The organism is Paractinoplanes lichenicola (assembly GCF_016785085.1).
GTDB classification, from domain to species: domain Bacteria; phylum Actinomycetota; class Actinomycetes; order Mycobacteriales; family Micromonosporaceae; genus Actinoplanes; species Actinoplanes lichenicola.
Genome location: NZ_JAENHO010000029.1, coordinates 1 through 50,406 on the forward strand (window position 1 = coordinate 1; position 50,406 = coordinate 50,406).

Annotated in this window: 41 protein-coding genes and 1 rRNA gene; 34 read left to right on the forward strand and 8 right to left on the reverse strand. The window is 70.0% G+C overall.

The annotated features are described in order from the left end of the window. Positions 1–349: 349 nt before the first annotated feature. On the reverse strand, positions 350–1,399 hold the full coding sequence (locus tag JKJ07_RS49000) for a LacI family DNA-binding transcriptional regulator (RefSeq protein ID WP_203078782.1): 1,050 nt from the start codon (positions 1,397–1,399) through the stop codon (positions 350–352). A 215-nt stretch (positions 1,400–1,614) separates the two neighbouring features. Between JKJ07_RS49000 and JKJ07_RS49005 the strand changes: the two genes are divergently transcribed. From JKJ07_RS49005 to pulA, 5 genes are read left to right on the forward strand one after another with little or no spacing between them, the layout of a single operon-like run. Further along, positions 1,615–2,874: a sugar ABC transporter substrate-binding protein gene (locus JKJ07_RS49005; protein WP_203078783.1), complete on the forward strand. Its 1,260-nt coding sequence runs from the start codon at positions 1,615–1,617 to the stop codon at positions 2,872–2,874. Beyond that, complete coding sequence (locus JKJ07_RS49010; RefSeq protein WP_203078784.1) at positions 2,875–4,458, forward strand: ABC transporter permease subunit; 1,584 nt, start codon at positions 2,875–2,877, stop codon at positions 4,456–4,458. It begins immediately after the preceding gene. Then, complete coding sequence (locus JKJ07_RS49015) at positions 4,455–5,297, forward strand: sugar ABC transporter permease (protein WP_203078785.1); 843 nt, start codon at positions 4,455–4,457, stop codon at positions 5,295–5,297. Before JKJ07_RS49010 ends, JKJ07_RS49015 begins: the two co-directional genes overlap by 4 nt. Then, entirely contained in the window at positions 5,294–7,036 is a 1,743-nt protein-coding gene (locus JKJ07_RS49020; RefSeq protein ID WP_203078786.1) for a glycoside hydrolase family 13 protein, read from the forward strand. The genes JKJ07_RS49015 and JKJ07_RS49020 overlap by 4 nt, the downstream gene beginning before the upstream one ends. A gap of 11 nt (positions 7,037–7,047) precedes the next feature. Next, positions 7,048–12,381: a pullulanase-type alpha-1,6-glucosidase gene (gene pulA / locus JKJ07_RS49025; protein WP_203078787.1), complete on the forward strand. Its 5,334-nt coding sequence runs from the start codon at positions 7,048–7,050 to the stop codon at positions 12,379–12,381. Here the strand turns inward: pulA and JKJ07_RS49030 are convergent. After that, on the reverse strand, positions 12,378–14,345 hold the full coding sequence (locus tag JKJ07_RS49030; RefSeq protein ID WP_203078788.1) for a putative bifunctional diguanylate cyclase/phosphodiesterase: 1,968 nt from the start codon (positions 14,343–14,345) through the stop codon (positions 12,378–12,380). The genes pulA and JKJ07_RS49030 overlap by 4 nt on opposite strands. 236 nt (positions 14,346–14,581) lie before the next feature. On the opposite strand from JKJ07_RS49030, the gene JKJ07_RS49035 reads away from it, so the two are divergent. Both JKJ07_RS49035 and JKJ07_RS49040 read left to right on the forward strand, forming a co-directional pair. Further along, a complete protein-coding gene (locus tag JKJ07_RS49035) occupies positions 14,582–15,181 on the forward strand; it encodes a TetR/AcrR family transcriptional regulator (RefSeq protein WP_203078789.1) in 600 nt (199 codons plus the stop codon). Positions 15,182–15,269: 88 nt separating this feature from the next. Beyond that, positions 15,270–16,775, forward strand: a complete 1,506-nt coding sequence (locus tag JKJ07_RS49040) for an MFS transporter (RefSeq protein ID WP_203078790.1) — start codon at positions 15,270–15,272, stop codon at positions 16,773–16,775. On the opposite strand, the gene JKJ07_RS49045 is transcribed toward JKJ07_RS49040, so the two are convergent. Continuing rightward, positions 16,772–18,757, reverse strand: a complete 1,986-nt coding sequence (locus tag JKJ07_RS49045) for an ATP-binding protein (protein ID WP_203078791.1) — start codon at positions 18,755–18,757, stop codon at positions 16,772–16,774. The genes JKJ07_RS49040 and JKJ07_RS49045 overlap by 4 nt on opposite strands. Positions 18,758–19,095: 338 nt before the next feature. Here JKJ07_RS49045 and JKJ07_RS49050 point away from each other — a divergent pair, with 338 nt between their 5' ends. The 5 genes from JKJ07_RS49050 (at position 19,096) to JKJ07_RS49070 (ending at position 25,929) form a co-directional block, all read left to right on the forward strand. Further along, complete coding sequence (locus JKJ07_RS49050) at positions 19,096–20,631, forward strand: MDR family MFS transporter (RefSeq protein WP_307834840.1); 1,536 nt, start codon at positions 19,096–19,098, stop codon at positions 20,629–20,631. A gap of 161 nt (positions 20,632–20,792) precedes the next feature. After that, complete coding sequence (locus JKJ07_RS49055) at positions 20,793–23,450, forward strand: GTP-binding protein (RefSeq protein ID WP_203078792.1); 2,658 nt, start codon at positions 20,793–20,795, stop codon at positions 23,448–23,450. Positions 23,451–23,831: 381 nt separating this feature from the next. Then, positions 23,832–24,176 carry a PadR family transcriptional regulator gene (locus JKJ07_RS49060; protein ID WP_203078793.1) on the forward strand — a complete coding sequence of 115 codons (345 nt, stop codon included), beginning with the start codon at positions 23,832–23,834 and terminating at the stop codon, positions 24,174–24,176. Between the two features lie 5 nt (positions 24,177–24,181). After that, positions 24,182–25,162, forward strand: coding sequence for a permease prefix domain 1-containing protein (locus JKJ07_RS49065; RefSeq protein ID WP_203078794.1), 981 nt, complete (start codon positions 24,182–24,184; stop codon positions 25,160–25,162). 239 nt (positions 25,163–25,401) lie between these two features. Next, positions 25,402–25,929, forward strand: coding sequence for a GNAT family N-acetyltransferase (locus tag JKJ07_RS49070; protein WP_203078795.1), 528 nt, complete (start codon positions 25,402–25,404; stop codon positions 25,927–25,929). A gap of 220 nt (positions 25,930–26,149) precedes the next feature. Here the strand turns inward: JKJ07_RS49070 and JKJ07_RS49075 are convergent, their stop codons facing one another. Further along, positions 26,150–27,604: a PucR family transcriptional regulator gene (locus JKJ07_RS49075; RefSeq protein WP_203078796.1), complete on the reverse strand. Its 1,455-nt coding sequence runs from the start codon at positions 27,602–27,604 to the stop codon at positions 26,150–26,152. Between the two features lie 114 nt (positions 27,605–27,718). Between JKJ07_RS49075 and JKJ07_RS49080 the strand changes: the two genes are divergently transcribed. From JKJ07_RS49080 to JKJ07_RS49145, 14 genes are all read left to right on the forward strand, one after another. After that, on the forward strand, positions 27,719–29,068 hold the full coding sequence (locus JKJ07_RS49080) for an aldehyde dehydrogenase family protein (RefSeq protein ID WP_203078797.1): 1,350 nt from the start codon (positions 27,719–27,721) through the stop codon (positions 29,066–29,068). After that, positions 29,065–30,066, forward strand: a complete 1,002-nt coding sequence (locus JKJ07_RS49085; RefSeq protein WP_203078798.1) for an ABC transporter ATP-binding protein — start codon at positions 29,065–29,067, stop codon at positions 30,064–30,066. The genes JKJ07_RS49080 and JKJ07_RS49085 overlap by 4 nt, the downstream gene beginning before the upstream one ends. Further along, positions 30,056–31,252 (forward strand): ABC transporter substrate-binding protein, encoded by a 1,197-nt coding sequence (locus JKJ07_RS49090; RefSeq protein ID WP_203078799.1) that lies wholly within the window; start codon positions 30,056–30,058, stop codon positions 31,250–31,252. The genes JKJ07_RS49085 and JKJ07_RS49090 overlap by 11 nt, the downstream gene beginning before the upstream one ends. Next, positions 31,231–32,070, forward strand: a complete 840-nt coding sequence (locus tag JKJ07_RS49095) for an ABC transporter permease (protein ID WP_307834841.1) — start codon at positions 31,231–31,233, stop codon at positions 32,068–32,070. Before JKJ07_RS49090 ends, JKJ07_RS49095 begins: the two co-directional genes overlap by 22 nt. Beyond that, positions 32,067–32,867, forward strand: coding sequence for an ABC transporter permease (locus JKJ07_RS49100; RefSeq protein ID WP_307834842.1), 801 nt, complete (start codon positions 32,067–32,069; stop codon positions 32,865–32,867). Before JKJ07_RS49095 ends, JKJ07_RS49100 begins: the two co-directional genes overlap by 4 nt. 135 nt (positions 32,868–33,002) lie before the next feature. Further along, positions 33,003–33,266 (forward strand): acyl carrier protein, encoded by a 264-nt coding sequence (locus JKJ07_RS49105; protein WP_203078800.1) that lies wholly within the window; start codon positions 33,003–33,005, stop codon positions 33,264–33,266. Between the two features lie 24 nt (positions 33,267–33,290). After that, on the forward strand, positions 33,291–34,427 hold the full coding sequence (locus tag JKJ07_RS49110) for a 3-oxoacyl-[acyl-carrier-protein] synthase III C-terminal domain-containing protein (RefSeq protein ID WP_203078801.1): 1,137 nt from the start codon (positions 33,291–33,293) through the stop codon (positions 34,425–34,427). A gap of 4 nt (positions 34,428–34,431) precedes the next feature. Then, entirely contained in the window at positions 34,432–35,349 is a 918-nt protein-coding gene (locus JKJ07_RS49115) for a hypothetical protein (protein WP_203078802.1), read from the forward strand. Continuing rightward, positions 35,346–36,974, forward strand: a complete 1,629-nt coding sequence (locus JKJ07_RS49120) for an FAD-dependent oxidoreductase (RefSeq protein ID WP_203078803.1) — start codon at positions 35,346–35,348, stop codon at positions 36,972–36,974. The genes JKJ07_RS49115 and JKJ07_RS49120 overlap by 4 nt, the downstream gene beginning before the upstream one ends. Beyond that, positions 36,971–37,411 carry an SCP2 sterol-binding domain-containing protein gene (locus JKJ07_RS49125; protein ID WP_203078804.1) on the forward strand — a complete coding sequence of 147 codons (441 nt, stop codon included), beginning with the start codon at positions 36,971–36,973 and terminating at the stop codon, positions 37,409–37,411. The genes JKJ07_RS49120 and JKJ07_RS49125 overlap by 4 nt, the downstream gene beginning before the upstream one ends. Beyond that, a complete protein-coding gene (gene fabF, locus JKJ07_RS49130) occupies positions 37,408–38,646 on the forward strand; it encodes a beta-ketoacyl-ACP synthase II (RefSeq protein ID WP_203078805.1) in 1,239 nt (412 codons plus the stop codon). The genes JKJ07_RS49125 and fabF overlap by 4 nt, the downstream gene beginning before the upstream one ends. Positions 38,647–38,648: 2 nt before the next feature. After that, positions 38,649–40,037 (forward strand): cytochrome P450, encoded by a 1,389-nt coding sequence (locus tag JKJ07_RS49135; protein ID WP_203078806.1) that lies wholly within the window; start codon positions 38,649–38,651, stop codon positions 40,035–40,037. Positions 40,038–40,090: 53 nt separating this feature from the next. Further along, complete coding sequence (locus JKJ07_RS49140; protein WP_203078807.1) at positions 40,091–40,360, forward strand: acyl carrier protein; 270 nt, start codon at positions 40,091–40,093, stop codon at positions 40,358–40,360. 16 nt (positions 40,361–40,376) lie between these two features. Further along, a complete protein-coding gene (locus JKJ07_RS49145) occupies positions 40,377–41,423 on the forward strand; it encodes an LLM class F420-dependent oxidoreductase (protein WP_203078808.1) in 1,047 nt (348 codons plus the stop codon). Between the two features lie 161 nt (positions 41,424–41,584). On the opposite strand, the gene JKJ07_RS49150 is transcribed toward JKJ07_RS49145, so the two are convergent. Next, a complete protein-coding gene (locus tag JKJ07_RS49150; RefSeq protein ID WP_236202897.1) occupies positions 41,585–42,139 on the reverse strand; it encodes a hypothetical protein in 555 nt (184 codons plus the stop codon). A gap of 28 nt (positions 42,140–42,167) precedes the next feature. Continuing rightward, positions 42,168–42,782: a DNA-3-methyladenine glycosylase gene (locus tag JKJ07_RS49155; RefSeq protein ID WP_203078809.1), complete on the reverse strand. Its 615-nt coding sequence runs from the start codon at positions 42,780–42,782 to the stop codon at positions 42,168–42,170. A 67-nt stretch (positions 42,783–42,849) separates the two neighbouring features. On the opposite strand from JKJ07_RS49155, the gene JKJ07_RS49160 reads away from it, so the two are divergent. Further along, positions 42,850–43,749 (forward strand): helix-turn-helix domain-containing protein, encoded by a 900-nt coding sequence (locus tag JKJ07_RS49160; protein ID WP_203078810.1) that lies wholly within the window; start codon positions 42,850–42,852, stop codon positions 43,747–43,749. Here the strand turns inward: JKJ07_RS49160 and JKJ07_RS49165 are convergent. After that, positions 43,746–44,540 (reverse strand): SAM-dependent methyltransferase, encoded by a 795-nt coding sequence (locus tag JKJ07_RS49165; protein WP_203078811.1) that lies wholly within the window; start codon positions 44,538–44,540, stop codon positions 43,746–43,748. The two genes, JKJ07_RS49160 and JKJ07_RS49165, sit on opposite strands and share 4 nt — an antisense overlap. Before the next feature lie 153 nt (positions 44,541–44,693). Here JKJ07_RS49165 and JKJ07_RS49170 point away from each other — a divergent pair, with 153 nt between their 5' ends. The 4 genes from JKJ07_RS49170 to JKJ07_RS49185 all read left to right on the forward strand — a co-directional run bounded on the left by JKJ07_RS49170 (position 44,694) and on the right by JKJ07_RS49185 (position 47,368). Then, positions 44,694–45,443 carry a CAP domain-containing protein gene (locus tag JKJ07_RS49170; protein ID WP_307834843.1) on the forward strand — a complete coding sequence of 250 codons (750 nt, stop codon included), beginning with the start codon at positions 44,694–44,696 and terminating at the stop codon, positions 45,441–45,443. Between the two features lie 76 nt (positions 45,444–45,519). Next, positions 45,520–46,002 carry a type II toxin-antitoxin system PemK/MazF family toxin gene (locus JKJ07_RS49175; protein WP_203078812.1) on the forward strand — a complete coding sequence of 161 codons (483 nt, stop codon included), beginning with the start codon at positions 45,520–45,522 and terminating at the stop codon, positions 46,000–46,002. A gap of 53 nt (positions 46,003–46,055) precedes the next feature. Next, a complete protein-coding gene (locus JKJ07_RS49180) occupies positions 46,056–46,646 on the forward strand; it encodes a hypothetical protein (protein ID WP_203078813.1) in 591 nt (196 codons plus the stop codon). Between the two features lie 11 nt (positions 46,647–46,657). Then, entirely contained in the window at positions 46,658–47,368 is a 711-nt protein-coding gene (locus JKJ07_RS49185; protein WP_203078814.1) for an adenylate kinase family protein, read from the forward strand. Here the strand turns inward: JKJ07_RS49185 and JKJ07_RS49190 are convergent. Beyond that, positions 47,356–48,105 (reverse strand): polyphosphate kinase 2 family protein, encoded by a 750-nt coding sequence (locus JKJ07_RS49190; RefSeq protein WP_203078815.1) that lies wholly within the window; start codon positions 48,103–48,105, stop codon positions 47,356–47,358. The genes JKJ07_RS49185 and JKJ07_RS49190 overlap by 13 nt on opposite strands. An 84-nt stretch (positions 48,106–48,189) precedes the next feature. On the opposite strand from JKJ07_RS49190, the gene tyrS reads away from it, so the two are divergent. The 3 genes from tyrS to JKJ07_RS49205 form a co-directional block, all read left to right on the forward strand. Beyond that, positions 48,190–49,446, forward strand: a complete 1,257-nt coding sequence (tyrS, locus tag JKJ07_RS49195; RefSeq protein ID WP_307834844.1) for a tyrosine--tRNA ligase — start codon at positions 48,190–48,192, stop codon at positions 49,444–49,446. A 96-nt stretch (positions 49,447–49,542) separates the two neighbouring features. Next, complete coding sequence (locus JKJ07_RS49200; RefSeq protein ID WP_203078817.1) at positions 49,543–49,881, forward strand: YciI family protein; 339 nt, start codon at positions 49,543–49,545, stop codon at positions 49,879–49,881. A gap of 454 nt (positions 49,882–50,335) precedes the next feature. After that, positions 50,336–50,406, forward strand: a 16S ribosomal RNA gene (locus JKJ07_RS49205); the annotation flags it as partial.

Sequence of the window (50,406 nt, forward strand, 5' to 3'; positions counted from 1 at the left end):
TCGCGATACAGGCGCACAGCCCTCGCCCGTAGTTCGTCGGGGTACTTCTTCGGTGCGGCCACGGATAATTCCTCCCCATGATCAGTCGATCATGCTTGAGAAGCTCCGCCAAACCGGGGGGAACTCACTTCGTCCACAGCGCGGCAGCCAGACCACCCGGCGCAAGGGGATTACCCAGGTCAGCCATGCATCCCAGCCGCGGGTGACCAAACGCCTGGCCGTCACGTGTTCCCATGCAAGGTCGGGGGATGGGGTGACCACTGAAAGCGTAAAAACGTTCTGTCTAGCTTCAGTGGGCACCCCATCCCCCGGCCGTCCAAGCGCAAGAAAATCGAGGAAACCCACCAGCTCAGGCGGCAGACGAGGAGACCGGCCGATCACGGTGGCGGGGAGCCTTAGCGGTGGAGTCGCGGACGACCAGCTCGGGGCGGAAGAGGTACTCCGAGTGCGGCGCCCCGTGGCCGTTGATCTCGTCCATCAAGGAGCGAACAGCAGCCACGGCCATGGCGGTCACGGGCTGGCGCAACGTCGTCAGCGGCGGGTCGGTGAAGGCGATCAGCGGGGAATCGTCGAAGCCGATGACTGAGACGTCGCCCGGGACGGAGAGGCCGCGGCGGCGGGCGGCTCGGATCGCGCCCAGGGCCATCAGGTCGGAGCCGCAGACCAGGCCGGTTGCGCCCATGGCCAACAGGCGGTCGGCCGCGACCTCGCCGCCTTCGACGCCGAACAGGGTCAGGGAGACGTAGTCGTCGAGGTGGGCGTCGGCGATGCCTAGTTCGCGTTTCATGGCTTGGCGGTAGCCGGCCAGTTTGCGTTGGACGGCGATGAAGCGGTTCGGGCCCGAGATCATGCCGATGCGTTTGTGGCCGAGGGCGACCAGGTGGGTGACGGCCAGGTCGCCGGCCAGGCGTTCGTCGCAGGAGACGAACGGGGCCTCGATCCCCTCGGCGTAGCCGTTCATCAAGACGATTGGCAGCGGGCGGTCGAGCAGGCGCTGGTAGCGGGCGTGGTCGGCCGTGGTGTCGGCGGACAGGCCGGAGACGAAGACGATCCCGGACACTTGGCGGTCGAGCAGCATCTCGACGTATTCGTCCTCGGTGACGCCGCCGGGGGACTGGGTGCACAGGACGGGCGTGTAGCCCTGCTGGGCCAGCGTCGACTCGATCACCTGGGCGAAGGCGGGGAAGATCGGGTTGTCGAGCTCGGGGACGACCAGGCCGACCAGGCCGGCGCTGCGCTTGCGCAGTCTCTCGGGGCGCTCGTAGCCGAGGACGTCGAGCGCGGTGAGCACCGCCTGGCGGGTCTCCTGGGAGACGCCGGGGCGGTCGTTGATGACACGCGAGACCGTCGCCTCACTGACCTGGGCCTGACGGGCGATGTCGGCCATCCGTGCACGCATGGCGACAACTCTAGTGCTGCCGCGTTTCCGGGGAGATCCTGCAAGCTCTTCCATTCGCTGCAAGCTCTTGCTAACGTCCCGGCAACGACAACGATACAGGCCGATGCCTGGCCAGGGTGCTGCTCGCTGGTTCTTCGGGATTCGCGAAACCGGCCCAGTTCGCAAGCCGATGAAAGTTGCTGCAAGATCCACCAAGCTCATACAAGGAGACGCCCATGCGCATCCGTCCCGCGGGTGTAGCCGCCGCCCTGATCTGCGCTCTGGCCCTCGCCGGGTGCGGCGGGAGCGACGACAAGAGCAGTCCCACCGATAACCCGTCCGCCAATGCGGGTGGGAAGCAGGGCGAGCTCGTCATCTGGGCCGACGACAAGCGGTCGGCCGCCCTCAAGCCGTTCGCCGACAAGTTCGGGGCCGAGAACGGCGTCACCGTCAAGGTCCAGGCGATCTCGAAGGATCAGCAGACCACCTTTGTCACCGCTTCTCAGCAGGGGAGCGGCCCCGACGTGATGGTCGGCGCGCACGACTGGATCGGCAACCTCGTGCAGAACGGCGCGATCGACCCGGTGCAGCTGGCCGCCGAGCAGACCAGCGGCCTCAACCCCAACGCGCTCAAGGCGGTCACCTTCAACGGGCAGACGTACGGGGTCCCGTACGCGATGGAGAATCTGGCCTTGATCCGCAACACGGACCTGGCTCCGGAGGCGCCCAAAACCATCGAGGCGCTGGTGGCCGACGCAAAAAGGCTGAAGGACGCCAAAAAGGTCACGGAGACGCTGTGCCTGCAGGTCGGGCAGAACGGCGACGCCTACCACCTGTATCCGCTGTATTCGAGCGCCGGCGGTTACCTGTTCGGCACCGGCGCGAACGGCGATTACGACCCCAAGGATCTGGGCGTGGGCAAGCCGGAGTCGGTCGCGGCGTTCAAGAAGATCGCCACGCTGGGGGAGAAGGGGTCGGGCGCCCTCAAGCGGTCGATCACCCCGGAGAACTCGATCGCCACTTTCACCGGCAAGAAGTGCGCGTTCCTGGTCAGCGGTCCGTGGGCGATCACCGACGTCAAAAAGGCCAAGCTCCCGTACGACATCAGCCCCGTCCCCGGTTTCGCCGGCGGGCAACCCGCGCGGCCGTTCCTGGGGGTGCAGAGCTTCTACGTCGCGTCGAAGGGCAAGAACAAGGCGCTCGCGCAGGAGTTCGTGACCAACTACGTGACCACGCCGGAGCTGGCCGTCGCGCTGTATGAGGCCGAGCCCCGGCCGCCGGCCCTGACCGCCGCGTTCGACCAGGTCAAGGGCTCCGACGCCGATCTCGAGAAGTTCGTCGAGGCGGGCAAGGACGGGCAGCCGCTGCCGGCCGTGCCCGAGATGGCGGCGATCTGGGACCCGTTCGGCAAGGCGGAGGCCTCAGTGGTGGGTGGCGCCGACCCGGCCAAGACGATCACGGCCGCGGGCAAGACGATCTCGGCCGCGATCAAGTAAATGACGGCGACGAAGCTTGGCGGGCCTGAGGTCCAGGCCCGCCCGGCCGTGGAAGAGAAGCCCGACAAAAAGGGCACGATGATCAAGATCCCGCTGCTGGGGATCACCACGGCGATTGCGATCTGGGCCGCCTTCCCGCTGGTCGACAACGAGGCCTGGATCGGCCTGGCCGTCCTGATCGCGACGACGGCGGGTCTGCTCTACCTTTACCTGACTCCGCGCCACATCCCACTCAAATACCTGGCCCCCGGCACGATCCTGCTGATCCTCTTTCAGGTTTTCCCGGTGCTCTACACGGCGAGCACGGCGTTCACCAACTTCGGTGACGGTCACCGCGGCAGCAAGCAGGAGGCCGTCACCGCCATTCAGACCGCGTCGGTCACGCAGGTGCCGGGTTCCCAGCAGTACGCCCTTACGGTGGCGACGACGGGCGATCCGGCCACCGGCCCCCTGGTCTTCCTGATCACCGACCCGGTAACCAGGCAAGTTGAAGCCGGCGACGCCGACGGGCTCAAGCAGATCGAGGCCGCCGTGAACAGCGCCGGGCGGGTCACCGCGGCCGACGGCTTCACGGTGCTCACTGTCGGGCAGGCGAGCGTCCGCAGTGCCGAGATCACCGCGCTGGCCGTGCCCACCGCGGGTGGCGCCATCCGGTCGTCGGGGCTGTCCCGGGCGTACGAGGGAAGGGCCGGCCGCGCCTATGACGAGGGCTGCGACTGCATCCGCGACACGACCACCGGCCGGACGTGGACCGCCGACGAGACCGTGGGCGCGTTCGTCGACGGCAACGGCGAGCGGCTCGCGCAGGGCTGGAAGGTCGGCGTCGGGTTCAGCAACTTCACGCGCGTGCTGTCCGAGCCTGCGATTGCCGGCCCGTTCCTCCGTACGCTGGTCTGGAACCTCGCCTTCGCCATCGCGTCGACCGGCGGCACGTTCGTGCTCGGGTTGCTGCTCGCGATGGCCCTGCACTCGCCCCGGGTCCGCGGCCGCACGGCCTATCGCGTGCTACTCGTGCTCCCGTACGCGATGCCGTCGTTCGCCATGCTGCTGGTCTGGCGCGACATGTTCAACACGGACTTCGGGCTGATCAACAACCTGCTCGGCCTGGACGTCGACTGGTTCGGGGGCAGCGCCTCGGCCCGGCTGGCGGTGATCCTCGTGCAGCTGTGGCTGGGTTATCCGTACATGTTTCTGGTCGCCACCGGCGCGTTGCAGGCCATCCCGCGCGAGCTGGCCGAGGCGTCCCGGATCGACGGCGCGAGCGCGTGGGGCGGCTTCCGGCGGATCACCCTGCCGCTGCTGATGGTCGCGCTGACCCCGCTGCTGATCTCGTCGTTCGCGTTCAACTTCAACAACTTCAACGCGATCTACCTGACCACCGAGGGCGCGCCGTTCCCGGCCGACAACCCGGCCAACGGCGCCACCGACCTGCTGATCACCTACACCTACCGGATCGCGTTCGGCGGGGGCGGCGCCCAGTACGGCTTCGCCGCGGCCATCTCGATCTTCATCTTCCTGATCGTCGCCGTGGTGTCGGCGGCCAGCTTCCGGCGCACCCGTCATCTGGAGGAGGTTCACGCATGAGTTGGCTCAAGCAGGTGGGCTGGCGGCACCTCGTCGGCGTCCTCATGCTCGTCTTCGCGCTGGCGCCGATCGTGTTCGTCGTCTCGGCCGCTTTCAACCCGCTCGGCACGCTGTCGTCGAGCGAGATCGTGCCGACCGGCGCCTCGGCCGCCAACTTCACCCGGCTGTTCGCGGACACCGAGTTCGGCCACTGGTTCCTCAACTCGATAGTGATCGCCGGGCTCTCGTCGGCCGCCTCGGTGTTCATCTCGGCCCTGGCCGCGTACGCGTTCAGCCGCCGCCGGTTCCGCGGCCGCCGGGTGGGGCTGCTCTCGGTCCTGCTGATCCAGATGTTCCCGCAGTTCCTGGCGATCGTCGCGATCTTCCTGATCTTCTCGACGGTCACCGACTACTGGCCGGCGCTCGGCTTCAACACGTGGTGGGGGCTGATCCTGCTCTACCTGGGCGGCGCGCTGGGCGTGAACACATGGCTGATGAAGGGCTTCTTCGACACCGTGCCGCGCGAGCTCGACGAGTCGGCCACGATGGACGGCGCCAGCCACCCGCAGGTGTTCTTCCGGATCCTGCTGCCGCTGGTCGCGCCGATCCTGGCCGTCACCGCGCTGCTGGCGTTCATCGGCACGATCAACGAGTTCCTGATCGCCAACGTCTTCCTCACCGACGCGGGCGCCAAGACGTTGCCGGTGGGGCTGGTCGGCATGGTGGCAGGGGAGCGCAACGCCAACTTCGGCATGTTCTGCGCGGGCACGCTGCTCACCGCGATCCCCACCGTCCTGGTGTTCCAGCTGCTGCAGCGTTACATCACCGACGGGCTCACGGCCGGGGCGGTCAAGGGATGAGGCCGCATCACGACGGCAGCGAGCTGTACGTCAGCGATCCCGCGCCGGCGCTCGGCGACACGGTCACCGTGTTCGTGCGGGTGCCGCGCGGGACCGGGGTGTCGCGCGTGCACCTGCGCTGGGTGCGCGACGGCGAGCCGGTGTTCACATCAGCAAAAGTTGATCATGTGCACCACAACGACACCTGGTGGCGAGCGGAACTGCAGGCTTGCAACCCGGTCACCCGCTACCGTTTCCTGCTCGGCACGACGAGCGGCGTGCGCTGGCTGACCGCGTACGGGGTCACGAATCACGACGTGCCCGACAGCACCGACTTCCGGCTGGTCGCGCAGCCACCCGCCCCGGCGTGGACGCGCGACGCCGTCATTTATCAGATCTTCCCCGACCGGTACGCCCGGTCGGCCGCGGCGGAGCTGCGCGAGACCCCGGACTGGGCGATCCGCGCGGACTCCTGGGACGAGCCGGTCGTGCCCGGCCCCGATGCTGTCCGCGTGCTCCACGGCGGCGACCTGGACGGCATCGCGCGGCGGCTCGACCACGTGACCGCCCTCGGCGCGAACACGATCTATCTGACCCCGTTCTTCCCGGCCCGCTCCAACCACCGCTACGACGCCTCGGGTTTCGACCGGGTCGACCCGCTGCTCGGTGGCGACCGCGGGCTCGAGCGGCTGGCGGCGGCGGCCCGCGAGCGCGGCGTGCGGCTGATCGGCGACCTGACCACCAACCACACCGGCGACGCGCATCCGTGGTTCGCCTCGCGGCCCGACTTCTACTACCCCGGCGTCTTCTGGCTCGGCGTGCCCAGCCTGCCCAAGCTGAACTGGGCAAGCGCCGGCCTGCGCGAGGAGTTCCGCGCCATCGTGCGGCGGTGGCGGGCCGAGCCGTACGGGCTCGCGGGCTGGCGGATCGACGTCGCGAACATGACCGCGCGGCACGGCGGCGACGACTGGAACCACGAGGTGGCCGCGCTGCTGCGGGAAGCCGTGGGCGACGGCCTGCTGATCGCCGAGCACGGCCACGACGCGACCGATGATCTGGACCGCGACGGCTGGCACGGCACGATGAACTACGCCGGGTTCCTGCGTCCGGTGTGGAGCTGGCTGCGCGCCGAGACCGCCCTTTCCGACAGCCTGGGCAACCCCGAGGAGCTTCCCGTACGCGATGCCGGCGCGCTGGTCGCGACCATGTCGGCGTTCGCGGCGCAGATGTCGTGGCGGTCGTGGGAGGCGTCGTGGTCGCTCCTCGGTTCCCACGACACGGCCCGCATCCGTACGGTCGTGGGCGACGCGGAGCGGCAGCACGTGGCCGCGGGGCTGTTGTTCACGCTGCCCGGCACGCCGATGGTGTTCGCCGGCGACGAGCTCGGGCTCACCGGCGGCGGCAACGAGTCGGCCCGGCAGCCGATGCCGTGGGACCGCCGCAACATCTGGGACAACAAAACGCTGGGGCGTTATCGGGACCTCATCTCGCTGCGTAAGAGTTTGCCGGCCCTCACCCGCGGCGGGCTGCGCTGGGTCCACGCCGACGGCGACGTTCTCAGCTTCCTGCGGGAGAGCGCGTCGCAGAGCGTTCTGGTGCTCGCGTCCCGCGGCGCGGCAAAAGCCAAGCTGACCGGTCTTCCGCCCGGCATCACTCTAGAAAACCTTTACGGCGGCGCCCCGCCGCTGCACATTGAATCCGATGGTTCCACCGTCATCGATATCTCTGGTCCGGCCGTTCAGGTCTGGGTCATCCCGTAGAAGGGGACATAGTGGTCTCTCGAAGTCGGCGGCTCCTGGCCGCTGCCATAACCCTGACACTGCCGTTCCTCGCGGTGCTGCCGACTGAAGTGCAGGCCGCGCCGAAAGCCGCCCCGGCCGACGCCGTCATCGCCCAGTGGGGTGCCGACAAAACGGCCGACAACGAGCAGTACTACTTCGTGCTGCCCGACCGCTTCGCCAACGGCGACAAGGCCAACGACAAGGGCGGCCTGACCGGCGACCGGCTGGCCACCGGGCTCGACCCGGCGGACAAGGGCTTCTATCACGGCGGCGACCTGGCCGGCGTGATCGACAAGCTGGACTACATCCAGGGCCTCGGCACCACCGCGATCTGGCTCGCCCCGGTCTTCAAGAACCGTCCCGTGCAGGGCAGCGGCGACGACGTGTCGGCCGGCTACCACGGCTACTGGATCACCGACTTCACCCAGGTCGACCCGCACTTCGGCACGAATGCCGAGCTCAAGAAGCTGGTCCAACTGGCCCACAAGCGCGGCATGAAGGTCTTCCTCGACATCATCGCCAACCACACGGCCGACGTTATCCGCTACGCCGAGGATAAGTACGACTACATCGACAAGGCCACGAAGCCGTACAAGGACGCGCAGGGCCGCCCGTTCGACGACCGTAAGGGCGAGTTCCCCAAGGTGTCGGCGGCCTCGTTCCCGTACACGCCGGTGTTCCCGACCGCGGCCGACAAGACCGTTAAGAAGCCGGCCTGGCTCAACGACCCCACGATGTATCACAACCGGGGCAACTCGACCTTCGCCGGCGAGAACAGCGAGTACGGCGACTTCTTCGGCCTCGACGACCTGTGGACCGAGCGGCCCGAGGTCGTCCGCGGAATGACCGACATCTACGCGTACTGGATCGCCGCCACCGGCATCGACGGCTACCGGCTCGACACCGTCAAGCACGTCGACCTCGACTTCTGGCCGCAGTTCAGCGCGGGCATCGAGAAGGCGGCGCAGCGGGCCGGCAAAAAGGACTTCTTCATGTTCGGCGAGGTCTACAGCGCCGACCAGGAGATCCAATCCACGTACGTACGCCGCGGTGGTCTGCCTGCCACGCTGGACTTCTCGTTCCAGGAGGCGGCCAAGGGCTTCGTGGCCGGCGACGGCTCGGCCCAGGCCCTGGCCGACCTGTACGCCAAGGACGACCTCTACGCCGCGCGCGACACCGGCGCCGGGCGGCTGCCGACGTTCCTGGGCAACCACGACATGGGCCGGATCGGGTCGTTCCTCAAGGGCGACGACGCCCTGCGCCGCGATCAGCTGGCGCACGAGCTGATGTTCCTGACCCGGGGGCAGCCGGTCGTCTACTCCGGCGACGAGCAGGGCTTCACGGGGCCGGGCGGCGACAAGGACGCGCGGCAGGACATGTTCGCCTCCAAGACCGCCGACTACCTCGACGACGACCTGATCGGCACCGACCGCACGCACGCCGTCGACAACTACGACACCGCACACCCGATTTACCGTACGATCGCCGCGCTGGGCGCCCTGCGCAAGGCGAACCCGGCGCTGCGCGGGGGAGTGCAGGTCACCCGGCACGCGGCCGACGGTGTCTTCGCGGCGTCCCGGCTCGACCGGGCCCAGCGAGTCGAATACGTGGTGGCGGCCAACAGCGGCACCACCGCGAAGACCGTCACGGTCGACACGTGGACGCCGTCAACTTCCTTCCGCGGCATCTACGGCTCTGCGGACAATTCGAACAGCAAGATCGACGGCAAGTTGACCATCACTGTGCCGCCGCTGTCGGCGGTTGCCTTCAAAGCGGACAAGTCGCTCCCGGCTGCGTCTGGTGGTCCCACGATCAAGTTCACGTCGCCGACCGACGCGCTGGTCCCCACTCGTACGAAACTGGCCGTGGAAACCACCGGCGACCCCCTGGCCACGACCACCTTCGCGGCGCAGATCGGCGACGGCCCCTGGCGGCTTGTCGGCTCGGGCACGAACTCGGCCTATCACGACCTGACCGGCCTCGCGGGCGGCACGACGGTTCGCTACAAGGCGGTCGTCCGCGACAGCAGGGGCCGGCTGGCTTCCGCGACCACGTCGATCAAGGTGGGCACTCCGGTCAGCACGACCAGTCCCGACTACGCCGTCGTGCACTATCAGCGGCCGGCCGGGGGCTACGACGACTACGGGCTTTACGTGTTCGGCGACGTCGATCCGTCGATGACGACCACGTATCCGGCCGGGCAGCCGTTTGCCGGCGAGGACGCGTACGGGAAATTCGCCTTTGTGAAGCTGGCCCCGAACGCCAAGAACGTGGGCTTCATCGTGGTCGGCAAGGACGGGGTGAAGGACGTCGACGCCGACCGCTTCTTCGACCCGTCGCAGCACGGCGAGATCTGGCTCAAGCAAGGCGAGGCGGGGATCACCACCACGCCGCCGTCCGTTTCACAGGACCCGAACACGGCGACCATCCACTATCGGCGGGCCGACAACAACTACGCCGGTTGGGGCCTGCATGTGTGGGACGGCGCGGCCAACCCGACCGACTGGGCGGCGCCGATCCAGCCGTCGGGCACCGACTCGTTCGGCGCCATCTACCGCGTGCCGCTGGCGGCCGGGGCGTCGGCGCTGAAATACATCATCCACAAGGGCGACGAGAAGGACCTGCCCGACGATCAGCAGCTGACGTTCGCCGAGGGCGGTCGCGAGATCTGGCTGCTGGCCGGGGTGTCGCCGCGGGTGGCGCCGGTCGTCAAGAAGACCGGCTCGGGCGGCGTGATCGACGTGACCAAGTCGTCGGCCGTCTGGCTCGATCGGGGCACGATCGCCGTCCCCGCAGGAAAGACCGACGGCAAGATCTACGACCTGGTGTACGCGCCCGGTGGCATCACGAATGACGTCTCCGGCGACCTCAAGTCGGTGCGGCTCACGCCCGGTGCGCTCACCGACGCCCAGCGCGCCCGGTTCCCGCACCTGTGGCAGTACGACGCGTTCAAGCTGCCCCGGGGCGTGAACGTCAAGGACGTGCTGCGCGGGCAGGTCGTGTTCACCGAGCGGGACGCGGCCGGCAAATTGCTGGCGGCCACCGGCGTGCAGACCGCGGGCGTGCTCGACGACGTCTACGCGGCCGCGGCTGCCGACGCCAAACTGGGGCCGGTCGGCACGACGTTGTCCGTGTGGGCGCCGACCGCGCAGAAAGTCGACCTGCAACTGCACGACACGGCCACGTCCGGGCCCGTTTCCGTGGCGATGAACCGCGACGACCGTACGGGAATCTGGTCTGTCCGCGGCCCGGCGGCCTGGAAGGGCAAGTACTACACGTATCGCGTGACGGCGTGGCAGCCCGCGGCGCAGAAGGTGGTCACGGCCGCGGTCACCGACCCGTACTCGCTGGGTCTGTCCACCGACTCGAAGCTGAGCCGGATCGTCGACCTGGCCGACCCGGCCCTCGCGCCCGCCGGATGGTCGTCGTTGCGCAAACCGGCGGCGGTGCCCGCGGCCAAGATTCAGATCTCCGAGCTGTCGGTGCGGGACTTCTCGATGGCCGACAAGACGGTCCCGGCCGCGCAGCGGGGAACGTACGCGGCCTTTACGGAGCCGAAGACCGATGGGATGAAGCACCTGACCGCGCTGGCCGACGCGGGGGTGACGCACCTGCACCTGTTGCCGGCGTTCGACTTCGCGACGATTCCGGAGAGACGGGCCGACCAGAAGACGCCGGCGTGCGACCTGCCCGCGTTGCCGCCGGACTCCGAGGAGCAGCAGAAGTGTGTGGCCGCGGTGGCCGCTGACGACGGTTACAACTGGGGCTACGACCCGCTGCACTACACGGTGCCCGAGGGTGGGTACGCGGTCGACCCCGCCGACCGTACGAAAGAGTTCCGGCAGATGGTGGCCGGGGTGAACAAGGCCGGGCTGCGCGTGGTGATGGACGTCGTCTACAACCACACGTCGGCCGCGGGCACCGATCCCAAGTCCGTGCTCGACCAGATCGTGCCGGGCTACTACCAGCGGCTGCTGGCCGACGGCACGATCGCCAACTCGACGTGCTGCGCCAACACCGCGCCCGAGAACGCGATGATGGGCAAGCTCGTCGTCGACTCGATCGTCACCTGGGCCCGGCAGTACAAGGTGGACGGCTTCCGCTTCGACCTCATGGGCCATCACCCCAAGGCGAACATCTTGGCCGTACGGGCTGCTCTTGATCGGTTGTCGTTGGCGCGCGACGGTGTCGACGGCAAGAGCATCAACCTGTACGGCGAGGGCTGGGACTTCGGCGAGGTGGCCGGGGACGCGCGCTTCGAGCAGGCCACGCAGGCGAACATGGCCGGGACTCAGATCGCGACCTTCAACGACCGGCTGCGTGACGCCGTACGGGGTGGTGGGCCTTTCGACGAGAACCCGCGGGTGCAGGGCTTCGCCACCGGGCTGCTGTCGGCTCCCAACGGGGACGCGGTCAACGGGTCGGCGGCCGAGCAAAAGGCGCGGCTGCTGCACCACCAAGACCTCATCAAGGTGGGGTTGAGTGGCAACCTGGCGTCGTACCGGTTCACGGCATCGTCGGGCGCGGTCGTCACGGGTTCGCAGGTCGACTACAACGGGTCGCCGGCCGGGTATACCGCCGCGCCGGGGGAGGCGATCACCTACGTCGACGCGCACGACAACGAGATCCTGTACGACGCGATGGCGTTCAAGCTGCCGCAGTCGACGTCGGCTCTCGAGCGAGCCCGCGCCCAATCCGTGGCCCTGGCGACAACCGCGCTCGGACAGGGGGCTGGGTTCGTCACGGCCGGGTCGGAGCGGCTGCGGTCGAAGTCGCTGGATCGGAACTCGTTCAACTCGGGGGACTGGTTCAACCAGATCATCTGGGACTGTGCCGCCGGCAACGGGTTCGGTCGTGGGTTGCCACCCGCTGCGGATAATTCGGACAAATGGGTCTTCGGGCGGCCTTTGTTGGCTGACACCGCTCTCGTGCCGGGCTGTGACGCCGTCGCGCTGGCTGACGCCCGCTATCAGGAACTGCTGAAGATCCGCGGCTCGTCGCCGGTCTTCGGCCTGCCGACCGCCGCCGAGGTGCAGAAGAGGCTGTCGTTCCCGCTCTCCGGAACGGCCGAGACCCCGGGGGTCGTCACGATGACCCTGGACGGACGGGGAATCGACCGCACCTGGAAGTCGGTGACGGTGGTCTTCAACGGCACCTCGGCGGCCACCACCCAGACCGTCGAGCCGCTGGCCGGCAAGGCGGTCGCGCTCCACCCGATCCAGCGGAGATCCGCCGACCCGCTGGTCCGCACGGCCGCGTTCGCCAAGGCGACCGGCACGTTCACGGTCCCCGCCCGTACGGTGGCCGTTTTTGTCGAAAGCTAGCCGGCGGTGACGGTCGCGAGCCTGGCCCGCAGGCTCGCGACCGGCTCCGGCCGGCCCAGGTGATAGCCCTGGGCGAAACGGCCGCCGAGCGCGATCAGCAGGTCGAGCTGCTCCTCGGTCTCGATGCCCTCGACCACCACCTTGAGCCCCAGCGTGTGGCCGAGCTGCAGGATCGCGCTGACCAGCTCCTGCTGCCGCCGGTGACCGGCCAGCCCGGTGATGAACGAGCGGTCCACCTTGAGCACGTCGACCGGGATGTCGCGGAGATAGCCCAGCGACGAGTAGCCGGTGCCGAAGTCGTCGATGGCGATGTTCACGCCCAGCTCGCGCAGCTCCTCGAGGCGGCCCGCGGTGACCTCGATGTCGCGCATCAGCACGGTCTCGGTCAGCTCCAGCACCAGCCCGTCCGGGGTGATGCCGCTGCTGGCCAGCGCGTAGGCCACCCGGTCGGTCAGATCGGGCACCTCGAGGTTGGCCGCCGACAGGTTGACGCTGACCCACGCGGGCGCGGTCGCGGGCGACGTCTCCTGCCACTCGCGCATCGTCCGGCAGGCCTCGTTGAGCACCCACCGGTCGATCTCGGTGATCAGGCCCGTCTCCTCGGCCAGCGGGATGAACGAGCCCGGCTGCTGCAGCCCCCGCTCCGGGTCCTCCCAGCGCACCAGCGCCTCCACGCCGCGCACCTCCCGGCTCGCCACGTCGACCACCGGCTGCAGGTGCAGGCGCAGCTCGCCGCGGTGCACGGCCTCGCGCAGCCGCGCCTCCTGGTCGAGCCGGTCCAGCAGCATCTCGTGCATGTGGTTCTCGAAGACCTGATAGCAGGCCTTGCCCCGGGCCTTCGCGGCATACATGGCGACGTCGGCGTTGCGCAGCACCTCGTCGGCGTCGGCGTACCCCTCGGCGGCCGGCACCACCCCGACGCTGACGCTGATCGTCGCCTTGTGGTGCTGCATCTGGAACGGCTTGTCGAGGGCGTCGACGCAGGCCTGGGCCCAGTGCTCGGGGTCGGCCGCGTTCTCCAGCAGCACCGCGAACTCGTCGCCGCCGAGCCGGGCCACGGTGTCGTGCGGGCGCAGCGCGGCGGTCAACCGCTCGGCCGCGGTGCGCAGCAGGGCGTCGCCGGTGTTGTGACCGAGGCTGTCGTTGACCTTCTTGAAGCCGTCGAGGTCGAGGTAGAGCACCGCCAGGCCGCCGTCGCCGTCCGCCCGCCCGGTGCGGGTCCGGGTCATGGCGTGCTCGACCCGGTCGTGGAACAGCTTGCGGTTGGGCAGCCCGGTCAGGCCGTCGTGCAGGGCCTGGTGACGCAGGTCGCGTTCGAGCGCGCGCTGCCGGCTGACGTCGCGCAGCACCACCACGCCGCCGATCCGCCGGCCGTCCTTCTCGAGCGCGCTGATCGTGTAGGCCACCCGCACCGACGTGCCGTCCGGCCGGTCGACGGTGACCTCGGCCTGCTCCACGTCCGGCAGCAGGGTGGCGGCCTCCAGGTCGAGCAGTCCGTCGACGCCCAGCCCGGTGATCCGGCCCGCGGCCTCGTTGGCGAACGTGATGCGGCCGTCCGCGTCGACGCCGCAGATGCCCTCGCCGGCGTTGGCCAGGATCTCGTCGGTGTACTCCCGGGCCAGGATCTCGCCGGTCGACCGGTCGAGGCGTTCGGCCATGTCGTTGAACGCGTCGCCGAGCCGGGACAACTCGTCGCGCCGGCCCAGCGCCACCCGCTGGCTGTAGTCGCCGTCGCGGATGCTCTCCACCGCCCGGGTCAGCCGCCCGATCCGCCGCACGATCGACTCGGCCGTGGCCACGCCCAGCGCCAGCACGAAGAGAATGCAGGCGATCCCGGTGATCACGATGACGGTGTTGGTCTGCCGGGAGGTATCAGCGTCCGCACGCAACACGACGGCCCCGGTCGCGGCCACCATGGCGGCCACCGTGAGGAAGCCGCCGAGCAGCTTCTGCCGTACGTTCATGCCGCCTTGTCCCGTTCCGCCCGGCGAGTTCTTCCCTTCCCTCTTCGGCAGGCCGGGTCGCCAGGTGAGGATTCTGCTTTCCCGTACGGGCTCCCACTCGCCCCCACCCGCTTTTCGCTCGGGCCTTGGCGTCGCGTTCTGCGTCACAATTGGGTGCGGAGATCGTCAGGGTGGAGCGGGAGGCGTAGTGTACGAAACAGTTTCGTTTCGCAGAGGGTGCCGGATCGGGGGTTGTCATGGCTGAGCAGGCGCGAACCGCCTCGCCGGCCGGGCGGTCCCGGCGGCTCGACGGCGAGCGTGAGCAGGCGATCCTGCGCGCCGCGTACGAGTTGCTCGGCGAGACGGGCTATCAGGGCCTGCGGGTGGACGCGGTGGCCGCCCGGGCCCAGGCCAGCAAGGCGACGCTGTATCGGCATTGGCCCACCAAGGCCGAGCTGGTCCTCGACGCCGTCCGTGCCTGCAAGGCGGCCGATGCGCCGTTGCCCGACACCGGGTCGCTCCGCGGCGACCTGCTGGCGTGGTTCGACGACATCGCCTGCATGATCAGAAGCGACGAGGGGCCGCTCCTCGCCGGATTGTTCATGGCCCTGCACACCGATCCGGAGCTCGCCGTGCATCTGCGTCAGATGCGCGAGTCGAAGATCCCGCTCGCGGAAACCATCTGCGCGCGGGGCGAGGCCCGCGGTGAGCTGCGCCCGGGTTACGACCCTCGAGTGATCGACGAGATCGTGCCGGCCGTGGTCTTCATGCGGGGCTTCGCCCTTGGGGAGCCGATCGACCAGCCGTTCCTCGACCACCTCGTCGACGACATCATCCTGCCCCTGCTCAAACGCTGACCTCTTTCCTCCATCAGCACCCGCGTCACTGACGCCGGTGGATCTCCGCATGCCCTTAACTGGGCCTTCTAGATCGTAGGGACCCTCCATGTCCATCACGACCTCCGACGCCTCCACTCCGCCGGATATATCGCCCAAACCGCGAAATCGGTGGTTGGCGCTGGCCGTCATCGCGGTCTCCCAGCTGCTGATCGTGCTCGACGCCACGATCGTCAACATCGCCCTGCCGACCGCCCAGGTCGACCTCAACATCAGCGACGCCGACCGGCAGTGGATGATCACGGCGTACGCCCTGGCCTTCGGTGGCCTGCTGCTGCTCGGCGGCCGGATCGCCGACTTCACCGGCCGCAAGCGGGCGTTCATCATCGGCCTGCTCGGCTTCGCGGGCGCGTCGGCGCTGGGCGGCCTGGCCACCAACGCCGAGACGCTGTTCGCGGCCCGCGCGCTGCAGGGCGCGTTCGGCGCGCTCATGGCCCCGGCGGCGTTGTCGCTGCTCACGGTCACGTTCACCGAATCCCGCGAACGGGCCCGGGCCTTCGGCGTCTATGGCGCGATCGCCGGTGGCGGCGGCGCGGTCGGCCTGCTGCTCGGCGGGCTGCTGACCGAGTACGCCTCGTGGCGCTGGACCCTGCTGGTCGGCACCCCGATCGCGATCGTGGCCGCGCTGGCCGCCGTCCGGTTCGTCGGCGAGAGCCGGGCCGAGGGCAACACCCGCTACGACCTGCCCGGCGCGATCACTTCCACGGGTGGTCTCGTCGCGCTGGTGTACGGCTTCACCAAGGCCAGCGAGGACGGCTGGGGCTCGCCCGTGACCGTGGCCTGGCTGGTCGCGGCGGTGCTGCTGCTGGTCTCGTTCGTCGTCATCGAGCTGCGCAGCTCGCACCCGCTGCTGCCGATGCGCGTCATCCTCGACCGCAACCGCGGGGGAGCGTACGTCTCGGCGTTGTTGATCGGCTCCGGGCTGTTCGGCATGTTCCTGTTCCTGACGTTCTACCTGCAGCTCACGCTGGGCTACTCGGCTCTGATGACCGGCGTCGCGTTCCTGCCGTTCACGCTGGGCATCATCGCCGGCGCCGGGTTCTCGGCCCAGCTGCAGACCCGGGTCGGCCCGCGGATCCTGATGTCCGGCGGCCTGCTGCTGGCCGCGATCGGCATGGTCATGCTGACCCAGATCGGCGTCGACACCGGCTTCTGGAGCCACGTTTTCCCGGCCGAGCTGGTGCTCAGCTTCGGCATGGGCGTCACCTTCGGCCCGATGTCGAACACGGCCCTGGTCGGCGTGGCCGGGCACGACGCCGGCGTGGCCAGCGCACTGATCAACACCGCCCAGCAGATCGGCGGCTCGCTGGGCACGGCCCTGCTCAACACCATCTTCACCTCGGCCGTGGCGGGCTACCTCGCCGACCACCGGGCCGAGATCACCAGCCCGGACCAGCTGCCCGCCCTGCAGCAGGTGGCCACGGTGCACAGCTACACGGTGGCCTTCTGGGTCAGCGCGGCCCTGATCGGCGTGGCCGCCCTGGTCGCGGTGATCCTGGTGCGGGCCGGACGCGAGGAGGTCGCCGAGCACGAGGGTGTTCCGGCCGGGATCTAAACCTCGAGGCTCGGCAGCCGTACGGTGACGGTGGTGCCGGTGGACTCGTGGGACGCCAGGGTGATCGACCCGTGGTGGCGTTCCACGACCACCCGGCACAGGGCCAGGCCGAGGCCCGTCCCCGGAATGCCGGTGTGCCGGGCGTTGCCGGCCCGATAGAGCCGGCGGAACAGGCGTGGCTGCTCGGCCGGGGCCACGCCGGTTCCGCTGTCGGCCACGGTCAGCACGGCCGCCTCGCCGTCCTCGTCGGCCAGGGTCACGACGACCTTGGAGTCGCGGCGGCTGAACTTGACCGCGTTCTCGATCAGCGCGTCGGCCACCTGGCGCAGCCGCTCGGCGTCGCCGGGCACGGTCAGCTCGTCCGGCAGATCGGTCTCGACGGTGATGCCCCGCTGGGCCGCGGCCGCCGCGACGGCGTCGGCCGCGGTCGCCACCACCTCGGTCAGGTCGACCGGCCGGATCGTCAGCTGGGCGTGCCCCGACTCCAGGGCGGCCAGGTCGAGCAGCTTCTCGACCAGGTCACGCAGCCGGGCATTGTTGCGCTGCACCACGTCGAGCAGCTCGCGCACCTCGCCCAGGGGCAGGTCGTCGGGGCTCTCGGCGATCAGATCCACGTACGCCCCGATCGACGTCAGCGGCGTGCGCAGCTCGTGCCCGACGAGCGCGATGTATTCGTCGGTGGCCGCGGCCAGGTGCAACGCCAGCACTTCCGAGCGCCGCTGCTCCAGGAACGCGCCGATCAGCCCGGCCAGCCCGGTCAGCAGCACACCGAGCGCGGCGTCGGGCTCCTGCCGCTCGTACGAGAAAAAGGTCAGCACGCCGACGATGCGCTCACCGCTGCGAACCGGGACCGCGCCGGCCGCCCGGAAATCGGCGCCGGCCGAGATGCTGGGCAGCACGAGCGAGTCGGCGGCGTGCAGGTCGGGCACCCAGATCAGGTCGGCCCGCTGCCAGCACGACCCGGCCAGCCCGGTGCCGCGGGCCATGCTCACCGGCACGGGCAGCGGCCGCTCCTGCGGGGCGGTGTAGACGCCGGCCGGGCGCAGCAGGTCGGTCACCTCGTCGACCAGCCACAACCGCAGATACGGCCAGCTCAGCGTCGACCCGATCGCCTCCAGGATCCGATCGGTGGCGTCCCCGGCGTGCGGATGGTCGGCGATGACCTTGAGCACCTCGTTCTCGCAGTGCTGGAACTGCCGGTTGCGGTGCGCGCCGGTCACGTCGTGCATGGCGGCCACCGCCCCGGTGACCGTGCCTTCGGCGTCGCGTACGGGCCGGGCGTTCACGGCGAACCACCGCGGGCGGTCCAGATCGTCGTGCGCGAGCAGCTCCGCCTGCTGCACATCCTCGCCGGCCAGGGCCCGCGAAAGAGCAAATTCGTGCGTACGCAGGGGGGTGCCGTCCGGATGCATCAGGACGAACTTGTGCGTGGCGTCGCCGATCGGAATGTCCCCGACTCCCGGCCCGATGAACTCCCGCATCGCCCGGTTGACCAGCACCACATGCCCGTCGGCGTCACACGCCGCCACCCCGGCGTCCAGACAATCGAGCAGCGCTTCGAAAACGGCCGGATCGTGCTCGGCCGGCACCTTGGCCACCGGCGCTGCGACCGCCGGCGGCTCGACGGGCAGATGCCCGCGCAGGGCCGCGGTCAGCTCCGGAACCCCGAACGGCTTGCCGATCACCGCCAGCGCACCCGTGTCGGCCAGCCGCGGATCGCCCGGCAACAGATAGGCCGTGACCAGCACGACGGGCGTACCGGCAATCTCGGGGTCGCGGCGAATGGCGACACACAGCTCCAGCCCGTCAAGATGCGGCATGTCGACGTCGGCGACCACGAGCGCGGGCCGATGCTCGGCGATCGCCCGGAGCGCCGCCTGCCCGTCCCCGGTCACCACAACCTCATGCCCGAGCCTGCGAATCACCTCCGCGATCACTCGTTGATGATCAGGGTTGTCCTCGGCCACAACCACGCACGCCACGTCGGCCAGGCTAGGACCGCCACCGTGGGGCCCGAGCAGCTTTGCCCGATCATTCACCGTGGAGTGACGCCGCCCTCCCCACAGCTCACCCCGTCCTGCCAACCCGCCTCCCTGCCACGCCCCTTCACACCTCGCCCATCTCCGCGCCCCACCCTCGGCCTCACGCCCGACTCCCGTGTTTTCCTCGCCCACTTCTCCCGCTGTCCGCTGTACGCCTGCCGCTTTCCGCCCCGCCCCCGCCCGCCCCGGCGGCCCGTGCGCTGCTCATCGGGGTGATCTCGCACTCTTCCCGGCGGCCCCGCCGTGCGGGCCGCGGGCCGGGGGAGTACTGAAACAGGGTGACGGACAACAAGGTCGGACTCAGATCCGAGCGCGGGCCGGTGCTGGCCGCGGTGATGCTGTCGACCGCGCTCATCGCGATCGACTCCACGATCATCGCCACCGCGGTGCCCTCGATCGTCAAGGACATCGGCGGGTTCACCGAGTTCCCGTGGCTGTTCTCGATCTATCTGCTGGCCCAGGCCGTCTCGGTGCCGATCTACGGCAAGCTCAACGACCTGTTCGGGCGCAAGCCGGTCATCCTGTGGGGCATCGGCCTGTTCCTGCTCGGCTCGATCCTGTGCGGCGCGGCCTGGAACATGCTGTCGCTGATCATCTTCCGGGTGGTCCAGGGCCTCGGCGCCGGCGCGATCATGCCGACCACGATCACGATCGTCGGCGACCTCTATTCCGTACGCGAGCGGGCCAAGGTCCAGGGCTACGTGGCCAGCGTGTGGGGCATCTCGTCGGTGGTCGGCCCGACGCTGGGCGGCGTGTTCAGCGAGTGGATCGACTGGCGCTGGATCTTCTTCGTCAACATCCCGCTCTGCCTGCTGGCCGGCGCCATGATCATGCGACGCTTCCACGAGAAGATGGAACGCGGCCGCCCGGTCATCGACTACAAGGGCGCCGCGCTGCTCACCGTCGGCCTGACGCTGGTCATCCTGGGCGTGCTCGAGGGCGGCCAGGCCTGGTCCTGGACGTCGCCGACCAGCCTGCTAGTCCTCGGCGGCGGCCTGGCGCTGCTGGTGATCTTCGGCTTCGTCGAACGCGGGGCGGCCGCCCCGGTGCTACCGCTGTGGGTCTTCCGCCGCCGCCTGCTCGTCACCAGCGGCCAGATCGCCATCGGCGTCGGCGCGATCCTGCTGGCCCTGAGCGCCTACGTGCCGATTTTCGTGCAGGACGTCCTGGGCCAGGGCCCGCTCGTGGCCGGTTTCGCCCTGGCCGCGCTCACCCTGGGCTGGCCCATCTCGGCCAGTCAAGCCGGGAAGGTCTACCTGCGCGTCGGCTTCCGGGCCTGCGCCCTGATCGGCACCACCCTGGTCCTGATCGGCACCTGCCTGCTGCTCCTGCTGGACGCGCAGTCGTCGGTCCTCACGGTCGGCGCCTACTGCCTGGTCATCGGCCTGGGCATGGGCCTGACCGCGGCCCCCACCTTGATCGCCGCCCAATCCAGCGTCGGCTGGTCCGACCGCGGCGTGGTGACGGCCAACAACATCTTCCTACGCTCTCTGGGCAGCGCCCTGGGCGCGGCGGTCTTCGGCGCGATCGCCAACGCCATCATCGGCAGCAACACGGTCGACCCGGCCCGCCTGACCACGGCCGTCCACCGCATCTTCATCGGCATGGTCCTGATCGCCATCGTGATGCTCCTGCTGGCCGCCCTGATCCCCAAATCAGCCGACGCCATCACCACCACCCCCGCCGACGACCACACCCCAGCCCCCGACGACACCACCCCCGCCAACTCCGATTCCCGCGCCGCCGCCGACGACATCCCCGCCAACTCCGATTCCCGCGCCCCCGACGACCCCGCCCCGACCTCCACCCGCTGACCCCACCCGTCGACCCGGGCCCGGCCCCTAAATGGGAGGCGGGCCTGGGCGTGGAGCGCTAACGTCCGAAAAGTCAGATCCCGTTCCCGAAGGAGGAGCAATGCGAAACGGTTTCCCGCCCCGCCTGTTGGAAGCCGTCTCCTCGAAGGATCTGACTCCGCGTGCCCTTTCTCAATCTCGGAATCGTCGCCCATGTCGACGCCGGTAAGACCAGCCTGACCGAACGCCTCCTCTATGCCGGGGGCGTGCTCGACGCTGTCGGCAGCGTGGACGCCGGCACCACCCGCACCGATTCGCTCGCCCTGGAACGCCGCCGCGGCATCACCATCAAGACCGCCGTCGCGTCGTTCCCGCTCGGCGATCGCATCGTCAACCTGATCGACACACCCGGCCACCCCGACTTCATCGCCGAGGTGGAGCGGGCCCTCCGCGTGCTCGACGGCGCCGTCCTCGTCATCTCGGCCGTCGAAGGCGTCCAAGCACAGACCCGCGTACTCCTGCGCACTCTTCGCCGCTTGCGCGTCCCCACCCTCATCTTCGTCAACAAGATCGACCGAGCCGGCGCCCGCTACGACGGCGTCCTCGACGAGATCGCCACGCGGTTGACACCCGGCATCGTGCCGGTCAGCGGCGTCCGCGCCCTAGGCACCCCCGACGCCTCGGCACACCCGCTCGGCTGCTCAGATCCGTCGTTCACCGCCCGCCTGGTCGACCTCTCCGCCGACCCGCACCTGCTGGCCCAGTGGGTCCGCGACGAAACCTCCATCCCGTACGCCACCCTGCGCGACGTCCTACGTTCGCGCACCCACGCGGCGACCGTCTCCCCGGTCTTCTTCGGCTCAGCAGTAACCGGCGCCGGCATCGACGCGCTGCTGCACGGCCTGACCGACCTGCTGCCACCCGCTCCCGGCGACCCGAACGGCCCCCTGACCGGCACAGTGTTCAAAATCGAGCGAGACCGCGCAGGATCCCGCATCGCCTACGTCCGAATGTTCAACGGCACCTTGCACGTCCGCGACCACCTACCCCAAGGCGTAGTAACAGCGATCGAAGCAGTCACCGCCCAGACACCCGCCGCCATCCCCGAGGCCCCACCGAACCGCGCGACCCCCGCCCGCGCACATTCGAGCAATAGACACCCAACCGATCCCACGCCCTCGGTCGACACCACGCTCTCGGCCGACGCAACGGACTCGGCCGACGACAACCGCCCGAGCAGCGCGCGTTCGAGCGACGTTGCGCGTTCTGGTGGTGGGGATATGAGCGACGTTGCGCGTTCGAGCAATGTCGTGCGACAAGACGGGGGCGCGCGGTTGGCCGATTCTGAGCCGGCCGGTGCTGCGCGTCCCGGCAGTGCACCTTCGAGCGACGCTGCGGGCACAAGCGACGTTGCACGTTTGAGCGACGTTGCGCGTTCGAGCGGTAGTGCGCAGTCCGGGGATGCGCGGTTCGGCGGTGGTGCGCGTTCGAGCGATGGTGCGCAGTCCGGGGATGCGCGGTTGGGCGACGTTGCGCGTTCGAGCGATTTGGAGCAGGACGGGGAAGCGCGGCTGGGCGGTGTTGCGCGTTCGAGCGATGGTGCGCAGTCCGGGCATGCGCGGTTGGGCGGTGGTGCGCGGTTGAGCGATGGTGCGCAGTCCGGGGATGCGCGGTTGGGCGGTGGTGCGCGGTTGAGCGATGGTGCGCAGTCCGGAGATGCGCGGTTGAGCGAAGTTGCGCGTTTGGGGGATGTTCAGCGGTTGCGTGATGTTGCGCGTCTTCGGCGGGGGCGGGTGGACGGAGGGGCGCGGTCGGGTGGGGTTTCGGCGGGGGAGATTGCGAAAGTGCACGGGCTGCGCGACGTGCGGATCGGGGATGTGATCGGGGTTGGCGGGGTGGGGAACGAGGGTGAGCTCTTCGCGCCGCCGGGTCTTGAGACTGTTGTTGTTGCTGTGCGGGATTCTCAGCGGCGGTTGTTGCATGCGGCGTTGACCGAGATGGCCGAGCAGGATCCGTTGATTGATTTGCGGCGGGACGATCGGCGGGGGGAGCTGGCCGTCTCGCTCTACGGCGAAGTGCAGAAGGAAGTGCTTGAGACGACACTGGCCGAGGAGTACGGGATCGAGGTCGTTTTTCGGGAGAGCAGCGTGCTGCACGTCGAGCGGCCGGTCGGGTGCGGGCGGGCGATCGAGATCCTCGGCAAGGCCAGCAATCCGTTCCTGGCCACCGTCGAACTGGTTGTCGAACCGGGGGAGCCGGACTCCGACGTGAGCTTCGAGCTCGACGTTCCGATCGAGCAGGTGCCGATTCATCTGTTCAAGACGGAGGAGTTCTTCCGCGAGGCGCTCGAGGACACCGTGCGCCGCACGCTGGGGCAGGGGCTTTACGGGTGGCCGGTGGTCGGCATCCGGGTGCGGGTGATCCGGACCGGGTTCACCGCGCCGATGACGGGGGCCGGTGATTACCGCAAGCTGCTCCCGCTCGTGGTGATGCCGGCGCTGGTCGAGGCCGGCACCGTCGTGTGCGAGCCTGTGCACCGCTTCCGGCTCGATGGGCCGGCCGACACCCTCAGCGCCGTGCTTGGTCTGTTCGGGCGCTACATGGAGTCGTCCCTGGTGGACGGCGCCGGCTTCGTCGTCGAGGGCCGGGTCCCGGTCGCCCGTCTGCGGGAGCTGGAGCTGGCCGTTCCGGGGCTGACCCACGGGGAGGGCGTCCTGGAGACGACGTTCGACAGCTATCGCCCGGTGCCGCCGCCCTATCCGACGCGGGCTCGCTCGGACGACAACCCGCTCGACCGCCGCGAATACCTGCTCCGAGTGGAACGGCGCCTGCGCCTCTGACGGGAGTGCCGGGTCGGGCGGAGTGGTGCCGGTAAAGCTGACGGGCGTGCCGGGTTGGGCGGAGCGGTGCCGGTAAAGCTGACAGGCGTGCCGCTCGGGCGGAGCGGTGCCGGCGAAGCTGAAGGGCGTGCCGGGGCGGGCGGGGCGGACCGGCGAAGCGGGACGGGCCGTGCTGGACCCCGCGCCACGGCCGGATGGGCGCGCTTCGGCCGGGACCAATTTTCGGTGCTTACGGGCGGCAGCCGCCGAAGGCGGAGAGCGGCCTGACCTGCGTTTGTAAGAGATGACGAGGCGTACGTCTTCGTGCTTCTAACTATGTTCTTGATGGCACGTTGGTGTAAGCCATTGCCATAGTGTGTGAGACACAGTATTGTTCTGAGCATGACAACGGACGCGACGTTAGCCAGCCACTTGCAGGAGCTGCGCCGCGGCACGGTGGTCGTCGCCAGCCTCACCGTGCTGCGGACGCCGGGCTACGGCTATTCACTGCTCGAGACGCTGAGCGAGTCCGGCTTCGAGGTCGAGGCCAACACGCTCTACCCCCTGCTGCGCCGGCTCGAGAGCCAAGGGCTGCTCACCAGCTCGTGGAACACCGACGAGGCCCGGCCGCGCAAGTTCTACACGACGACCGCGCAGGGCAACGCGATTGCCGACGCCCTGCGCACCGAATGGGCCCGCCTCGACGAGGCAATCACCGACCTCTCCACCACCCCCGTGAAGGAATGATCACCATGTCTGCGAACCTCGTCGACCGTTACGTTTTCACCGCCCTGCGCCGCGTGCCCGAGCAGCAGCGCGCCGACATCGATCGTGAGTTGCGCGCCTCCATCGAGGATGCGGTGGACGCCCGCGTCGAGGCCGGTGAGGAGCGTGAGGCCGCCGTCGAGACCACGCTTCTCGAGCTGGGCGATCCCGATCGATTGGCCGACAGTTATGCCGACAGACCCAACTATCTGATCGGTCCCGAGCTTTACCCGGTGTGGCGCCGCTCGCTGATGATGCTGCTGACGGTCGTCCTGCCGATCGTTGTCATCGTGGTCGCGGTCGTGCAGGTCCTGGCCGAGGATGCGGGCTTCGGCGAGGTGATCGGCTCGGCGATCGGCACGATCATCAACGTCGGCGCGCACATGGCCTTCTGGGTCACGCTCGGCTTCTGGATCATCGAGCGCACCGGCGCGGGCAAGGACGACATCAATCGGCCGTGGACCCCCAAAGACCTTCCCCGGTACGAACCTGGAGCGCTCACCCGGGTGCAGTTCGCGGCCAACCTGGTCTGGCCGGCCGTGCTCATCCTGGCCCTGGTGCTGCAGCAGTTCACGTTCACCGAGGTGCCGCTGCTCGACCCGGCGAACTGGAACTTCTGGTGGCCCGTGCTGATCGGCCTCATCGTCCTCAAGGGGCTGTGGGTGTTCTGGGTCTATCGGCTGGGCACCTGGACGCGGCAGGTCGCGGTGGTCAACGCCATTCACGGCGTGGTGATCGGCGGCGTGATCCTCTACCTGCTGGCCGCCGACAAGTTCTTCAACCCGGCGTTCCCCGGCTTCAACGGCGTGGAGGTCGACCTCGAGGGCTGGATCTCGGTGGCCGTGATGATCACGACGGGCCTGAGTATCGCGTACGAGATCTTCGACGTGGCCCGCAAGGCCGAGCAGGCTCGCAAGGGCCTCGGCGTCAAGGTCCCCGGTACGGGCAACACGTACACCGCTAGCTGATTCCGAACGAAGCGCCTCTCGGTTCGCCGGGGGGCGTTTCGGCGCGTGTGGCCAACTCAACAACTAGCTAGCTGTACGAGGATGGCGGTTGGCGTCACCGGAACCCGTGAGCCGGATCAGGACGCCTTTTGGGCGCGCCGTCGTACTCCCCTGAGCGAACCCGACCCGGTCGAGCGGAACGTTGCGATGAGCGGTCGGGGAAGAGCGGTGGCTTTTGAGAACGGACCTACGGTGGCCGCATGCTCGAATTGATCGAACCGACGACCCGGCTGCACGCGGCCTTCCTCGACTGCCACGACGAGTGGGGTCCGGGTCTGCACGAGGACGGCTTCGGGCTGGGTGCCGACGACGACGTGCGCTCGCCCGACGGATTCGAGACGTGGCTGAAAGAGCGTTTGCGTGGTTCGCATCCGACCGGCACGCCCTGCCCGGACGGGAGGCACGCGACGATGCGCTGGATCGTGGAGGACGGACGGGTTCTGGGCGGGATCGCGTTGCGGCACAAGTTCGACATCCGCTTCGGTCACATCGGCTACGGCGTACGGCCGTCGGCTCGGCGGCGCGGGGTTGCCGGCTGGGCGCTGGGCGAGATGCTGCTGGAAGCGCGGGCGGCGCTCAACCTCGACCGCGTGCTCATCCCGTGTCTCGCGGACAACCTCGCCTCGGCCCGCACGATCGAAAGCCGCGGCGGCGTGCTCGACGAGATCTGGCAGACCGAGAACGGCCCGGTCCGCCGCTACTGGATCGATCTGGCGCCGATGCGGTGAGGGTGCCGAAGCGGAGGGTGCCGAAGCGGAGGGTGCCGAAGCGGAGGGTGCCGAAGCGGAGGGTGCCGAAGCGGAGGGTGCCGAAGCGGAGGGTGCCGAAGCGGAGGGTGCCGAAGCGGAGGGTGCCGAAACGGAGGGCGCCGAAACGGTGAGAGCGCCGAAGCGGTGAAGGTGCCGACGCGGTGAGAGTGCCGAAACGGGGAGGGCGTCGGAGCGGTGGTCAGGTGTCGAAGCGGGCCGCGGCCACCGCCAGCCACAGCTGCACCCGATCGGCCGTGCGGGCGAGCGAGCGCCCGGTCAGCCGTTCGATCTGGTCCATGCGGTAGCGAACCGTGTTGCGGTGCACGATCAGCCGGTCGGCCACCGCGGCCACCGAGCCGTCCGCGTCCAGGTAGGCCCGGAGCGTAGCCAGCAGCGACCCCGCGTGCGCGGCGTCGAAATCGCGCAGTGGCCGCAGCACGTCGCGCGCGAGGTCGCGCAGCGGCACGTCCTCGCTGGCCAGCAGCAGCCCGGAGAGGCTCATCTGCTCGCGGTCGTTGATGCCGGGCCCGCGCGTCATCGCCTCGTGCGCCTCGTAATAGCTCCACCGCAGACCGTTCATGCCGGAATACCAGCCGCCGATGCCGACGCGTACCTCGCCGCCGTAACGCACTAGGTGGGCGTGCAGCTGGCGGGCGGTCTCGCGGGCGGGGCGACCCGGTTCGAGCACGGCGAGCAGGCAGTCGTCGAGCACCGCGGTGGTCGCGCCGGTCAGCGGCGGGCTGGTCAGCAGGCCCTGGGCCGGAACGCAACCGGCCACGATCAGCGCGTGCTCGTCCTCGGGGCGGATGCCGAAGACGGACAGTCGGCGGGCGGCCTCGGGAGCGCCGATCGTGCCGCGCACCAGGTCTTCCAGCACCTGCCCGGCGAGCCGGCGTTTCCCGGCCAGCTCGGCGCGGCGGCGCGCGAGTTCCAGGCCCACGAGCGAGACCGCGTACGGCAGGACGTCAGCCGATCGCCGCGGGCGGCGGCAGCATAAGTAGGCCACCACCGTGTCTTCCACGCTGACCGGGATCGCCATCGGCAACTCGACCGGCGCCTTACCCCGTACGGAGAAAAGGATCTGCTCGACCGGCCACGCCGCGCTGGCCGGCGCCGTCGCCAGCACCTGTCCATAGAGGTCGAGCACCATCGCGGGCGCCCCCAGAATGTGGTGCAGCGACTCGACCAGCGCCCCCAGCCCGCGCCCCGACAGCAGCGCCCGGGCCAGGGTGTCGTGCTCGTCGAGCAGGTCGGCGAACCGGCCGTACTGCTCCTCGAGCACCCGGTCGGCCACGAACCGGTCGACCGCGATGAACGGTGTCGCGTACGGGATCTCGAGCACCGGCAGCCGGGCGACGCGGGCGGCCTCGAGCGTCGCACCGGGGATGGTCGCGTGGGTCAGCCCGATCCCGAAGCCGAGCCCGGCCGCCCGTCTCTCGGCCACCCGCTGCACGAATTGGCGCTGCGCCGGCGCGGTGGTCTGGCCGAGCCCGGTGGTCAGCACCAGCTCGCCGCCGCTCAGGAACGGGCGCGGATCGTCCAGCTCGGTGACCGCGCACCAGCGCACCGGCTGCTTGAGCGCGGCCGGCTCCCCGTCGACCAGGCGCAGGCTCAGGTCGGGATCGGCGAGCACATCCGCCAATCTGAGCGTCATTGAGGGACTGTACTGCCGCACAACGATGTCGCGTAAGGACTGGATCGCTGTCCATTTACCGCGATCACTGCCCGCCTCTACGGTGACGTGCAACACGTCGCGAGGGGGTGCCCGATGCTTCAGCTCACGCCCCGCATCGGCGGCCACCCGGCCAGCGCCGACGATTGGATCGAGGTGCTCAGCCCGTACGACGGGTCGGCCGTGGCCCGGGTGCCCGCGCTCGGCGCCGCGCACGTCGACGCGGCGGTCGCGGCGGCCGTCAACGCGCTCGACCGGGACGACTTCCCCCAGTTCCGGCGCGCGGAGGTGCTCGAACGCGCGGCCGAGCTGCTGGCCGAACGGGTCGAGGAGTTCGCGGTCACGATCGCCCGCGAGGCCGGCAAGCCGATCCGCGACGCCCGCGACGAGACCCGGCACTGCGTGGGCACCCTGCGCTTCTCCGCCGTCGAGGCCCGGCGGCTGGCCGGCGAGGTCGTGGCGATGGACGCGTCGGCGAGCGGATACGGACATCTCGGTTTCACGATCCGGCATCCGGCCGGGGTGGTCGCCGCGATCAGCCCGTTCACGTTTCCGCTCGACCTGGTCGCGCACAAGCTGGGCCCGGCGGTCGCCTCCGGCTGCCCGGTCGTGCTCAAACCGGCCGGCCGGGCCCCGGTCTCCGCCATCCGCCTGGTCGACCTGCTCGTCGAGGCCGGGCTGCCCGCCGACTGGATCTCGGTGGTCACCGGCACCGGCCCCGAGGCGGGGATGCCGCTGGTCAGCCACCCGGGCCCCGCGGTCGTCACATTCACCGGCAGTGTGCCCGTCGGTCGTCGCATTCAGCAGGCCGCGCTCGGCAGACGCGTGCTCCTCGAACTCGGCGCGACCGCCCCGGTCATCGTCGAACCCGACGCCGACCTGCCCCGCGCGATCACCGCGATCAGACAGGGCGCTTTCTCGTGCGTCTCCGCGCAACGAGTGCTCGTCCACGGGTCGCTCTACCGGACGGTGCTCGCGGCGCTGATCGAAGCCGCCCGTTCGCTGCGCCTGGGTGACCCGCTGGCCGAGGAGACCGAGGTCGGGCCGCCGATCTCACCCGCCGCCACCGAGCGGATCGCGCACTGGCTTCAGGAGGCGCGGGACGCGGGCGTGGCCGTGGCCGGCGGCGAGGTGCACGGCACGGTGATGACCCCCGCGGTTGTCGCCGACCCGCCGCAGCACCTCGACGTCTCTCGGCGGGAGGTGCTCGGTCCGGTGCTCACCGTGACGCCGTACGGGGATCTGACCGAGGCGATCGCGCTGGCCGGTGACGCCGGGCCGCAGGCCGCCATCTTCACCGCCGGCCTGGGAGCGGCCCTGCGTGCGGCCCGTGAGCTGCGCTTCGAGTCCGTGCTCATCAATCAGGGGCCGGCGCTGCGCACCGGCGAGCAGACCTACGCCGTACGGGAAATGACCGATCGGAAGTTTGTGGTGGTGAGCCCATGAGCGTGCCCGCGATCGCCCTGGCCGGCCTGCGCAAGTCGTTCGGCCCGGTCGAGGCCGTGGCCGGGATCGACCTCGAGATCGCCGACGGCGAGTTCTTCTCGATGCTCGGCCCCTCCGGTTCCGGCAAGACCACGGTGCTGCGCATGATCGCCGGCTTCGAGCGGCCGACGGCGGGCACGGTCGCGTTGAGCGGCCGCGACGTGACCGAGTTGGCCCCGTACGAGCGTGACGTGAACACGGTCTTCCAGGACTACGCGCTCTTCCCGCATCTGAGCGTGCTCGAGAACGTCGAGTACGGCCTGAAGGTGCGCAAAGTCCCGCGCAAGGAACGCCGGGCCCGCGCCGAGGAGGCGCTGGAATCGGTGCGCCTGCCCGGCTTCGGCGGCCGCAAGCCGAGCGCGATGTCGGGCGGTCAGCGGCAGCGCGTGGCCCTGGCCCGGGCCCTGGTCAACCGGCCCAAGGTGCTGCTGCTCGACGAGCCGCTGGGCGCCCTCGACCTCAAGCTGCGCGAGCAGATGCAGGTCGAGCTCAAGCAGATCCAGCGCGACGTCGGCATCACGTTCGTCTTCGTCACCCACGATCAGGACGAGGCGCTGACCATGAGCGATCGGGTGGCCGTGTTCGACGCCGGCCGGATCGCCCAGGTCGGTACGCCCGAGGAGGTCTACGAGCACCCGGCGACCCCGTTCGTGGCGGGTTTCGTCGGAACGTCCAACTTGCTCAGCGGTTCGGCCGCGCATCAGATCCTGGGCCGCGAAGGCACTTTCTCCGTACGGCCGGAGAAGATCGCGCTGGCCGAGGAAGGCGCACCGGGCACCGTGGCCGAGGTCATCTACGCCGGCCCGGTGACCCGCTACCTGGTCGACCTGGACGCGGGGGCCCGGATGGTCGTGATGGAGCAGAACCGGCGTACGGGGAAATCGCACCGCGGGGAAAGAGTCCGGCTCACCTGGCAGGCCGAGCACGTGATCGAGATCGGAGCGAACCATGCGTCATAAATTGCTGATGTCGGCCCTGGCGGCGGGTGTGCTCGTGCTCGCCGGATGCGGAGGGGACGGCGACGACGGCGGCGGCAGCGGCCCCGGCGGCCTGAGCGTCCCCAAGGTCGACAAGCTGGCCGCGCTGGGTCAGGGCGAGGGCGCGGTCAACGTCATCGCCTGGGCCGGCTACGTCGAGGACGGCTCGACCGACCCCAAGGTCGACTGGGTGTCCGGCTTCGAGAAGGAGACCGGCTGCCAGGTCAACACCAAGGTCGCGGGCACCTCCGACGAGATGGTCACGCTGATGAAGACCGGCGAGTACGACGTGGTCTCGGCCTCCGGCGACGCGTCGCTGCGGCTGATCTACGGCGGCGACGTCGCCCCGGTCAACACCGACCTGATCGCGAACTACTCCGACGTCTTCGAGGGCCTCAAGAACAAGCAGTGGAACTCGGTCGACAACCAGCCGTACGGGGTGCCGCACGGCCGCGGCGCCAACCTGCTGATGTATCGCACCGACACCGTCAAACCCGCACCGACCTCGTGGGGCGCCGTCTTCGACGCGAACTCGCCGTACCAGGGCAAGATCACCGCGTACGACTCCCCGATCTACATCGCCGACGCCGCGCTCTACCTGATGAAGACCAAGCCCGACCTCGGCATCAAAAATCCGTACGCGCTCGACGAGACCCAGTTCAAGGCCGCGACCGACCTGCTGACCGAGCAGAACAAGCTGATCGGCGAGTACTGGTCGGATTACACCAAGGAGGTGCAGGCCTTCAAGAGCGGCGACTCCGTGCTCGGCACCACCTGGCAGGTGATCGCCAACCTGGCCACGGCCGACAAGGCGCCGGTCGAGGCGATCCTGCCTGCTGAGGGCGCCACCGGCTGGTCCGACACGTGGATGATCTCGTCGAAGGCCAAGCACCCGAACTGCGGCTACCTGTGGATGAACCACATCATCTCGCCCAAGGCCAACGCCGGGGTGGCCGAGTGGTTCGGCGAGGCTCCCGCCAACAAGCTGTCCTGCGCCGAGACCGCCGACAAGAACCACTGCACGACGTTCCACGCCGAGGACGAGGCCTATTTCGACCAGGTCTGGTATTGGACGACCCCGCTGGCCCAGTGCGTCGACGGGCGCACCGACGTGACCTGCAAGGACTACGCGGCCTGGACCCAGGCGTGGACAACGATCAAGGGCTAGGGCGCCGGCGGTGGCAGCTGGCCGCCCTGCTCTCGGCACCCATGCTCTGGCTCGGCGTCGCGTATCTGGGCGCGCTGGCCGTGCTGCTGGTGTCCGCGTTCTGGACGGTCAACGGCTTCACCGGCGAGGTGGTCCGGGAGTTCTCGCTGCAGAACTTCCGGACCATCGTCACCGAGGAGGTCTATCGCAACGTCACCCTGCGCAGCCTCGGGGTGGCGGTGGCAGTCACGGCGATCTGCGTGGTGCTGGCGCTGCCGATGGCGTTCTACATGGCCAAGGTCGCTTCCCCACGTACGAGGCATTGGCTGGTCATCGCCATCCTCACCCCGCTCTGGGCGTCCTATCTCGTCAAGGCGTACGCGTGGCGGGTGTTGCTGGCCAACGACGGCCCGCTCGACTCGCTGATCGGCACGCCCGGCTACGGACTGTTCGCCGTCGTGATCGTCCTGTCCTACCTGTGGCTGCCCTACATGATCCTGCCGATCTACGCCGGGCTCGAACGGCTGCCCGACTCGCTGCTCGAGGCCTCGGCCGACCTGGGCGCGCGGGGCGGCCGGACGTTCCGCGGCGTCGTCCTGCCGATCCTGGTGCCTTCGATCTTCGCCGGCTCGATCTTCACGTTCTCGCTGTCGCTGGGCGACTACATCACCGTGCAGATCGTCGGCGGCAAGAGCCAGCTGATCGGCAACCTGGTCTACGCCAACGTCGGCGCGGCCAACAACCTCCCGTTCGCGGCCGCCATCGCCTGCGTGCCCGTGCTGATCATGGTTGTTTATCTGACCGCCGTACGCCGTTCGGGCGCGCTGGAGGAGCTGTGACACGGTGGGTGCTGCGGTCGGTGATGGCGCTCGGCCTGTTCTTCATCTACGCGCCGCTGCTGCTCGTGCTGGTCAACTCCTTCAACGGCGACCGTACGTTCGGCTGGCCGCCCCACGATTTCACCACCCAGTGGTGGTCGGCGGCGTGGCACAACGGCGGCGCCCGCGACGCCCTGTGGACGTCGGTCAAGGCCGGCCTCGGCGCCACCGCGATCGCCCTCGTGCTGGGCACGATGGTCGCCTTCGCCGTGCAGCGCTTCCAGTTCTTCGGCCGTGACACCGTCTCGCTGCTGATCGTGCTGCCGATCGCCCTGCCCGGCATCGTCACCGGCATCGCCCTGGACAGCGCGTGGCGCTCGGTGATCGCCCCGCTCGGCCTGGGCAAGGGCCTGTTCTCGGTGATCGTCGGGCACGCCACGTTCTGCGTGGTCACCGTCTACAACAACGTGCTGGCCCGGCTGCGCCGCAGCGGCGTCTCGTTCGAGGAGGCGTCGGCCGACCTCGGCGCGTCCCCCGCCCAGACGTTCCGCTACATCACGTTCCCGATGATCCGCTCCGCCCTGCTGGCCGGCGGCCTGCTGGCGTTCGCCCTCTCCTTCGACGAGATCATCGTCACCACGTTCACGGCGGGCCCCGGCATCCAGACCCTGCCCATCTGGATCTTCAACAACCTCTTCCGCCCCAACCAGGCCCCGGTGGTCAACGTGGTCGCGGCCGTCCTCATCGTCCTCTCCGTCCTCCCGGTCTGGCTGGCCCAACGCGTCGCCGGCCCGGAGGCGGGAGCAAGCCGGACGTAGCCGGCTCGAAGGGCCCTGGAACCGGGGCGGGAAATATTCAGGGCGATCACGTGAACCGCGCGGATCCGCTCCCGCCGGGCCCAGGACAACACTGATTCTCGTGCCGCACAGGGGGTGGGGCACGGGGAGGTGACCATGTCTCTGCGGACCGATCTCTACGCCGATATCACCGGGTTTCTGACCGCCAAGTGCGATGCCGACCCGGATCAGCTCTCGGTGGAATCCGATCTGTACTACGACATCGGCATCGATTCGCTCGATCTCGTCGCCATGGCCCAGACCCTGCAGGGCTCGTACGGCATCTCGATGGACGACGAGCGCATCGGCGGGCTCCGCACCGTCGGTGACGTCCTGGAGTTCGCCCTGTCCAAGATCGAGACGACGAAGGTAGCCGCCTAGCTCGTCGTACGGGGGAGAGAAGCTATGCCTGCCTACATCACCGCCATGGGACGGTTCCTGCCCGGCGAGCCGGTGCCGAACGAGGAGATCGAGGACTACCTCGGCAGCGTCGGCCGCGCGACCTCCGAGCTGCGCGAGCAGATCCTGGCCAACTGCGGGATCAAGTCGCGGCACTACGCCATCGACAAGCAGCACAAGACGTTGTTCTCCAACACCGACATGGCGGTCGCGGCGATCCGTCAGGCGGTGGACCGCTCGGACATCACCCTCGACGACATCGACCTGATCGCGGCGGCCACCGCCGTACCGGATCTGGTCGCCCCCGGCATCGCCAGCGGCATCCACGGCGAGCTGGGCAGCCCGCCCTGCGAGATCGTCACCACGCACGGCATCTGCAGCTCCGGGATGATGGCCCTCAAGAACGCCTACCTGCAGGTGGCGGCGGGCGAGAAGAGGAACGCGATCGCCTCGGCCTCCGAGCTGGCGTCGCGGTTCATGCGCAGCGACCGGTTCGCCGACGTCCGGCCGGTCTCCGACGACGGCGCGATCGCCATGGAGATGGCCTTCCTGCGCTACATGCTCTCGGACGGCGCGGGCGCCGCGGTCGTGCGGGACCGGCCGGCCACCGGCGGGGTCAGCCTGCGGATCGACTGGATCACCCTCACCTCGTACGCCAACACCGAGAAGACCTGCATGTACATGGGCTCGGCGGACAACTCGGCCGAGCGGACGTGGTGGGACTACCCCTCGGCGGGCGAGGCGGCGGCCGACGGCGCGCTGGCCCTGCGCCAGAATCTGGGGCTGCTGCCGCACCTCGTACGGGTCGGGGTGAAGGAATATCAGCGGCTGCTCGACGAGGGCCGTTTCGACCCCGACGAGCTGGCCTGGTTCCCCGCGCACTACTCCAGCGAGCGGATGAAATCCATGGTGCTCAAGGAGATCGAGCGCAAGCAGGTCCGCGGGCCGTCGGTCGAGAAGTGGTTCAGCAACCTGCCCCGGGTCGGCAACATGGGCTCGGCCAGCATCTTCGTGATCCTCGAGGAGATGCTCGCCGAGAAGCTGATCTCGCCCGGCGACAAGCTGCTGGTGATGGTGCCCGAGTCCGGCCGGTTCGCGGTGTCGTTCGCGCACCTGACGGCCGTCGCCCCCGGGGAGGCCTGACGTCATGGGCGCAGCGCCCCGCGTGACGGTCTACTGGTTCTCGCAGACCGGTCAGCTCCTGGAATCCGTCTCCGCCGTCACCGACCCGCTGGAGAAGGCGGGCTGGGACATCCGCAAGGTCGAGATCACGCCGCGGATGCCCTACCCCTTCCCCTGGCCCGTACGCCGGTTCTTCGGTGTTTTCCCCGCCTCGGTCGACCCGGCCGCGGCCCCCGAGATCACCGCCCGGCCACCGGTGCCCGTGGACGACGACGCCGACCTGATCGTCTTCGCCTTCCCCGTCTGGTATCTGGCCCCCGCCCTGCCCATGCGGGCGCTCGTCGGCGCCGAGCCGCGGGCGTTCGCCGGGCGGCCCGTCGTCGGCCTCGTCGCGTGCCGCAACATGTGGTATTCGGCCGCCCTCGAGGTGCGGCGGCTGCTCGAGGCCGCGGGCGGGCACTACCTGGGCACGATCGCCGCCGTCGACACCGCCTCGGCCGGGATCACCTTCGTCACCACGCTGCGCTGGCTGCTCGCCGGCAAGCGGGAGGCGTCCTGGGGGTTCCCCCGCGCCGGCGTGCCCGACCCGGAGCTCGATCGGCTGGCCGACCTGGGCGAGCTGCTGGCCGAGACCGACGCCTCGGCCGAGCAGGTCCGCACCGTCCTGGCCGCCCAGGACGCGGCCCCGGTCAATCCGCCGCTGGCCGCGGCCGACCTGCTCGCCGGCCGGGCCTTCCGGTTCTGGGGCCGGGGCATCCGGCGGCGCGGCCCGGCGCAGCGCAAGGCGCTCATGGGGGTGTTCGTGCTCTGGCTGTCCGGCGCCATCTTCGCCGGCCTGCCCGTCGTCGTGATCACCCGGCTCCTGTTCCGGTCCGGTTTCGACGCCGCGGTCGCCCGGCGCCTGACCTCGGTCGTCGCCCGTCTCGCGGAGGTGCCCGAATGACCACCACGACCGATGTCGTGATCGTCGGGGCCGGCCCCACCGGACTCGCCCTGGCACACTTCCTGGCCGGGCACGGCGTCCGCACGATCATCCTGGAGCGCCGCCCCACCCCGTCCGGGCACCCCCGGGCCACCGTGATCAACACGCGGACCATGGAGCTGCTGCGGCACCTGGGTGTCGACGCCGAGGTGCGCCGGGCCGGTGTGCCGCTGGAGAACACGGCCCGGATCACCTGGTGTACCCAGCTGGCCGGCACCGAGCTGGCCGGGCTCGACATCATCGGCTCGGCGGCCGCCCTGATGGAGCGGGCCGGCAACAGCCCGGTCCTGCCCGTCATCTGCTCGCAGAACCGGGTCGAGGCGCTGCTGGTCGACCGGCTTCCGGAGAGCGCGCGACTGATCCGCGGCGGCACGGCCGACGAGCTGACCACGACCGAGCACGGTGTCCGGGTGCGGACCCAGGATCAGGAAACGGTCGAGGCCCGCTACGCCGTGCTGGCCGAGGGGCTGCACGGCTCACTGCGCGAGACGGTGGGCCTCAAGCGCACCGAGGCCACGCCGCTGGGCCGGCTGCTCGACATCCACTTCAGCGCCGACCTCACGCCGTGGACGGCCGGTCGCGAGAGCGCGCTCTACTGGGTGCTCAACGACACCGTACGGGGCGTCCTGATCACCGTGGACCCCAAGCGCGGCGAGTGGCTCCTCGAGATCCCCGCGCTCACCCCGGACGAGGAGCACACCTACTTCGAGCAGGAAGTCGATCACCGCAAGCTGATCGAGGCGGCCGTCGGTGAGGCGGGCGACGCCATCAAGGACCTGCAGATCCATTCCGTACGGACGTGGGTGATGGGCTCGACCGGGCTCGAGTCGTGGCGCAGCGCCGACGGCCGGGTGCTCGCGGCCGGGGACGCCGCCCACACGTTCCCGCCCACCGGCGGCTTCGGCATGAACACCGGCATCCAGGACGCCCACAACCTGGCCTGGAAGCTGGCCGCGGTGCTGGGCGGCGGTGCCTCCGACGCGCTGCTCGACTCGTACGAGCGGGAGCGGCGCCCGGTCGCCGAGTTCAACGCCTGGCACAGCGAGCACAACGCCCGGCAGAAGCGGGGGCTGCTGCAGTCCGAGGCCGACCCGGCCGAGTTCGCCCGCACGATCGACCAGCATCGGCCGCACTTCGACTTCGAGGGGCAGACGCTGGGCTTCACCTACGAGCCGGCCCCGGGCGAGCCGGTGGTCCGCGACATCGTGACCTATCACCCGACCGCCCAGCCGGGCCACCGGGCGCCGCACGCCTGGCTCGACCGCGACGGCGAGCGGATCTCCGCCACCGACCTCGCCCGCGACGGGTTCGCCCTGCTCACCGGGCCCGGCGGAGCGGTCTGGGAGCAGGTGGGGCGGGAGATCGCCGGCCTGCCGCTGACCGTCGCCGTGATCGGCGCCGGCGGATCCGGCCCGCGCGACGTCACCGGGGTCTTCGCCAGTGCCTACGACCTGCGCGGCGCGGAGGCGGTGCTCGTGCGCCCCGACGGCCACGTGCACGCCCGGCTGCCGGGAGCGGACCCCCACCAGGAGCTCCGGCAAGCCGCCGGCCGAATCACCAGAAGCGAAGCGGAAGGACCGTCATGACCGCCGAAGTGAACCAGGACGAACTCGCCTCCTTCCGCGCCGCTCTGGCCGCGCTGCCCCGCGCGGAGCTGACGACGTGGCTGACCACCGCCGACGGCGAGGCCCTGCTGCGCACGGTCTTCGAGCAGATGCCCGAGCGCTACACCGGGGGCCTGCTGGGCGGCCCGCAGACGGCCCGCTGGGTGGTCGAGCGGCCGCCGGCCGGCACCATCGTGTACGACCTCGTGCTGACCGAGGACGACTGCGACGTGCGCGACACCGGCCTGTGGGGCGCCCCCACGGTCACCCTGACCCTCGACGCGGTCAGCTTCGTCGAGATGGCGTCGGCCACCGCCCAGGGCATGGACCTGCTGTTCCAGGGCCGGCTGCACATCGACGGCGACGTGCGGCTGGCGATGCGGCTGGAGACGCTGTTCGGGCTGGGTGAGCCGGGGTGAGCCGGCACCGGGTGGCCGTCACCGGCATCGGCATGGTCAACCCGCTCGGCGTCGGCACCGAGACGGTCTGGTCGCGGCTGCTGGCCGGCACCTCAGGCGTCGGCCCGATCCGCGGCTTCGACGCCGACCGGCTGCCGGTGCGGATCGCCGCCGAGGTGACCGAGTTCGACCCGACCGCCTGGCTTTCCCGCAAGGAGGCCGGCCGCCTGGACCGGTTCTGCCACTTCGCGGTGGCCGCGGCCGAGCTCGCCGTGGAGCGCGCGGGTCTCGACGGCATCGACCGCGAGGGCGCCGCCACGGTGATCGGCAGCGCCATCGGCGGCGCCGGCACCATGCTGACCGGGGTGCTCAAGGACGCGACGGCGCCCCGGCTGGTCTCGCCGTTCTTCGTACCCAGCTCGATCATCAACATGGGCGCGGGCACGGTGGCCCAGCGCTTCGGCTTCCGCGGCCCCGGCGTCGCGCCCGTCACCGCCTGCGCCTCCTCGGCCGACGCGATCGGGCAGGCCTACCGGCTGGTCCGCGACGGCTACGCCTCGGCCGCGCTGGCCGGCGGCTCCGAGGCCTGCCTGATCTCGCCGCTGATCGCCGGCTTCGCCAACATGCGGGCGCTGTCCCGCCGCAACGACGAACCCCAGCGCGCGTCCCGCCCGTTCACCGCCGACCGGGACGGCTTCGTCATGGGGGAGGGCGCCACCATGCTGCTGCTGGAGACCGTGGAGTCGGCCGAGCAGCGGGGCGCGCACATCTACGCCGAGCTCTGCGGGTACGGCCAGACCAGCGACGCCTATCACGTGACCGCCCCCGACCCCAGCGGGCAGGGCGCGGCCCGGGCCATGCTCGCCGCGCTGCGCGAGGCCGGCCTCAAGCCCGGCGAGATCGACCACATCAACGCGCACGGCACCTCGACCCCGTTCTCGGACGCCGCCGAGACCAAGGCGATCAGGTCCGCGTTCGGCCGGCACAGCGAGAACCTGGCCGTCAGCTCGACCAAGTCGATGACCGGCCACCTGCTCGGCGCGTCCGGCGCGACCGAGACGGCGTTCTGCGCCCTGGCCATCGACCGCGGCGTCATCCCGCCCACGATCAACCAGGACGCGGCCGACCCCGAGTGCGACCTCGACTACGTGCCGAACACCGCCCGCCCGTACGACGTCCGCGCGGCGATCTCCAACTCCTTCGCCTTCGGCGGGCAGAACGTCGCGCTCGCCCTCCAACGCTTCGACCGGGAGTGACCATGTCCATGCAGCTCACCGCGCCGCCAGGACCGGCCGGGCGGCTCCGGGCCCTGCTCGCCATGTCCGGGAACCCGTTGCACTACGTGACCGGGCTGCGTGACCGCTACGGCCCCGTCGTGCGCATCCCGATCGCCTCGCGCGACCTCTATCTGGTCAGCAGCCCCGAGGCGGTCCAGGAGGTGCTGGTCACCTCGCACCGCAACTTCCGCAAGGACGTGATGCGGGCCGGGCGCGGCAAGTGGGCCGCCCCGCTCGAGGTGATCTTCGGCAACGGCCTGGTCACCAGCGACGGCCAGTTCCACCGGCAGCAGCGCCGGCTGATCCAGCCGATGTTCCACCGCGAGCGCATCGCCGGCTACGGGCGGGCCTTCGCCGAGCTCTCCGACGACATCCAGGCCGGCTGGCGCGACGGGGACCGGCTCGACATGCAGGCCGAGATGACCGAGCTGACCCTGGCCATCGTCGCCCGTACGCTCTTCGACGTCGCCCTCGACAGCGACGTGGCCCGCACGATCAGCACCGGCATCCCGCGCGACGAGGGCCCGATGCGCTGGGACTCGCTGCCCTTCGCCAGGCACCTGGCCAAGCTGCCGCTGCCCGGCAACAAGCGCTTCTTCGCGGCCCGCGACGACCTCGACGCCATCATCTATCGGCTCATGGCGGAGCGCCGGCGCGGCGACGGCCAAGGCGCCGACCTGCTCTCCCTGCTGCTCGCGGCGCGCGACGCCGACACCGGCGAGCCGATGGACGACCGCCAGGTCCGCGACGAGACCGTCACCCTGCTGATGGCCGGTCACGAGACCATGGCCAGCGCCCTCACCTGGTCGTATCACCTGCTCGGGGGCAACCCCGGGGCGCGCCGGCGGATGCACGAGGAGATCGACGAGGTGCTCGGCGACCGGCTGCCCACGGTCGAGGACCTGCCCCGCCTGGTCTGGACCGACGCCGTGCTGTCCGAGGCGATGCGGCTCTACCCGCCGGTCATGGGGGCCGCCCGCCGGTCGCTCGCGGACTTCGAGGTCGAGGGCCATCGCATCCCCAAGGACAGCTTCGTCGGCATCATCCCGTGGGTCGTCCACCGCGATCCCCGCTGGTGGCCGCAGCCCGAGCGGTTCGCCCCGCAGCGCTGGATCGAGGGCGACCCGGCCGACGAGCTCTCCGGTCACGCCGTGCGGCCCGGCCGCCCGCGCCTGGCCTACCTGCCCTTCGGCGGCGGCCCGCGCCAGTGCATCGGCAACACGTTCTCGCGGATGGAGGGCGTGATGGCCCTGGCCACCATCGGCCGGCACTGGGAGTTCGAGCCCGTCGAAGGTTTCACGGTCGACCCGCTGGCCCGGATCACGATCCGGCCGCGCAACGGTCTGCCGATGTCCGCCCGGCGGCGCTGAGGCGTCCCGGATCCATCGGTCGAAGAGCATCACCGAAGAAGGGGGAACCTGTCATGTCGAACCACACCCAGCTCGCCCTCGACAAGGAAGAGCTGCGCTACCTCATCGCCGACGTCCTCGAGTTCGAGGTCGAGGAGGTCACCGACGACGCCGACTTCATCCGCGACCTCGACGTCGACTCGCTGATGGCGCTGGCGATCGTCATCCGGCTGGAGAACCAGTACGGCGTCAAGCTGCAGGAGCGCGACTTCAAGCAGGTCCGGTCCATCCCCGAGGTGATGGAGCTGATCATGGACAAGCGCGCCGTCCAGGCCGCCTCCTGACGGGCCCCGCCGCCGGATGAGGCTCGGACTTAACCTGCGCTACCTCGGCCCGCTGGGCGCCGGGGCCCGGCCGCGGGACTCCCTTCGCTACGTGCGGGAGGCCGAGCGGCTGGGCTACTCGGTGGCCTGGACGGCCGAGGTGTTCAGCTCGGACGCGGTCTCGCTGCTGGGCTGGCTGGCCGCGCAGACCTCGCGCATCGAGCTGGGCACGGCGGCGATGCAGATCCCCGCCCGCACGCCCGCCATGACGGCGATGACCGCCGCCACCCTCGACCTGCTCTCCGAGGGCCGGTTCCGGCTCGGGCTCGGCGTGTCCGGGCCACAGGTGGCCGAGGGCTGGCACGGCGTCCCGTTCGCCCGGCCGCTGGCCCGCACCCGGGAATACGTCGACGTCGTCCGGATGGCCCTGCGGCGCGAGACCGTCGCCTACGCGGGGGAGCACTACCGGCTGCCGCTGCCGGACGGCCCCGGCAAGGCCATCCAGCTCGGCATGCGGCCCCGCCGGAAGGACGTGCCGATCTATCTGGCCGCGGTCGGGCCGGCCAGCCTGCGGTTGGCGGGCGAGATCGCGGACGGCTGGCTGTCCGTGTTCTTCCAGCCCGAGTTCGGCGCCGAGTCGCTGGCCGAACTGCGCGCGGGCCGGGAGCGTACGGGGGCCGATCTGAAGGGTTTCGACGTGGTGGCGGCGGTGCCCGTGGCGACCGGGGACGATCTCGCCGGGGTCCGGGCCTTCACCACCCACTACGTCGGCGGGATGGGCTCGCGGCGGCACAACTACTACACCGGGCTGATGGCTCGCACCGGCTTCCCCGACGAGGCCGAGCGAGTGCAGCGGCTCTATCTGGACGGGGAGATGCGGGCCGCGATCGGCGCCCTGCCGCAGGAGTTCCTCGACCGTACGGCGTTGCTGGGGCCCGCCGACCGCATCGCCGAGCGGCTGCAGGCGTACGCGGAGGCCGGGGTCACCACCCTGTCGGCGATGATCTTCCCGGAGCACGTCGACCAGGGCCTCGCGACCCTCCGCACGCTGGCCGAGGCACTGGACAAAGCGGGCGTGGGCTAGGTCCTGTTTCGCAGCTGGGGCGGGGCTGCGGCAGGGCCCAGATCCCGCCTGGCGGCGTCCCGGGAAAGCCCGGTTCCAACACCGGGAGCCAGGCTTCCCCGGGCCACCACCAGACGGAATCTGGACCCGGCCTCGCACCCACCCCAGCTACGAAACAGGACCTAGGCGAGGGCCTGGCCCGCCGACTGGGTCTCGGTCGGCTGCGGCGCGGCGTGGTGGGTCAGGATCGCGCCCGTCATGAACACCCCGCCCACGGCCACCGCGCCCAGGATGCCCAGCGAGATCTGCTGCTCCAGGTTCTGGTGACGGTCGTAATCGGCCTGCGAGACCACGCTCGTACGCCCGTTGTCGGACCGGACGTATTGCCCGTCGCGCATCTCGACGTCGCCGTCCAGCCCGGCGAAGGCCACCACCACGGTCAGCCAGAAACCGAAGAACAGGACGCCGGCCAGCATGCTCGCCCAGTGCGGCACGTGCGGCGGCACCCACGAGGTCAGATTCCAGCGCATCCGCGGCCGGGTCGTCCGATAGAGCCAGCGGTTGCCGATGATCCCGGCGATCACCCCCGGCACGGCCAGCACGGCCGCCACGGCCACGGCGACGGCGGTCGGCACGAGGCGCACACCGGCCAGCAGAGCGGCGACGAGCACGGCCGACCAGAGCAGGCCGGCGGAGCACATCGCGCTCGACACGATCAACCACCGCTGCGGAATCATCACCGGAAACGCTAGCGGCCCGTACGCCTCAGCGTGGCGATTCCCGGCGAAGGGGCGCCCGGCGATACGCGCTCACCGTCGGGTCGCCGCGGATCCAGAAGCGCCACGCCACGTCGTGGGCCGCCGTCACCCCGACCCGCGGCCCGGCCTCGATCACCGGCTCGGCCTCGGTGGCGGCGGGTGGCAGCAGGGTCAGCGGGCCCGTCCCGTCGAGCACCGACGACCCGTTGGCGCCGCGGTCGAGCGCCAGCACCTGCATCAGCTTGGCCGGGCCGGCGGCCAGGTCGGCGTCGCCGCGCGCGGCCGGGCGGCGCTCCCGGGCGTACGGGAGGCCCTCGACGACCTCGCCCGCGCGCAGCAGCACGGCCGCCGCGCGACCCACCTCGCCGCAGACGATGTTGGCGCAGAAGTGCATGCCGTAGATCTGATAGACGTAGAGGTGCCCGGCCGCCCCGAACATCACCGCGTTGCGGTTGGTCATGCCGCGGTGCGCGTGCGAGGCCGGATCCTCCCCGAGCCCGCTGTACGCCTCCACCTCGGTCAGCCGAACGGTGACGTCATTCGCCCTGAGCCGCCGGCCGAGCAGCTGACGGGCAGCCAGGTCAACCTCGCTTGCGGGCAGGTCGAGCCAATTTTCCTCCACCCGGACAGCCAAGCACACCCGGAATTGACGTCGTTCTGGGAGATGATGGGGCGGTGGGGGTGAGGGGATGCGTCCCGATCCGGACCAGCTCCAGCAGTGGGTGCTGCACGACCGCGTGCCGGCGGCCGAGATCGGCACCCGGCTCGGTCTCAGCCGGGCCGCGGTCTACGGCTGGCTGCGCCGCTACGGCGTGGTCACGGGGGTCGCCTTCCTGCCCCAGGATCGCCTGATCGGGTTGTGGCGGGCCGGCATGCTGGCCTCGCGCATCGCCACCGAGACCGGCCTGGCGCCCGACGCCGTCCGCGAACGCCTGGTCACGGCGGCCGTGCTCGTCCCCGACCGCAGCTACTTCGTGGTCGGCTCGCCGGAGGATCCGCTGCCCGAGCATCTGCTGCGCGACTGGGTGGTGCGCGAGGGCTTCACCGCGGCCCAGGTCGCCACGCTGACCGGCACGACGGCCCGCCAGGTGCGCTATCGGCTCGACCGCTATCGGCTGTCGACCGGCCGCCCCGGGCCCGCGCCCCGCCTGCGCCGCCGGCTCACCCGCGAGCGGCTGGTCACGCTCTACGAGGAGCAGACGCTGAGCTGCCCGCAGATCGCGCGCGAGGCCGGGGTGAGCGCCGAGGCGGTCCGCGAGCTGCTGGTCGAATACGGGATCGAGCGCCGCCGTAGCGGCAGCCGGAGCCGCCCGCCGCTCGACCCGGCCGCGCTCCACGACTACAAGCTGGGCGCGGTCACGCTGGAGCAGCTGGCCCTGCGGCTCGGCTATGTCACGCCGGCGGGCAACCCGGCCGTACGCCGCCTTCGGGCCGCGCTGCAGGAGGCGAAGGCGCCGGCGCCGGTGGTCCCGGCCCAGCGCCCGCATCCGTATCAGGCGACCATCGACCGGGCCAAGGAGGCGTGCGCCCGGTCGGCCGAGCTGCTCGCCACCGTCCGCGCGACGATGGCCCGGCTGCAGAACGCCTAGCTAGGCTTGCGGGCCACCGCGCCGAAGATCGAGGCCTCGACCGGGGTCGGGTGCTCGGTCGCGTCGGGGTCGGGCCGCCAGTCGCCGACCGGCGCGATCCCCGGCGACACCAGCTCGAGCCCGTCGAGGAACGACGCGAACTCCTCCCGCGTACGGGGGTGGACGTCGGAGCGGCCCGTGCGCAGCGACTCGTCCCACGCCGCCTTGAGCTCGGGCGTCAGCAGGTCGGTGGTCGCCAGCGACAGCACGAGGTGGCTGCCCGCGGGCAAAGCGCCGACGAGAGTGCGCACGATCTCCTGCGACTGCTTCTGGTCGGGCAGGAAGTGGAGGACGGCGACGAGGATGAGCCCGATCGGCTTCGTGAAGTCGAGGATCCCGGCCGACTCGAGGATCCGCTCCGGGTTGCGCAGGTCCTCCTCGAGGTAGGTCGTCTCGCCCTCGGGCGTGCTGGTCAGCAGGGCCCGCGCGTGGGCCATCACCATCGGGTCGTTGTCGACGTAGACGATCCGCGACTCCGGCGCCACGCGCTGTGCCACCTGGTGGGTGTTGTCGGCGGTGGGCAGCCCGGTGCCGATGTCGAGGAACTGGCGCACGCCGGCCTCGGCCGCCACGTGGCGCACCGCCCGCCGCAGGAAGGCCCGGTTGGCCCGGGCCGCGATGCGGGCCGCGGGGTAGGACTTGGCCAGCAGGTCACCGGACTCGCGGTCGGCGGCGAAGTTGTCCTTGCCGCCGAGCCAGTAGTTGTACCGGCGAGCCGGGTGAGCCACGCCCGTGTCGAACCCTTCGTTCATGGCAGCAATCCTAATTGGATCTTGTCAGCGGTAAAGAGTGACTTTCGGCCATCCTTAGATCTCGGTGAGCCGAACCTTAAGGGCTGCTTAGGGCGGCCGATCACGGCCGGTGCGCGACGCATAGTGAGGCCGCGCTGTCCCCCTATGCCCGAGGTGAGTTCTGCCGTGCCGCTGTCCGCCGCCGCCCGTTTCCGTTACACCCTGGTGGCCGGGACCACCGCCGTGGTGATCGGAAGCGGCTTCACCTTCGTCGGGCTCACCCGCGACGCCGGGGCCGACACCTCGGTCAGCAAGGCCGCCGCCGAGCAGCAGACCCTGCGCGTCGACCCCACTACGGCCGCACCCGCGCCGCCCACCGCGGCCCCTTCGTTGCCGCCCTCGGCCAGGCCCACGACCACGGCGCCCAAGGCCACGCCTTCGAAGAAGAAGACCACGAAGCCGAAGCCGAAGCCGAAGGTGCCGACGACCGCCCCCGACACCAGCGGCTCGGTGCTCGACCAGGTGCTGGCCCACATCAACGCCGCCCGCAAGGACGAGGGCCTCAAGCCGTTCACCCTCGACGCCAAGCTGTCCAAGGCCGCCGCGCTGCACAACCAGGTGATGATCCAGGGCTGCGGGCTGTCGCATCAGTGCTCCGGCGAGGGCGGCATCGGCGACCGGTTCAGCGCGCAGGGCGTAAAATGGTCGGGCGCGGCCGAGAACATCGGCTACGGCTCGAGCGGCGCCGGCGACTCGGCCCAGGTCGAAGCGGCCAACGGCCTCACCGACAGCATGCTGGCCGAGACGCCGCCCAACGACGGCCACCGCAAGAACCTGCTCAACCCCGGCCTCGCCCGGATCGGCCTGAGCATCGTCCGCGACGGCAAGGGCGTCACCTGGATGACCCAGGACTTCGTCAACTGATCCGGACCTGCCTCTTCGTCAACTGATCCGGACCCGCCTCTTCGTCAACTCATCCGGACCTGCCTAGAGTGCAGCCGTGGCCAAGATTCTTAAATCCCTTCTCAACCGCGTACGGCGTTCCGCGCCGGCCCCGGCGCCCGTCCCCGCGCCCCCGCGTCAGCGCAGCCCGCGGCACGTTCCCACCGGTGACCGCGGCCGTCGCATCGAATACGCGCCGAACCTCGACGGCGACGCCGACCCGGGCGAGATCGTCTGGACCTGGGTGCCCTACGAGGACGACCCGGCCCAGGGCAAGGACCGCCCGGTGCTGGTCGTCGGGCGCGACGGCCACGACGTGCTGGCCCTCATGCTCTCGTCGCAGAGCGAGCGCGACGGTCAGCGCAACTGGCTCGCGCTCGGCCCGGGGGAGTGGGACCGCGAAGCCCGGCCGAGCTGGATCCGCCTCGATCGGGTGATCGAAGTTGATCACGACGGCATCCGCCGCGAGGGCGCGATCCTCGACCGCCCCAAGTTCGACAAGGTCGCCGCCCGGCTACGCGAGGAGTACGGCTGGCGCTGACGCGCGACCGCTCAGTGGACAACCCCACGCGCTCTCCGGATAGCGTTGGGGGCATGGATAAGGACGTAATGGTCGGTTTCGGCGGCAAGCAGGCCTGGCTTGCCGTCCGCGCCGACGGCTCGGTCGACGCTCCGAGCGTGATCGCCGCGCTCGGGCTGCGCGACCTCGGCGCGGTGCCGTGGCGCGACGGCATCGACCTGGCCCACCTCACCGACGACCGGGTCGCCGTCACCCCGCCCCTGCCCGGCGCGCGCGACCAGCAGTGGGTGCTCGCCACCGGGCGCCATCTCATCCGGCCCGGCACCACGGTCGACGTCGTCGAGCTGTCCGGCACGCTCGGCACCGAGGTGCAGTTCTTCGCCACCCACCGGGTCACCGAGCTGCACCGCTGGCAACGGGCCGCCGAGGGTGAGCTGATCCGCGCTTTCGGGTATGTGGGGCAGACCGGTGACGTCACGTCGTGGCACGGCGAGCCCGACCCGGCCGAACGCGACGCCGGCCTGCCCGGCGTCCTGACCGACGAGACGACCGTCCTGGTGGGTGAAAAGGACGTGCTCGCCGTGGCCCACGCCTGGAGCATTGATCCCACCACTCTGACCGGGCGCCCGGCGCCGGGACCGCTGCGCATCGGCGCGGCCGACTGAAGAGGGGCACGATGCGCAAGTTCGTGATCATGGGAGTGCAGGGCAGCGGCAAGGGCACCCAGAGCGAACTGCTCTGCGCCGACCTCGACCTGGTGCACATCTCCGTCGGCGACATCTTCCGGTGGAACGTGCAGAACCACACGAAACTGGGCGCGCAGGTCCGGCGCACGATGGCCGCCGGCGAGCTGGTCGGCGACGACCTGGTCGAGTCGGTCGTCCAGGACAGGCTCGACCGCCACGACTGGAACTACGGGTTCGTCGTCGACGGCTTCCCCCGCAACGGCCGGCAGGCCGAGTTCTTCATGGAGAGCTACGACATCGACGGCGTGATCCACCTCGAGCTGCCCGAGGACGAGGTGCGCCGGCGCGTGCTCAGCCGACGGCTGTGCCCGAACTGCGGCATGGACTACAACCTGATCGCCGACCGCCCCGAGGTCGAGGGCCGCTGCGACATCTGCGGCCACGAGCTGGTGACCAGGGCCGACGACACCCCCGAGGCGCTCGAGGCCCGCCTGCGCGACTATCACGAGAAGACCCGCCCGGTGCTCGAGCTGTTCGGCCGCAAGGAGGTCGTGCACGACATCGACGCCCGCCCCGGGGCCGACGAGGTGCAGCAGGCCATCCGCGACGCGCTGGCCCTGCCGCCCTACAAGCCCGCGCCCGACTCCCCGTCCGCGCCCTCGACCCGGCCGCGACCCGATGCGGTGAGTCAGACCTCGTGACCGCGCTTGCGCAGCTCGGCCTCGACCGCGTCGCAGACGGCCTCGACCACGGCGAACCGCGCGTAGTGCTTGTCGTTGCCCGGGATCACGTGCCACGGCGCCCACGTCGGGTCGGTGCGCTCCAGCATCTCCTCGATCGCGGCCTCGTACGCCGGGCGCTTCTCCCGGTTGCGCCAGTCCTCCTCGGTCAGCTTCCACTGCCGTAGGGGATCGCCCGACCTGTCCTCGAAGCGGCGCAGCTGCTCGTCCTGGTCGACGTGCATCCAGAACTTGACGATGATCATGCCCTCGGCGACCAGCGTCCGCTCGAACTCGACGATCTCGTTGTACGCCCGGGACCACTGCTCCTTGGTCGCGAACCCCTCGACCCGCTCGACCAGCACCCGCCCGTACCAGGAGCGGTCGAAGACGGCCATGCCACCCCAGCCGGGCAGCTTGGGCCAGAAGCGCCACAGGAAGTGATGCCGCTTCTCGTCGTACGTGGGGGCGGCGAACTGCGAGACGCGCACGAACCGCGGGTCGAGCGGGGCGACCAGCCGCTTGATCGCGCCACCCTTGCCGGAGGCGTCCCAGCCCTCGAACACGCAGGTCAGCGGGGGGCCGATCTTCTGCTCGCCGATCTGGCCGCCCAGGATCAGGCGCAACCTCAGCAGCCGCTGCTGCGCCTCCTCGAGACGTGCGACGGCCTTCTTCTTCGAGATCTCGATCGGCGGAACACCGCTACCCAGGCGACTCATCCGTACAGCATGTCCCTCCTCCGGGGGTTTCGCACCGCCCAAACCCGGTGTCCTGCCCGGCCGGGCGTGCGGGACAATCGGCGGGTGACTCTCGTAGACGACCTGACATGGCGTGGACTGATCCAGGATTCGACCGACCCGGCCGCCCTGGCCGAAGCACTCTCCGGCGATCCGATCACGTTCTATGTGGGCTTCGACCCCACGGCCGCGTCGCTGCACGTCGGTCACCTCATGCAGGTCATCACGGCCAGCCGTCTGCAGCGGGCCGGGCATCGTCCGCTGCTGCTCGTCGGCGGTGCGACCGGCCAGATCGGCGACCCACGGGAGTCGGCCGAGCGCACGCTCAACCCGCCCGAGGTGATCGAGGGCTGGGTCCAGCGCATCCGTGATCAGCTCGCGCCCTTCGTGACGTACGAGGGAACGAACGCCGCCACTCTGGTCAACAACCTCGACTGGACCGGCCCGACCTCGGTGATCGAATTCCTGCGCGACGTCGGCAAGCACTTCCCGGTCAACAAGATGCTGGCCCGCGACGTGGTGCGCAACCGGCTCGAGAGCGGCATCAGCTTCACCGAGTTCAGCTACCAGCTGCTCCAGGCCAACGACTTCTTCCAGCTGCACCAGCGGCACGGCTGCGCGCTGCAGTTCGGCGGCTCCGACCAGTGGGGCAACATCACCGCCGGCGTCGACTTCGTGCGGCGCCGCGGGGCGGGCCCGGTGCACGCGTTCACCACTCCGCTGGTGCTCAAGGCCGACGGCACCAAGTTCGGCAAGAGCGAGGGCGGCGCGATCTGGCTCGACCCCGAGATGACCACGCCGTACGCGTTCTACCAGTTCTGGATCAACTCGGACGACCGCGACGTCAACAACTACCTGCGGTTCTTCAGCTTCAAGAGCCGTGAGGAGCTGGAGGAGCTGGAGAAGGCGACGGCCGACCGCCCCCAGGCCAGGCTGGCCCAGCGCGCCCTGGCCGAAGAGATCACCGCCCTGGTGCACGGCCCCTCCGAGGCGGCTCAGGCTGTGGCGGCCAGCCAGGCGTTGTTCGGGCGAGGATCCCTCGACGAGCTCTCGGCCGACACACTGCGCGCCGCTCTGGGTGAGGCAGGCCTTTTCCCCGTACGGGGTGAGATGCCCAATTTCACGACGCTGCTCAAGGAGTCGGGGCTGGTCGCGAGCGCCAATGAGGCCCGGCGCACGATCACCGAGGGCGGGGCGTACGTGAACAACGAGCGCATCACCGACGGCGAGGCCGTGCCCACGACCGACTCCCTGCTGCACGGCCAGTTCCTCGTGCTGCGCCGGGGCAAGCGCACCTTCGCCGGCGTCGAATACACGGCGTAACAACAAGATTTTTCGCCGGGCAGTGTCGGATGCGGCCGGCGCCGTTCGTAGGTAAGTGAAGGCGGACATCGGGTCGGCCGAGCCGAAGGAGTGACCATGCCGCAGTACCTCATCTACTTCAACCAGCAATGGGTGGGTGACCACAGCGAGGAGTGGTTCCGCTCGCGCGGGCCGCTGGCCAACGCCGTCGTAGAAGAGATCAAGGCGGCCGGGGCGTATCTCTACGCCGGCGGAGTGGTCGAGGACGGCCCGATCTTCAGCGCCGACGCCACCAGCGGCGAACTGCTGTTCACCGACGGGCCCTACGCCGAGACCAAGGAATTCCTCGGCGGGCTCACGGTCGTGGACGTGCCCGACGACGAGACCGCCCGGATGTGGGCGGGCAAGATCGCCGAGGCGTGTGGCTGGCCCCAAGAGGTGCGCCAGCTCTGGTAGCGGCGTGGTTTCAGCTTGATCGGCTCCCTGTGACGTGGCTCGCAGGGGGCCGATTTGGCGTCCGGGTAGGGGTGCCTGTAACGTTTTCCGAGCCGCCAGGAAGACGGGCGAGCGAGCGGAGCTCTTCGGAGAGCCGGCGCGGCCGTCCTGGAGGACCTCGGAAAATGCCTCGGCAATAGCTGGTGTAGATTTCTGCGGGCTCGAGCAGTTCTGGAAGGTCATTTCCGGCAGGTAAAGCGGATTTGACGACAAGGAAAAGCCCGAGTAAAGTTGAGCGAGTGCCCCGGAGCGGTTAGCCGGGTGTGGTTGTTCTTTGAGAACTCAACAGGGTGCTTGATAAGCCAGTGCCAATTAAGTAATACCCCGGCCGGCTTGTTCGTTCTTCGGGACGAAGAGGTTTGGTGGGAGATTCCTTTGGCAGTTGTTTAACTGCCGGGACGCTTTTCCACAGTTTTTGTTGGAGAGTTTGATCCTGGCTCAGGACGAACGCTGGCGGCGTGCTTAACACATGCAAGTCGAGCGGAA

Excerpts from the sequence above, each read along its gene's own strand:
- JKJ07_RS49000 (WP_203078782.1), bottom strand. The coding sequence starts at position 1,399 with ATGCGTGCACGGATGGCCGACATCGCCCGTCAGGCCCAGGTCAGTGAG.
- JKJ07_RS49005 (WP_203078783.1), top strand. The coding sequence starts at position 1,615 with ATGCGCATCCGTCCCGCGGGTGTAGCCGCCGCCCTGATCTGCGCTCTG.
- JKJ07_RS49010 (WP_203078784.1), top strand. The coding sequence starts at position 2,875 with ATGACGGCGACGAAGCTTGGCGGGCCTGAGGTCCAGGCCCGCCCGGCC.
- JKJ07_RS49015 (WP_203078785.1), top strand. The coding sequence starts at position 4,455 with ATGAGTTGGCTCAAGCAGGTGGGCTGGCGGCACCTCGTCGGCGTCCTC.
- JKJ07_RS49020 (WP_203078786.1), top strand. The coding sequence starts at position 5,294 with ATGAGGCCGCATCACGACGGCAGCGAGCTGTACGTCAGCGATCCCGCG.
- JKJ07_RS49030 (WP_203078788.1), bottom strand. The coding sequence starts at position 14,345 with ATGAACGTACGGCAGAAGCTGCTCGGCGGCTTCCTCACGGTGGCCGCC.
- JKJ07_RS49035 (WP_203078789.1), top strand. The coding sequence starts at position 14,582 with ATGGCTGAGCAGGCGCGAACCGCCTCGCCGGCCGGGCGGTCCCGGCGG.
- JKJ07_RS49040 (WP_203078790.1), top strand. The coding sequence starts at position 15,270 with ATGTCCATCACGACCTCCGACGCCTCCACTCCGCCGGATATATCGCCC.
- JKJ07_RS49060 (WP_203078793.1), top strand. The coding sequence starts at position 23,832 with ATGACAACGGACGCGACGTTAGCCAGCCACTTGCAGGAGCTGCGCCGC.
- JKJ07_RS49065 (WP_203078794.1), top strand. The coding sequence starts at position 24,182 with ATGTCTGCGAACCTCGTCGACCGTTACGTTTTCACCGCCCTGCGCCGC.
- JKJ07_RS49070 (WP_203078795.1), top strand. The coding sequence starts at position 25,402 with ATGCTCGAATTGATCGAACCGACGACCCGGCTGCACGCGGCCTTCCTC.
- JKJ07_RS49075 (WP_203078796.1), bottom strand. The coding sequence starts at position 27,604 with ATGACGCTCAGATTGGCGGATGTGCTCGCCGATCCCGACCTGAGCCTG.
- JKJ07_RS49080 (WP_203078797.1), top strand. The coding sequence starts at position 27,719 with ATGCTTCAGCTCACGCCCCGCATCGGCGGCCACCCGGCCAGCGCCGAC.
- JKJ07_RS49085 (WP_203078798.1), top strand. The coding sequence starts at position 29,065 with ATGAGCGTGCCCGCGATCGCCCTGGCCGGCCTGCGCAAGTCGTTCGGC.
- JKJ07_RS49090 (WP_203078799.1), top strand. The coding sequence starts at position 30,056 with ATGCGTCATAAATTGCTGATGTCGGCCCTGGCGGCGGGTGTGCTCGTG.
- JKJ07_RS49105 (WP_203078800.1), top strand. The coding sequence starts at position 33,003 with ATGTCTCTGCGGACCGATCTCTACGCCGATATCACCGGGTTTCTGACC.
- JKJ07_RS49110 (WP_203078801.1), top strand. The coding sequence starts at position 33,291 with ATGCCTGCCTACATCACCGCCATGGGACGGTTCCTGCCCGGCGAGCCG.
- JKJ07_RS49115 (WP_203078802.1), top strand. The coding sequence starts at position 34,432 with ATGGGCGCAGCGCCCCGCGTGACGGTCTACTGGTTCTCGCAGACCGGT.
- JKJ07_RS49120 (WP_203078803.1), top strand. The coding sequence starts at position 35,346 with ATGACCACCACGACCGATGTCGTGATCGTCGGGGCCGGCCCCACCGGA.
- JKJ07_RS49125 (WP_203078804.1), top strand. The coding sequence starts at position 36,971 with ATGACCGCCGAAGTGAACCAGGACGAACTCGCCTCCTTCCGCGCCGCT.
- JKJ07_RS49135 (WP_203078806.1), top strand. The coding sequence starts at position 38,649 with ATGTCCATGCAGCTCACCGCGCCGCCAGGACCGGCCGGGCGGCTCCGG.
- JKJ07_RS49140 (WP_203078807.1), top strand. The coding sequence starts at position 40,091 with ATGTCGAACCACACCCAGCTCGCCCTCGACAAGGAAGAGCTGCGCTAC.
- JKJ07_RS49145 (WP_203078808.1), top strand. The coding sequence starts at position 40,377 with ATGAGGCTCGGACTTAACCTGCGCTACCTCGGCCCGCTGGGCGCCGGG.
- JKJ07_RS49150 (WP_236202897.1), bottom strand. The coding sequence starts at position 42,139 with ATGATTCCGCAGCGGTGGTTGATCGTGTCGAGCGCGATGTGCTCCGCC.
- JKJ07_RS49160 (WP_203078810.1), top strand. The coding sequence starts at position 42,850 with ATGCGTCCCGATCCGGACCAGCTCCAGCAGTGGGTGCTGCACGACCGC.
- JKJ07_RS49165 (WP_203078811.1), bottom strand. The coding sequence starts at position 44,540 with ATGAACGAAGGGTTCGACACGGGCGTGGCTCACCCGGCTCGCCGGTAC.
- JKJ07_RS49180 (WP_203078813.1), top strand. The coding sequence starts at position 46,056 with ATGGATAAGGACGTAATGGTCGGTTTCGGCGGCAAGCAGGCCTGGCTT.
- JKJ07_RS49185 (WP_203078814.1), top strand. The coding sequence starts at position 46,658 with ATGCGCAAGTTCGTGATCATGGGAGTGCAGGGCAGCGGCAAGGGCACC.
- JKJ07_RS49190 (WP_203078815.1), bottom strand. The coding sequence starts at position 48,105 with ATGAGTCGCCTGGGTAGCGGTGTTCCGCCGATCGAGATCTCGAAGAAG.
- JKJ07_RS49200 (WP_203078817.1), top strand. The coding sequence starts at position 49,543 with ATGCCGCAGTACCTCATCTACTTCAACCAGCAATGGGTGGGTGACCAC.